The following is a 57671-nucleotide window of genomic DNA, read 5'->3' as shown; positions in this document are numbered from 1 at the left end:
TTATGAACTGCCATTTTACCGGGGGATTAAAACTATTGTTTCTTCAATCTAAATGTTTAGAACTGCTGGCCCTGCAGGCACAGGCTTTTGAAGAGGCTGCTAAAAAAACAGAAAGTCCGGCGCTTAAATCGGCCTACGATAAAGAAAGGATTTATTATGCCAGGGAATACCTGTTGGCCAATGCCAACCAACCGCCATGTTTAACCGAATTGGCCAAAATAGCGGGCATAAACGAATTTAAACTGAAACATGGCTTTAAAGAAGTATTTAAAAACACCGTTTTTGGTTATTTAAGCGATTATAAACTGATGAGGGCCAAAGAACTGCTGGCCGATAACAGCAAAGACATCAAAAATATTTCCGACGAGCTGGGTTATTCTTCGGTACAGCATTTCAGCAATGCCTTTAGCAAGAAATTTGGCATAAGCCCGGGGAAAGCGCGTTGAGATTAGTCATGAGTCCTCAGTCTTTAGTCCTAAAAAAAGTCGTCATCTCGACTGGAACGTAGTGAAATGGAGAGATCTAACTCGAGATAGATTTCTCGGCTGCGTTACACTCCGCTCGAAATGACGCCTATTTTGATTAAACTTTCTTCCTCTTTTTCTTCAAATCAAGATAATCTATATAATATAAAACCTTAACCGAAAGGCTATTGTTTTGTGGAGAATTTAAAATATTACCCAGATTTTTATTGTAGTGCTGCGTATAATAGGTATCGTAGGTTTCAGCAGCATCTTTGTACGATACAGACAAAGTACTACCGGGTGCAAACTGCCAGGTGTATATCAGATCGATGTTGAACACGTTGTAATTTCTGTCCAACCCGCTTAGTGGCGCTCCGGTATAATCGGTTAAATTGCCATCAGGTTTAAGCAAATAAAAATCTTTATTCCTTCTATCGCTCCAATAATGTCTTAACACAACCGTAATACCCATTAAGTTGGTAAAAGTGTATTTTGCATCGAAAGAGTTTTCTACCGTCCGGCGGTCGTATTTAGAAAAAATGGCTTTATCACCCTGTGCCGTTACCCAGTTTACATAATTGTAGTTGGGATTAAAATTAAGGTCTAAACCAAAAGCTATTTTATCATTTAACCTCAGGTTCTGGAAAAAGTAAAAGTTGTATTCTTTACCTTTAAAAAGTTCCTGTTCTTTGTAGCGGATATTTCCGCCAAAATTATATGCTTTGGCACGGTTAGGATTAATGTATAAAGCGAAACCATAACTTTCAGGCGCCTTATATACCTGCCCATTTCTCGATTCATAAAAATCATTTTTTGCAGCGGTATAAATACCATTTACTTCTGCCGACCAAAGGTTTTTGAATTGAACATACGGTCCACCTTCTAAAGAGAAAGTTTGAAAGCTGCCTGGCATAGCTCTCCGTGAGTATAAAACATTAAAATAGCTTAAGAATTGATTGTACCAGCTGCTTGGCTTATAAATGTTGTAATGGAAATCCAGTACCTGATCCAAAAAATTGTTATTGGTAAAAAAACCTAAATCGGAGGGGTCGAATTTATCATCGGCGTATTGCTGCAAATAGCTCCATAAAAAATTACCGCTCTGTTTGCCAAACTTAATTCCGTAACTATATCCCGTACTGGTTTCTTTACCCCGCAAATAACTCATTTTACCGCTGCCATTTACAAAGTATTTATTGCCTTTATTGTTCAGGTTAAACAGCAATGCGGTTACGTTGGCATCGTAGGCCGAACCCTGCCTTAGCACATTGGTATTGATAAATGTTGCCGAGCTGTTATTTTTTAACGACTGATCGAAAACCAGGATATTGTAATTGGTAAGCGGCTGGGTTTCTACCATACGCGTATTGCCCTGCGCATCTTCAACCTCGGTTTCCATACTATTGGTAACCGCATTAAAAATCCCGATACCGAGGCCTTTTGCCGTGCGCCCAGAAATTTTGGTGGCGTTTAATACTTTGGCTTCTTTCTGATCTTTAATAATTTTGTCATTGCCCACCCCGCTATAGTCGTAATATGATGGGATAGAACCGATACGTTTCGAATAAAACAGATCGCCTTTGTTAAAAAGCTCTGTTCCTTCGGTAAAAAACTGGCGGTTTTCGTTAAATTTTACTTCAAATGGTGTCAGGTTCAGAATCCGGTTATCCGATTGTACCTGACCAAAATCGGGCACCAAGGTCATATCCAGCGTAAAACTATTATTGATCCCATATTTTACATCCATTCCTCCGTTAAACCTCGAAGTTGTGTTTTTTACCCCGGGCAAATTAACCGGATAATGATTGACATAAGCAGAAATATAGGGCGAAAAAGATAATCTTAAAGGTGGTTTTATATCTTTTATCCCCGTCCAAAGCCCTTCCTGATTGATAAAGCCATTTACTTTGGGGTCAACAAAATTCCAGAAAGTTTGTGTGTTGCTCCGCTGTATCCTACGGCTAAAGTTTAAGCCCCAGTTTTGTACATCTTTGCCCGAAAACCGTAAGGCAGAATAGGGGATTTTCATTTCGCAGGTCCAGCCTTTATCGTCTATTTTAACCGCGCTTTCCCACACCGCATTCCAGTTGGCATCTTCATCACCTACCTGTGAGTATTTGGCATCAAACTGTACGCCGGCAGCCGTAACAAAAAAACCGTTCCCGTTCATTTTATCGTAAAAAGGATCTACAATAATCGAGATGAAATCTGCATTGCCGATGTTATCCCTCGAAACCAGCTCGTGCGAAACACTATCGGGATGATCGTACATCCGGGCGTAAACATAAATGGCAACATCATCATAAAGCACCTTCATTTCGGTGCGCCGGCTATTGGTTTCCACTTTGCCGGGGTTGGGCCTGATCTGAAAAAAATCAGTGGCAATGGGTACGTTGTTCCAGCATTCATCATCCAGAACACCATCTATCTTGGGTGTTTGCGATGTCCTTTTTGCATCCAGCTGCTTTTGTTTTGAAATGTCCTGGGCAGAACAAAAAGCACAGATGAAAAGGAAAAAAAGGGGAATACAGCGTTTCATCAGTTTAGGTTAATCAGCTATAAGACCACCTAGCATATAAAATGTTGCACGAGCAGATAAATATTATCCGGTGAGATAAAGATTTGACTTTGAGTTGCTAAGATTTACAAGCAAAATTTGATACATTTGCCTTTTATTAAAAACAAGTAGCTTTTTGCCCTGCGGCATGGAGCTTTAGCTTAAAAAAAGATGTTTGATAATTTACAGGACAAGCTAGACAGAGCGTTTAAAGTATTAAAAGGACAAGGCAGCATTACGGAAATCAACGTGGCAGAAACCATGAAAGAGATCCGCAAAGCGTTATTGGATGCCGACGTTAACTATAAAACAACAAAAGCATTTACCGATGATGTGAGACAAAAAGCGTTAGGACAAAATGTACTAACAGCGGTTTCTCCCGGTCAGTTGCTTACCAAAATAATGAACGACGAACTTGCGGCCCTAATGGGTGGCGAAGTTACGGAGTTGGATACCAAAGCAAACCCTACCATTATATTAATTGCAGGTTTAAACGGTGCGGGTAAAACTACCTTCGCTGGTAAACTGGCCTTACACTTAAAGGGCAAGGGTAAAAAACCTTTATTGGTTGCCGGCGATATGTACCGCCCGGCGGCTGTAGATCAGCTGGAGGTTTTAGGAACCTCTGTTGGTGTATCGGTTTATGCCAACCGCGATTCGAAAGATCCTGTTGGTATTGCCCTAGAAGGTATTGCGCATGGTAAACAAAACGGAAATAACGTAATTATTATCGATACCGCCGGTCGTTTGGCCATTGATGAGTCGTTAATGAATGAGATTTCGGAGGTGAAGGCCAAAACCAATCCACACGAAATTTTATTCGTAGTAGATTCGATGACCGGGCAGGATGCGGTAAATACAGCAAAAGTATTTAACGACCGTTTAGATTTTACCGGAGTTGTTTTAACCAAATTAGATGGTGATACCCGTGGTGGTGCGGCCCTTTCGATTAAATCGGTAGTTAACAAACCGATTAAATTTATCGGTACAGGCGAGAAAATGGAAGCACTTGATGTTTTCTATCCTGATCGTATGGCATCGCGTATTTTGGGTATGGGTGATGTGGTTTCGCTTGTTGAACGTGCACAGATGCAGTTTGACGAGAAAGAAGCAGCAGAACTTCAGAAAAAAATCCGCAAGAATAAATTCGATTTCAACGATTTCTACAACCAGATCCAACAGATCAAGAAAATGGGTAACATGAAAGATCTGATGGGCATGATACCGGGTGTAGGTAAAATGATGAAGAATGTGGATATCCAGGACGATGCTTTTAAATCGATCGAAGCCATCATCAATTCGATGACCCCTTTCGAGAAAGAAAATCCGGATGCCATCCAGCAAAGCCGCCGTTTACGTATTGCAAAAGGCTCGGGCAGTAAAGTTGAAGAAGTAACCAAGCTGATTAAACAGTTCGAAGATATGCGTAAAATGATGAAGCAGTTTTCTAACCCTGCAGCCGCAGCAGCCATGATGAAAGGTATGCCTAAAATGCCTTTTGGAAGATAGGTTTTAAGCTGAAAGGTTAAAGACCAAAGCTTAAAGCTATAATCGCCGCGTCATGCTGAACTTGTTTCAGCATCTGTTATATGAAAAGAATCCCGATCAGAAATGATTGGGATTCTTTTTACAGTGTACCATTTTCTCAACCTTTATGGTTGTCATCCTGAGCGCAGCGAAGAATCTTTTTAAATTACATTTTCAGGAAATGTTGGGTTCTCTTCCTTTGGCAGTCACCCGTCCCGCTTTCCGCTCTAAGTCCTCGCTGCGCTGCGGGCTTTTGCTCCAATCGGGTTTAGCTACAACAGTTTGATGCCTGTAGTGCCCATAGCAACAGACCATCCATGATAAACCTGACAGTAGCGGGCATCCCGATTTAAGCACTGTCTGTTTTGTCTTTTATTGTGTGCTTGCTTGTTTCACAGGTTTCATCGGGATAAAGCGGATGGCAGGACTAAAGTTGCCAAGAATTGCTGTACATTCATTTCCAAATACCCCCTTCATATAAAATGGACGTCATTTCCCGATCGTAGAGCAGAGGTCTATCTAGAAAACTTTGGATTTCAATACAAACACTTCTTACATCAAATTAAAATAAATAAAAAATCTCTATATTAGTCATCAATATTCATCCCGAATAATTTACATCCCACTTTATTTATTAATTAAATACGAATGCTTGTAAAAACATACGGGAGTGCTGTTTATGGCGTAAATGCACTAACCATAACCATCGAAGTGAATATCAGTGCCGGCACCAAGTACTACATGGTGGGCTTGCCCGATAATGCTGTAAAAGAAAGTTTGCGGCGTGTGGCCAGCGCCATCAATATCTCAGGTTTCCGCATGCCGAAGCAGAAAATTGTTGTAAACTTAGCGCCTGCCGACCTTAAAAAAGAAGGCTCCTCTTACGATCTGCCCATTGCCATCGGCATTTTAGCTGCATCAGGGCAAATCCCCCACGATGAACTGGAAAACTATTTTATTATGGGCGAGCTTTCATTAGATGGAAGCATCCAGCCAATAAAAGGTGCCCTGCCCATTGCCATACAGGCACAACAGGATGGTTTTAAAGGTTTCATCTTACCCAATCAAAATGTGCGCGAAGCAGCCATTGTTGATGGTCTTGTGGCTTACGGCGTAGATAATCTGGCGCAGGTAGCTGCCTTTTTTAATAAAAGTGAAACACTCGAACAGGTTAGAGTTGATACCAAAGAAGAGTTTTTAAAAAACATCAATAACTACGAGTACGATTTTGCTGACGTTAAAGGGCAGGAAAACATCAAAAGAGCACTCGAAATCGCTGCCGCTGGTGGGCATAATGTGATCCTGATCGGTCCGCCTGGGGCAGGCAAAACCATGCTTGCCAAACGCTTACCCACCATTTTGCCTCCATTAAATTTAAGTGAAGCGCTCGAAACCACCAAAATCCATTCTGTTGCCGGAAAACTTTCTGCTGCTGATGCCTTAATGACTTCGAGGCCATACCGTTCGCCGCACCATACCATTAGTGATGTGGCTTTGGTAGGCGGGGGAATAAACCCTCAACCAGGCGAAATATCGCTTGCCCACAACGGGGTATTGTTTTTGGATGAATTGCCCGAATTTAAACGTACCGTTTTAGAAGTGATGCGCCAACCGCTCGAAGACCGTAAAGTTGCCATCGCCAGGGCAAGATTTTCGGTAGAATATCCAGCAAGTTTTATGTTGGTGGCTTCGATGAACCCTTGCCCCTGCGGTTTTTATAACCATCCCGAAAAAGACTGTGTTTGCGCCCCTGGTGTGGTTCAAAAATACCTCAGTAAAATATCCGGCCCGCTTTTAGACCGCATCGACCTTCATGTAGAAGTTACGCCTGTTAATTTTGCCGCTCTTGCATCTTCTAATGATGCCGAAAAAAGCGATATCATCAGGAGCCGAGTAATTAAGGCCCGCGAAATTCAGGATAAACGTTTTGAGGATAAACCCGAACTGCATTATAATGCGCAGATGAGTCCAAAAATGGTACGCAAAGTATGCGAGATCAGTGAAGATGGGATTATTCTTTTAAAAACCGCAATGGAACGCCTGGGCCTATCCGCACGTGCTTACGACAGGATTTTAAAGGTAGCACGTACGATTGCCGATCTGGCCGGTAGCGAAAATGTAGAGCTCGAACACCTGGCCGAATCCATCAATTACCGCAGCTTGGATCGGGATGGTTGGGCAGGGTAAATTCCATGCTTTTAAACAAAAAACTGATGCTTAAATTTATTTGTTATGGTGATAAACACTATGTTTATTGATCTACAGATAGAACCTCATGAAAAAATCTTTTTTTGCGCTTTCCGGCCTGTTGTTATTTGCTTTGCAAAGCATAGGCCAGACAATGCCGGATTTCATTCCACCTAAAAATTACAAACCAGTTCTCGAAACCAGGGGCGATTTAGATAAAGATGGTATAGAAGAAGTAGTATATGCCTTTGATACTGATAAACCGGATGGAAAAGATGGGCTAAAAAGGATTCTTTATATCTGCAAACAGGTTGATGGTAAAGTAAAATTGTGGAAAAGCAACAATACTATTTTGCGGAGTAACAAAGATTGTGGCTTCTGCGTTGATGCAGGTGTAAACCTTTCGATAAAAATTAAGAACAGTACATTGGTTACCGAGCAAACCTTTAACCATAACAGCAGGCATTTCAGCACCTGGAAAAACATTTACCGATATCAAAATAACGATTGGTTTGTAATCGGATCAACCATGAACGATTATGATACCTGCGATTTTAATTACCAGTATGATATCAATTTTTCAACCAGGCAGGTAAATGTTTCCTATACCTACGGCGATTGCGATGAGGGGAAAAAGATACCTAAAGACAGCTATTATAGTTTTAAATATCCTTTTAAAACCATCCACAAAATGGACGGTTTTGCCCCAGGCAGGTATGAACTAAAAATTCCAAAATCTGACCGCTATTTTTATTATTAAACTAAATTTATAAATCTAACGTCATCTCAGCTCGCGCAACGCGTAATGGAGAGATCTATATCAATAGGTTCAGCTTCGCTGCCATTGACAGAGTTTAAAAATTTGAATACATGAACAGGATATTTTATATAATTCTCTTACTCATCGCAAACCACTCGTTTGCACAAAAAATATTTCATCAGCCCAATGCAAAAGGTACCTGGCAATACATCTGCCCATTTCGGGATAGAAGCTATATATTGGCTATCCAGCAGGGAATTGATGAAAAAGAATCATTTGGCGGAGCAACTGCAGCCAATATTTATTTTGGTAAAAGCAGTTTAACAACTGATAAAGTATTTTGGAAAGACAAAATTTATTTAAAATTCGCCAATGATAATACTTCTCGTGAAGACTATAATGGAGATGGCATTAAAGATATCCTTATTTTTTCAGAAACCGGAGGTCGGGGTGGCAATGCCTATTATTATTTGTTCCTGATAAACCCTAAAACCAAAAAGATTGTCCGGGTCAAAAATTTCGAAAAGATTGTGAACCCAGAATACAACCAGAAGTATAAAGTAATTGCTTCTTACGGTCTGTCGGGTTCAAACTACTACAGCATTTACAAAATTTCGAAGGACAATAAAGCGTACCAGATCGGGAAAAGTTTTGAAGATACATTTGAGAACGATCCCAAAGAACTGGACAAGAGGATTAGGGAAATTTTAAAAAAACCTGTCCATTAATCACGATTGTTTCAAAAATAATCCGGCTTTTTATCTATTTCTATCCTGTTATTTAAAGTATTTGTATACTGCACCTTGAAAACAGATTAAAACACTATTTATCAACGAATTAAAATTCAAATTTTCGTTTCAAATCTACCTTATTTAGTACGGCGACAACCCTCTTTGGCATAGTCATTGTCATAGCGCTGTTACATTTATTACCTATTTAAAACTAAAAAAAGTGAAAGAGATGAAAAAGACAGTCCAAATTTTAAGCATGCTTTTAATAGCATTAACCGTAATGGTATCGTGTAAAAAAGATACAGATCCTGCCGACCGCGATTTCTTTGTGGGCACCTATAAAGGAACGGTTTCTTACCGTAATGGCGAAACTACCATTAACAGTAGCGACGGCAAAGTAACAGTGAGCAAAGTTGGCGAAACGTATAATTTTTATTTCGGTAACAACATTCCTGATATTACAGGCGTAAAGTTTGAAAAAACCGGAGACAATAGTTATGTGAGTGTGGGTTCTGGCCTAACAGGCATCAGTATTGATGCCAGCAACCTTAAAATCCTGGTTGTAAAAGATGGACAAACCTGGACGGCAAATTGTACAAGGTAGGCCATTATAACGTAAGAGGCCCGATTTTTACTGATCGGGCCTTTTTACTATAATTCCTCTTCTTCCTCATCATCCTCTTCGGGCACATATTTTTCAATGGCCTGCCCAATGGCATTTACTTCTTCATCCTCCTCAAAAATAGGAAGTTCTGTTTTATAATCCATTTTTAACCAAATAGATGAAGTATCTTTCTGGATCTGGATGTATTCCCTTCCATCTTTAAAAATGGTATATGAATCATTTCCCTCCGGAAAAACTGAATAATTTATCGGGCCGATTTCGATGTCGAAAGGTTCTTGCATAACTGATATTTTCTTACAAAGATAAAAATCTTTTTGTTGGGCATGATTAGTCTATAAATAAGACTTTTCTATCTTTATCCTACAATTTTAACATCATGAGTTTTTCTAATGAAGATAACAAAGTTGCCAGAAAGTTATTCGAGGTAGCTTTACAACGGGAACTAAAAAAGGAAATGCAGTTATTTTCCGAAATTTTGGATCAGTGGAAAGCCCAAAAGCCTGAAGATAACCGAGACGATTATTATAGGATCTATACTGCGGTGAAAGATTTTGATAAGCACATTAGCAGAAGGTATGATGGACTTAAAAATTCGTGGTTTTTTGATACTGTAATTGCTATGCTTATGGATAAAACCATCACAACTCTTGATTTGGAAGATTTTTCGGAAGAGGCAAAAAGTGAAATATCGAGAAGCTTAAAAATCAGGGAATCCGATCAACTATAAATAGCTTAATGCAAAAGAAATAATGCAGAGGTTTTACTTTGACAAAGAATTGCTTCAGCTCTGTCTCTCTCCGTGAACCTTCTCTGTGAACTCCGTGGTTATAAATCATAATTAAAAAATTACGCCTGATTGTTTAAAAATCCCTTCAATTATATTACTTTACGGCTAAAGAATTTACGCGATAGATAAGAAGATGAAGTTAACGTTTTGGGGCGCAGCGCAACAGGTAACCGGGAGTATGCATTTACTCGAGATTGGACATTATAAAATACTGATAGATTGCGGATTAGATTATGAAAAGGAAACCTACCAGGAAGAAAACCAACAGTTCCCATTCGATCCGGCAAGTATTAGCCTTGTAATTTTAACGCACGCACACATCGATCATTCTGGTAATCTGCCAACACTGGTACGCCTGGGTTTTGATGGCCAGGTGCTGTGCACACCACCAACTGCCGATTTAACATCGATATTATTGTTCGATTCCGTTGAATTATTTTTGAGGAAAGCCGGACGGAAACCCCGCACCAAACGCGGCAATTTCAGCGGACCAAAACCTTTATACCTGCACAAACATGTGATGGATACGATCGATCGTTTTGTAACCATCGCTTTTAATAAGCCTTTCAAAATTAATGGCGATATCAGCTTAACATTTGTGCCTGTTGGCCATTTATTAGGTGCTGCAGCAGCTATTTTAACCATAAATGATAACGGCGTAGAGAAAAAAATAGCTTTTACAGGTGATATCGGCAGGGAAAATTATCCTGTTCTGGTAAATCCAGAACCATTACCCGAAGTAGATTATGTGGTAAGCGAAGCAACTTATGGCGGCAGGATGCATACCAAGGATCAAACACTGGAAGAACGCCTGATACAGGAAATTACCGAAGCCTGTATCAAAAGCCCTGGGCGATTAATTATTCCGGCATTTAGTATCGGCCGTACACAATCGCTCGTATTTGCCTTAAATCAGATCTTTACCAAGAAATTATTGCCGCCCGTCCAGATTTTTGTCGATAGTCCGATGGCTATTCAGGCAACCGAGGTTTACCGCAAGCACCATAACCTGGTGAACCAGGAAGCGAAAGATTTTTACCAGACCATGGGCGATGAATTCGAATTTGAGCACTTGGCCTATGTTCAAACCATGAAAGAAAGTAAAGATGTTTCCAATTATTTCGATCCCTGTATTATTATCTCATCTGCAGGCATGTTAGAGGGGGGAAGGATCCAGGATCACTTATATTATAACATTCAGAATTATTACTGCACCATTCTTTTTATCGGCTATTGTGCAAAAGGAACATTGGGTTATAAACTGTTAAGCGGTGCACCAATTGTGCGGATTAAAGACCGCGAAATGATGGTTTATGCCACCATCCGCCAAACTGATTTATTAAGTGGCCACGGCGACCATAACGATCTGATAAAAACCATTAAACAAACCGGACAGCCGAAAAAGGTTTTCCTGGTACACGGTGAAGATAAAAGCCTGCAAAGTTTATCACTGGCACTACAGGAAGACGGTTTTAATGTTGAAATACCCGAAAGGGGACAGGCTTTTGAGATTTAGTTGATGGCCTTCCATAAATAAAATCGTCATCTCGACCGAGATGCAGTGGAGCGCCTGCCCGCACAGGCGGGGAGAGATCTAAATCAAAATACGCTCGAGATAGATTTCTCGGCTGCGTTACACTCCGCTCGAAATGACGGGAATTATGGGGGGTGCGATTTTACATTCTACAGCCCTTGACCATTAAGAAGTTAAGAACATTAAGGTTTTATTAGTCATTGAAAATTGATTATTCATTCCATCATCCATTTTACATCAACCATCATTACCCCCTAATCTGTCCATCACCCCTTACTACCCACTTGTAGCTCGTTAATTCTTCTAAACCCATAGGGCCACGGGCATGAAGTTTCTGCGTACTAATGCCAATTTCTGCTCCAAGGCCAAACTGTGCACCATCGGTAAAACCGGTAGAGGCATTGGCATACACCGCAGCAGCATCTACTTCGTTTAAAAATTGGGTAATATTTTCGGCATCTTCCGAAATAATGGCTTCGCTATGTTTTGAGCTATAATCGGCAATATGGTTAAGGGCAGCAGCTAAATCTTCAACCACTTTAACCGCTAATTTTAGCGATAAAAACTCAGTGCCAAAATGTTCGGGAGCAGCCTGGTTCAACAGGTTTTCCGGATAGGAAGATTTTAATGCGGTGTAGCTTTTTTCATCTGCATATAGCTCCACATTTCCATCAGCCAAAGGAGATAAAAGTGCCGCTAGATCATTTAGCCTCTTTTCGTTAACCAGCACACAATCTAAAGAGTTACAAACACTCACCCTTCTGGTTTTGGCGTTAAAAATAATGGCTTTACCTTTCTCTAAATCTCCCGATTCGTCGAAATAAGTGTGTACAATACCCGCTCCGGTTTCGATTACCGGTATTTTACTGTTTTCGCGTACGTAGTTGATCAACGATTGGCTTCCCCTCGGGATCAGTACATCAACAAAACCTTTTGCATTTAATAAAGCTTCGGTTGCAGGCCTTTCTGCAGGTAATAAGGTTAAAACATCGCGGTTGATTTGATGATTATCCAACACTTCGTGTATCACTTTAGCAATAGCGAGATTAGAAAATTCGGCATCACTACCACCTTTTAATACGGCAACATTTCCGGTTTTAAAACAAAGTGAAAATACATCGGCAGTAACATTGGGGCGGGCCTCATAAATCACTCCCACAACACCCAAAGGCACACTAACTTTTTGGATATGCAATTGATTATCCAATATTTTATCAGAAAGAATTTTACCCAATGGGCTGTTTAAATCCGCAACATTTTTTAGATCGCTGGCAATATCCGCAATACGTGCTGCGCTTAGCTTTAGTCTGTCGTATTTGGGGTCTTCGATTGGCATTTTAGCTAAATCTTTAGCGTTTTCTGTAAGAATTTGATCTGTATTAGCCACTAAAGCCACAGCCAGCTCCCTTAAAACAGCGTCTGTTGTTTCTTTGCCAAGGCTAATCAAAGTGCGACTGGCTTGCTTTGCTTTTTCGAAATATTGTTTGTAATCCATTGTTTTTCTTTATTACCACAGAGGTCACGGAGTTTTTCACAGAGAAAAAAGAACGTATGATTGATCAGAAATCTTAATAAAAAATTCTGTCTTTATTTTTCTGTTATTCATTATCTCCAGCTCGCTTTTCTTTAGTTTCCTCAATTTTGTTCATCCAAAAAGCAAACACTTTTTTATCCTTTAGAAAGTTGCTTGTGTAGAGTTGTTTTATTCTATTTTCAATTGAATCAAGCAAATCCATTGAATCAATTTCATTCTCATCAAAAAAAGAATACAGCATTTGATCCAAGATTTGACTTGCTAATGTATCCCCTGATAAATTAAAAATATATCCAATAAAAAAATTGTCTTCGACTACGTTATAATCTCCATCACCTTTATCTAAGGCTTGAACCAAAACATCTAATTGCTTGTCATTCCAGTTGGAAAGGTCAAGTTTTAAGTCTCCCCAATCTTTTGTAGTAAAAGTTTTTAATATTTTATGAGCTTCAAAAAAATAATAAAAATCTACTTCTCGACTTGCTTGTGAAAAAGCTGTCAACTCAGAAACAGTCTTGAATAAGATACTAATATTTATCTTCTCTAAGCCCATGTTTTACATTTTGATTTAGCTTCCCCTTTAGTCTTTCTGCTTTAATCTTTCAGCTTATATAGCCGAGTAAAAATAATCATAGTGTACCAAAGCTTTCTGTTTTTTCTGGCCAATACGTTCCCTGGCTTTATCCGATCCGTATTCTGCTATTCCCAGCCCGATAAGGTTATTTTTTTCGTCAATAATTTTAATAATATCGCCTTTTAAAAAGTCAGTCTGGATTTCGATAATCCCTACAGGCAACAAACTGGTTGCTTTACCCGAGGTTAATACCGTTTTAGCGCCATCATTCAGCTTCACCACTCCGGTTGCAGCTGTTTCTGAATGGGCGATCCATTTTTTCTTGCCTGATTTACTTTTTTCAGGGACAAAACGGGTATGTACCAATTCATTATTTAACAAAGAAATCAGCACATCATCTTTTGTTCCGTTGGCGATATGCACAGAAATACCCAGTTTAGCCACCTTTTGTGCCATGGTTGATTTGGTAATCATGCCACCGCGGCCAAATTGCGATTTACCCGTTTGGATAAACGATGCAAGGCTAGCAACCGAACCATTAATTTCTTCGATCACTTCCGAGCCTTCAATTTTAGGGTCACCATTGTAAATACCATTCACATTCGATAAAATAACCAGTGCATCAGCATTCAACATCGAAGCAATTAATCCGGCCAGTTCATCGTTATCCGTAAACATCAGCTCGGTTACCGAAACCACATCATTTTCGTTCACCACCGGGATAACCTCATTCTGAAGTAAAATCTGCAGGCAGTTTTTCATGTTTAAATAATGAGCCCTATCGCGGAAATCTTCTTTGGTAACCAAAACCTGGGCGCACTGTATTTTATGTTCTGCAAAAAAATTGGAATAGGTATTAATCAGTTTTACCTGACCAATTGCCGCCAAAAGCTGTCGGGTAGTTACCGCATCCTGTTTTTCGGATACTTTGATCAAACTTCTTCCCGATGCCACCGCACCCGAAGAAACCAAAATTACCTCAAGCCCTTGTTTCTTAATGTCGGCGAGTTGATTTACAAGGTGTTTAATCCTTGCTTCATCAGGCAAACCATTCGCTTGCGTAATTACATTCGAACCAACTTTAACAACTATTTTTTTATACCCTAATTTCATTATAATCTTTCAACCTGTTTGGATGTGGCAATTTAACATCAATTTTTCTAAATCGGAGGAATATCTATGGGCATAATGGATTTTTATGAAAATGGCAACGGTTGGCGTATGGCGCTAAGCGTTGGGCGTTGATTAACTCACTTTAATAGGTCCGAAGACAGATGACCGAGGTCGGAGGTTTTGAGCGAGCAAGACAATTAACCAGTTTTCAGTGGGCGATCTACAGTTAACAATTTAGCTATTTAACAATTAAACAATCAAGCTTACAATTAACCAAATATTGACCATTAAGAAGTTAAGAAAATTAAGGCTTTTATATCAGACAACACTGTCATCAACCATGAGCCATCAAACCATTCAAACAATCTTACCCTAAAGTTACCCCCCTGAGCGTAGTCGAAGGGTAAACAATTAACCAGTTAACAATTTAGCCATTCAGCAATCAAACCATCCAACAATGAAACAATCTGACTAAGCACCAATGAACAAATGACCAATGAACTATTGAACTAAATTAATTAAATTGCAATTGAACCTAAATTCAAACCGCTATGAAACGTATCTTACCCGGCCTTATTTTGCTTAGTGCAATTACGGCCTGTAACCACCCTCAAAAAAAAGAAATGAAAGCAATAAAGTGGCCTGATGCAAAGGCACCCGTAGCAGAAATCATTCCGCATCAACGGGTTATACATGGCGATACCGTGGTAGATAATTACTATTGGATGATCGATTATTTTAAAAGAGGTCCTGATAGTACCAAGGTTGTGAATTACCTGAAAGCCGAAAATGCTTATCTGGATACGATGATGAAAAGTACCGATAAGTTTCAGGCCGACCTATTTAAGGAAATGAAAGGCCGGATCAAAGAAAAAGACGAGTCTGTTCCGGTTTTTAAAAACGGTTATTATTACTACTCGCGTACCGAAGACGGACAGCAATATTTTAAATACTGCCGCAAAAAAGGAAGTTTATCGGCTCCCGAAGAAATTTTATTGGATGTAGATCAACTTGCAAAAGGCCATGCCTACTATAGCGCAACTGGTTTCAGTATCAGTCCTGATAATAAATTGCTCGCCTATGGTGTAGATATCGTTTCGCGCCGTCAGTATACCATTCAGATTAAAAACTTAGAAACAGGCGAGATTTTAAAAGATGCCATAACCAATACCCAGGGTGCAGTGGCCTGGGCCAACGATAATAAAACTTTCTTTTATACCTCAAAAAATCCGGTTACGTTATTAAGCGAAAAAATAAAGAAACATATACTTGGTGCCGATGCCAAAAGTGATGCTGTGGTTTACGATGAAAAAGACAATACCAATTATATCGGCGTGGGTAAATCTAAAAACGGCCGGTATATTTTTATCGCTTCGCAGGGGACACTTACTTCAGAATATAAAATAATCGATGCCGATCATCCCGAAAGTCCGTTTAAAGTTTTTGCGGCCCGCACCAAAGATGTATTATACGATGTAATGCCTGTTGATGGCCGATTCCTGATCCTCACCAACTGGAACGCAAAAAATTTCCGCCTGATGCAGTGCCCATTGGATAAAACCGAAAAAGAAAACTGGAAAGAGGTGGTTCCGCACCGTACCGATGTTTTATTGGAAAGTGTAGAAGAATTTAAAGATTATACCGTTTTATCAGAACGTAAAAATGGCTTAACAGAACTTCGCGTATTGAAAAAAGACGGCAGCGATTATTACATTAAATTTGATGAACCCGTTTATGATGCCGGAGTTGGTTCCAATCCCGAATACAATAGTACAACGTTGCGTTATGCCTACACCTCATTAACTACGCCTAACTCTACATACGATTACGATCTGGTAAAAAAAGACCAGAAACTGATGAAGCAACAGGAGGTTGTAGGCGGTTACAATCCAAAAGATTATGTAACCGAACGTGTTTTTGCAACCGCCAAAGATGGGACTAAAGTGCCAATCGCCCTGGTGTACAAAAAAGGTTTTGAAAAGAACGGCGAATCACCACTGTTACTTTATGGTTACGGTTCTTATGGTTCAAATTCTGATGTTTACTTCTCTTCTCCACGTTTAAGTTTACTGGATAGGGGCTTTGTATTTGCCATTGCCAATATCCGTGGCGGACAGGAAATGGGGCGCCAGTGGTATGAGGACGGAAAACTGATGAAAAAGAAAAATACCTTCACCGATTTTATTGCGGCAGGGGAATATTTAATTGATCAGAAATATACTTCAAAAGGTCATTTATATGCGCATGGTGGCAGCGCCGGAGGTTTATTAATGGGCGCAATAGTTAACATTGCCCCCGATTTATGGAACGGTGTTATTGCTGATGTTCCTTTCGTGGATGTTATCAATACCATGCTGGACGAAAGCATCCCGTTAACTACCAACGAATTTGATGAGTGGGGAAATCCGAAACAAAAAGCCGCCTACGATTATATGAAAAGTTACTCGCCTTACGAAAACGTAGAGAAAAAAGCTTATCCGAATATGTTGGTTACAACAGGACTTCACGATAGCCAGGTGCAATATTTTGAGCCGGCCAAATGGGTAGCCAAATTAAGGGCAACTAAAACCGACAAAAATGTACTTTTGCTTAAAACCAATATGGAATTTGGCCATGGTGGTGCGTCTGGTCGTTTCGACTACTTAAAGGACGTATCGTTACGCTGGGCCTTTTTATTCTCGTTGGAGGGGATAGAGAATTAAACACATTAAACCCGTCATCTCGACTGAAGCGCAGCGTAATGGAGAGATCTGTCTCGAGATAGATCTCTCCGCCATGCTACGGTCGAGATGACGGGTTTTTATTAAAAAACCTTAAACTATATCATGAACACTAAATTAAAAACACTCCAAATGATCCACCTTGCTTTATGCGCGGGTGTATTCCTTTTTGCACTGATCACCATTTTCCTTAACCGCGAAACCATGGTGTTTGATGCCAACCCGCAAACTACTTCTCCTTACAATCCTTTATTTCCGATTTTTGGCCTCATCACTCTTACCGGAAGTATTTTCTTTTTCAGAAATTTAATAGCAAAAATCGATAAAACTACCACTGCCGATACAAAAATCAATATGTATCAAAGTGCATTTATCATCAGTTCAGCTTTTTTAGAGGCCGGTGCACTTTTTAATATTATTGGCTCTTTCCTTTCACACAATTCATTCTTTTTGATTTTTGCGCTGGCCAACTTTGTTTTCCTGGCCTTAAAACGTCCGACAAAAGATAAATTGATTTCCACTTTACAATTGCAATACCCCGATACAGAGGCTTTGTAAGCAATTAGCCTTATCTTTGCCCCTCAATGGAATACAATGTTCACACCCTGCCAAATGGCATACGCTTATTGCATGTGCCTTCGGCCTCTGCCATATCCCACGCCTGCATTATCATCAATACCGGATCTCGCGATGAACCTGAAAATAAAGCGGGTTTAGCGCATTTTATTGAGCATTTAATTTTTAAGCGGACCGAAAAACGCAGTACCAACCAGATTTTAAACCGTTTGGAAAGTGTTGGGGCCGATTTAAATGCCTATACCACTAAAGAATATACCTGTGTACATGCTTCTTTTTTAAATCCTTATCTGGATCGTACACTTGATCTTTTCAACGATATTATTTTCCATTCTACCTTCCCGGAGGAGGAAATGGATAAGGAAAAAAGCGTGATTTTGGATGAGATTTCTTCTTACCTCGATCAGCCCGAAGAAGCCATCAACGATGATTTTGAAGATATGCTTTTCGCTGGTCATGCCCTGGGAAACAATATTCTGGGTACAACAGATTCTGTTCAGAATTTTACCCGCGAGGATGTGATCAATTTTATAAAGGCCAATTACCGTACCAACGAAATTGTAGTAGCTGTTTTGGGAAATTATACCTTAAATAGCGTTGTAAACAAAGGAAGCAAACACTTCGCCGGCGTTGAAGCGAATAATCCGATCAAAGAAAGAATTAAACCAGGTATTCTTCCACAAAGTAATACCACCATATATAAACCGATTATGCAGGCACACTGCATTTTGGGAACACAGGCTTATTCTACCCATCAACAGCAAAAAGTGCCGTTAATGTTGTTGAACAATTATTTTGGCGGCAATGGCATGAGTTCGGTTTTAAACCTGCAGATCAGGGAGAAATATGGCATTGCCTATACCATCGAATCCAACTTTTCGCCCTTAAGCGATACGGGTATTTTTTCCATTTATTTTGGAACAGATAAGGAAAAACAGACCAAGGCACTTTCTCTGATCTTTAAGGAAATCAAAAAACTTAAAGAAAAACCGTTAAACGAACTGCAGCTGCAAAAGGCAAAAAACAAATTTATCGGGCAGATTGCACTAGGGGAGGAAAATAGGATCGGTTTAATCATTTCGATGGCAAAAAGCCTGATAGACCATGATAAAATAGATTCGTTGGAAACAGTTTTTGAGAAAATTAACGCTGTTACAACAGCACAAATGGCCGATGTAGTGCGGGAAGTTTTAGACATTGATCAACTGAATATCTTTACTTTCTGCCCAATAGAGGAATAATTGTTATTTTTGTAAGTCAATCTTTCAATTTGTCTTCCTGAGCCTGTCGATGGACATAACAATGGGTCTTCGACAGGCTCAGACTGACAGCATTTTATAATAATTAATGAGTTCAGATCCAGATCTGGAAAAAATACAATACAATGAAATTACCAATAGTAGCTTACGGAGATCCTGTTTTAAAAAAGGTGGGAGCCGATATCGATAAAGATTATCCGGAATTAAAACAATTGATCAGCGATATGTTCGACACCATGTATTACGCCAATGGTGTGGGTCTTGCTGCGCCACAGATCGGTTTGCCGATCCGTTTATTTATTGTTGATACAGGTGAAGACGAAGACGGCAAACCGGGTTATAAAAAAGTATTTATCAACGCCGAAATTTTGGAAGAAACCGGCGAAGCATGGAGCTTTAACGAAGGCTGTTTAAGTATTCCTGATATCCGCGAAAATATTATGCGTAAGCCAAACATCAAGATTACCTATTTCGACGAAAACTGGATAGAACATACCGATGATGTTGACGGAATGCCTGCACGGGTAATCCAGCACGAATACGACCATATCGAAGGTAAATTATTTACCGATAAAGTAAGCGTGCTCCGCAAAACGATGCTAAAAAGCAAGCTAGATGCGATTTCGAAAGGAAATATCAAAACAGATTATAAAATGAAGTTTCCGAACAAGAGCAAGAAAAGGTAATCCATGAAAGGTTGTTGGCAGTTATTAAGCAAAGGTTGTTTCGTTATCTTTACGATAACAAACTTAATTAGCTGCCAACAGACAAATCCTTCAAAACCCCACTACAGCTATGATAATGGCCCTGAAATCGATACTTCGTACATTGCCATAATCACCTTCGAAAAAAAATCTGCTTTTAGAAGACCAGCGCAGTTAACTTCAACTGATCTAAAAGAAATAGATAAAATCTTATTAAAATTTGCAGAGGATTATAATAAGCATATTCTAAGCTTTATTCCTCCTAAGGGCGACAAAAGAAACTTTCTTATAAATATTAAAGATTACAAACGGCAGTATACCCCTACAACCAATAGCAAGGGAGAAAAAGAGGTATTAATTTATTGTATGTGTCGAACTTTTGGTCCAAACTGGAAAAAAGAGCCGGTGGTTGTTTTAGACGGCGGCAAATGTTACTTTAAATTAAATGTTAATCTTACAACAAAGGATTTCGAAAGTACTGTTAACGGATAGACTTAACCAAATAAATAAAGTTCTTCAACCCTTTTTATAGACATACAACCCCTAATCAACTTTCTCATACAATCCCATCACCCTAAGCGGTCGTCATTTGTATCAGCATCATATTAATCATAGATTTATCCATTAAATCGCAAAGGCTCTCAACAGACTCTATTTCCATCTTATGCTTAAATATGCTACTTATATACTAACTTTTTTAATCCTGACAGGATGTTATAGAAAATCGGAAAATAAAAATCCTGACAAGAAATCATTACCGCAAGACACTTCCAGCATAGCTGTTTTAACCTATCAAAACACGAATAAAAAGACCAAATTCCCGAAAAACATCAAGTTAAGCAAGAGCGATTTTTTAATAATCGAACAACAATTATCAAAATGTATCGCGCAACATAACCGCGAAATGAAAAATCGTTTTAAAACGGATTCAAAATTTTTCTTTATTAATATATCAGATTATAAACGTCAATATATCGCTTCAATTGATGCCCAGGGAAATAGAAAAGTATGGGTAAATTGTTTTTGTAGAACCGGAAGGCTTGACTGGAAAACACAGGAAATATCAGTATCAGATGGTGGTAAGTGCTTTTTTAACCTCATGATTGATTTAGATAAAAAAACTTATTACCAATTAATCGTTAATGGAAACGCTTAATGCCCAACGAAAATAAATCTATCCTGATAGATCAATGTAATGCCTGCACTTTGGTTCGTGTCTCCACGAACCACAATCATAACGACAATACTATTTATCTCCCCCTCCAGTCTTTCCCTTTAAAGACAGGTTGAGCTTCAACCTTAAAAACAGCATTTAGCGCTTTCCTGCACTCTTCGCAATCAGATTTGAAGCCCAAAGAAGTTATTAAGTAGCAAAACCCAAGCATGCCCAATGGAACTAATGCAGCCAATGCAAAATTCGGATTCAGTGCTGTTATTGCCCCAAAAAGAATCCCTAAAAAAGCAAATGCGGCAATGGAGCACCAAACGGTTAAAAAAACTTTCACAAAAGGCATTAAACTTAATTCAATATCTATTTTACAACCATTACCTTCTGCAAATATTTCGCCCGAAATCTCTGCCTGAAAAGAGTTCCTGTAAGATAAATTCCTCTGGATAGTGAATTTAGATCGATAGATATAACCTTTAAACTGTTCAGCTTCGGAACTTTTAGGGGAAAATACCGAGAAAAATTTTTGATTTATAGCTATAGCTTTTGATAGATTATCATAAGCTTCTTTAGCCGAAATATCAGAATGTAATACGAATGACTGAGAAGGAAAAAAGTTCATTTATCATATGATAAGGATCCTGAAATAAATCCGATAGCTATCGGATCAGGATGACGACTGAAAGCGGTTAGCACCCAAGACTAAGGACTCTGGACTTATGACTACAGACTAATTACTCCGGCTCTTATCCCCGTCAAATATCTGCTGCATCAGCTTACCCCAGGCAAAAGGATTAAGCAAAGGATTGGTTTGAACCATGTTCTTATTGATCATCCTGTCGAAATTATAGCGGTAATTCTGACTGCCGATCTCCTGTCCATCACGTGGCAACGTTTGGATCAACCCATCGATTGAAGAACGCGAAAGGTTCTTTTTGGCGATGGCCATATCATCATCCGCCAGTTTCATCGATAAAAACTCGCGGGTAAATTCTTCTGTTGTAGCCCAAGGGAAAACACGCACCGAAGGTAAATCGATCACATTTGCTTTCAATTTAACCATAATGGTGTATTTGCTATCCGGCGTACTCTGCGGTATTACGGTAGAAAACTTTTTGTAACCAATGGCGGTAAATAAAATCGTATCGCCAGGGTTAACAATAAAGGTAAAGTATCCCCTGTAATCGGCACCAACCCTTTTACTCTTCGCCGAAAGATTGGTGATGGTTACGTAAGGTATTACATTTGAACTATCGATATCGGTAATAATCCCTGAAAACTGGATCAGTTTATCCTGCGCCGGCTTTTGTTGCGCAAAAGCGGTTACGGAAAAAATTAGACAAATCAGGGCAATACAATATCTCATTAAGACAAAAGTAATTTTTAAAATAAAACTTTCTAGTTAAATAGTGTTAAAGCTTACTCTTGCTCTGCCATATTTACGGCAACTACCGAAGTGATCTGTGGAACAGCTTTCATAATTGCCTGTTCAATACCTGATTTCATCGTCATGAAACTCATCGGACAAGAACCGCAATTACCCAGAAGTTTAAGTTTTACCGTTCCTTCAGCTGTAATTTCTTCAACAGAAACATCACCTCCGTCGGCCTTTAAATATGGCCTGATGGTTTCCAATGCCTGTTCTACTTGTTCTGTTAAATTCATTATATATTTTTTAAGGTTATAAAAATAGTAATTTTTTAGCAATTCACCATTTGTGCATTGTTGATGGATATCTGCTGTGCAATCTTACTTGCAATATCGCCAAATATGCCATCCAGCAAAGGATTTTGGTTCAAAGCCACTGGTTTTCCATTATCCCCAGCCTCCGAAATGCTCTGTATAATCGGAATTTCGCCCAAAAACGGCACATCAAATCGCTGTGCAAGCTCGGTACCACCGCCTTTTCCAAAAATGTAATATTTATTTTCCGGCAATTCTGCTGGTGTAAAATACGACATGTTTTCAATAACACCTAAAATCGGGATATTAATTCCCGGCATCCTGAACATTGCCAGCCCCTTATGTGTATCGGCCAAAGCAACCTGTTGTGGCGTGGTAACCACAACTGCCCCCGAAATCGGGAAACTTTGCGTAATGGTAATGTGGATATCGCCCGTTCCCGGAGGAAGATCAACGATCAGATAATCCAGTTCCCCCCAGTTGGTATCGTTAAAAAGCTGTTTTACCGCATTTGATGCCATTGGCCCACGCCAGGGAACCGGCTGACCCGGATCGGCAAAAAAGCCCAGCGATAACAGTTTGATCCCGTATTTTTCGATCGGTAAAATTTTGGTTTTACCATCGGCTGTTTCTTCAGCACCAGGTTTTGCATCAACCAGATCGAACATGGTAGGCACCGATGGGCCATAAATATCAGCATCAATAAGCCCAACTTTAGCACCATCTTTAGCCAATACAACAGCTAAATTGCTCGATACGGTTGATTTGCCCACACCACCTTTTCCCGATGAAACCAAAATGATGTTTTTGATGTTATCTAGTGAAGATGAATTGGTTGGCTGGGTAACCCTTGATGTTACATTGATTACTACTTCTGCCGTTGGCGATACAAAATGTTTGATCGCATTTGTACAGGCGTTTTTCAGCATCTCCTTCATTGGGCATGCCGGTGTAGTAAGTTCTAATGTAAAATTGACCTGGTTATCTGCTATCTGTAAATCCTTAATCATGTTTAAGGTTACCAGATCTTTTTTAAGATCAGGATCTTCTACATTTTTAAGTGCATCTAAAACTTGTTGCGGGCTAATCTGCATTGTATTAATTTAAATTCAAAATTAACAAAACATAGCCATAAATACTTTTATTTAGGCTTTTAAACTGTAATTTTAACACGAAATAAACATTTAATTGTTACGTTTAAGCAATTAACCATTTTAACGACTATATGCGAATACCAAAAATTAAGATCCCCAAAAAATATTTAAAAATCGGAGCCTGGGTTTTAGGTGTTTTTTTAGTCGTTTGTATTGCATTAGGTGCCGTGGCCTATAGTAAAAGGGAAGCGCTCCTAAAAAAAATGGTAGCCAAGGCAATTGCCAAGGCCGATAAAGATTATGGCCTCGAAGTTAAAATCGGATCAGCCGGATTTACAGGATTAAGTACTGTAAAAATGACCAAAATCTCGGTCGTTCCAAAAGAGCGCGATACCCTCTCCAACATCAGTGAACTAAGCGTGAGCGTAAAGCTTTTTCCTCTAATTTTTGGTAATGTAAAACTCTCCGAAGTAAAACTGAAAGAAGGTTTTGTAAGCGTAGTGCTTAAAGATTCGACCACCAACATCGATTTCATTTTAAAAAGAAAGAAAAAAGACAGTACCGAAACCAAAGGGAAAGTTAATTTATCAGAAATAGCCAGCAATATTTTAAACCAGGTTTTATACAAAATACCTGACGATATGGATATGCAGAACATGATTTTTAAACTAAATGATCATGATACGGCAAAACTGAGCTTTTCTACCATGGCCACAATTGATGGTGGCGACTTAAAATCGGCCATAAATGTAAATAATGGCGAATCTACCTGGCATGTTGACGGTTATGTAAATCCTGGAAGCAAAGAGTTGCGTTTTACCGCTTATGCAGATGGCAAAAAACTCGAATTACCCTATCTGAATAATAAACTCCACGCGAAAATCAGTTTCGACACACTGCAAACGGAGCTTAAAAATGCAAAATACAGTGGTGATGATTATAAAATTTCGGGCTCGTGGTCGGTAAAAAATATGCTCATCAACCAACCGCGAATTGCTTCGAACGATATTATTGTACAAAGTGCAAAACTGGATGCAGATATACTGGTGGGCCAGAATTATATTGCACTTGATAGCTCATCTACAGCTTATTTAAAAAATGCACAGATCCACCCTTTTGTTAAATATACCTTAGGAAAAAACAAGATATACGAATTAAAATTAAATGCCGAAGAGCAGGATGCCCAAAGCATTCTGGATGCTTTTCCGCAAGGGTTGTTCGAATCGCTCGAAGGATTAAAAGTACAGGGCAAGGTTAAATACAACCTTAACTTTTACCTGGATACCAAAGTGCCGGATAGTGTACGTTTCAATTCTACGCTAACGCCGGTTGATTTTAAAATTGTGCAATGGGGTAAAACCAACCTGCAAAAAATCAACAGCACTTTTGTTTACACGCCTTACGAGTATGGCAAACCGATGCGCGATATTACCATTGGCCCATCCAACCCGAATTTTACGCCTTTATCTGCCATTTCGAAAAATTTCATCAATGCAGTTTTAACCGCCGAAGATCCTTCGTTTTTTACGCACAATGGTTTTGTTGAAGAATCGATCCGTAAATCTATTGCCGTAAACTTTAAAGAAAAGAAATTTAAGCGCGGAGGCAGTACCATCAGCATGCAGCTGGTTAAAAACGTGTATTTAAGCCGTCAGAAAACTTTGGCCCGTAAGGCAGAGGAGATTTTGATTGTCTGGCTTATCGAACACAACCACCTGATCAGCAAGCAGCGGATGCTGGAGGTATATTTTAACATTATGGAGCTTGGACAAAACATTTATGGGATAGGAGAAGCATCAAGGTATTATTTTGGGAAACAACCTGCCGATTTAACTATTGGCGATGGTTTGTTTTTGGCCAGTATAGTACCTAAACCAAAGGCATCGATGTATAAATTTATGGCCGATGGTAGCCTGAAACCTTATATGTTCAACTACTTCAGGTTTATGGGAAATATTATGGCCAGAAAAGGTTTAATTGCCAGCGATACCTCCGGCTATGGTTTCTATAATGTGCGCCTAAGGGAAGGATTACGTCAATATTTGGCACCTGATACTGCTGTGGTTGATACTACTGCCTTTGATGACGATGGTGATGGTTTGCCGGTTGTAATTGTGCACGATAAAAATAAAAGCTTTTTTGAGCGTCTTTTCGGCGGCGGATCTAAAAAAGATACCACTACAAATAAACAACCCACCGGTCAGCCCGATACCACCAAAACAAAAAAACAATTAAGGCAGGAGCGGAGGGAAGAACGGCGAAGGCAAAGGGAACTGGAGAAAAGCCAGGAGCAATAGTTTTGAGTTGGGAGGCTTGAGTTTTCAGTTGGCAGTTAGCAATTCGCAATTTGAATTGGCGATTGAAATAACAATTAACCCGCTGAGCGTAGTCGAAGGGTATACGATTAACCAAATTCGGTTGACAGTTTACAATTGGCAGTTTGCCCGAAACAATTAACCAGTTAACCAATTTATACAATTAACCATTTGATGCATGCACAAAATAAAAGTAGAGGATAAAGAGTTCGAGATATTTTTAGAAAACGACACTTTAAATAAGCGGATCCGTTTGCTGGGTATCCAGATGAACGTTGATTATGAAGGCAGATGTCCTTTATTTATCGGTGTATTAAACGGCAGTTTTTTATTTATGGCCGATCTGATCAAGGAAATCAGTGTACCCTGCGAAGTTGCTTTTATGCGTGTTGCCTCTTATCAGGGTACTTCGAGTTCGGGAAATGTAAAAGAACTGATCGGTTTGCCCGAAAATATCGAAGGAAGGGACATTATTATTGTGGAAGATATTGTTGATACCGGTTTAACGCTAACCCATATTTTAAAAACAATAAAAGAAAAAAATCCGGCATCGGTAAAAGTGAGCTCACTTTTACTTAAACCAAGTGCATTAAAATATGAGATTGAAGAGCTGGAGTATGTTGGTTTTGAAATACCTAACGAATTTGTAGTGGGTTATGGCCTGGATTATAATGGCCTTGGCCGGAACCTGACCGATATTTATAGAGCAACAGAGGCATAATTTTTAGATTGGATTAATTTATTTTTCGCACCTTTGCCCAATAATTTTTAACACAATGACCATACATAAAGAAGGTTACACCACCATTGCCCTGAGCGTATTGTTTATTTTCGTAATCAATGCAATTGTTGATTATAAATATCACGATATTACCTGGCTACGCTGGTTTATTTATATTTTCTCGGCTGCATTATTTATCATCGTACTGCAGTTTTTCCGCAATCCAAGCCGCAGTTTTTCTTCAGGGGAAAACCTGGTAATCTGCCCTGCAGACGGCAAAGTTGTGGTAATCGAAGAAACTGAAGAAGGCGAATACTTTAAAGATAAACGTTTACAGGTATCAATTTTTATGTCGCCTGTTAATGTGCACATCAACCGTAACCCTATTTCGGGTGTAGTAAAATTCTTTAAATACCATCCGGGTAAATACCTTGCCGCATGGAACCCAAAATCTTCAACCGAAAATGAGCGTACCACAACTGTTGTAGAGCATAAAAACGGTACGCCGGTATTGTTCCGCCAGATTGCAGGCGCTTTGGCCCGCAGGATTGTATGGTACGTAAAAGAAGGAGATCAGGTGGTACAAACAGAGCAGTTCGGTTTTATCAAATTCGGATCGAGGGTTGATGTTTTTCTTCCGGTTGGTACCAAGGTTAATGTAGAACTTAACCAGGTTGTAAAAGGTGGAATTACTACACTGGCAACTTTAAGCTAAAAGATATTAAATGCATAAAAAAAGCCGTCCCGATGTAAAATCGGGACGGCTTTTTGTTTTTATAATCATATTTCATCCGTTGTCCTGTAGAAACGCAGATATAGGCGTCAAAGATTTGAAACCCAAAAGTTGCCCCCTAAACCTGATAGTAACGGAAAGCCCGCATCCAGATCCTTCATCGGGAGAGGACTTGGAGTGGATAGCAGGGGCACACATTAATCACTGTCACAAGCCTTGCTTTCCAAAAAATGAGATAAGTTAATATCCACTTATATTGTCCATTTACAAGCCTTTCATTAAACGATGCTGTGCTCTGTGAGAACGCAGACCACGGATTAAAGCATCTTTTTAGCATGAAAGACCCTGAAATAAATTCAGGGTGACGGATCCATCTAATGAGCCTCCTAACTTCTTCTGATTAATCAGTAGCATCATTACCCACTTCTTCTTTATCACCATGATCTACCGGTCTATCGCTGATCAAACGCTGCGTTGGATAGGCAAAATCTGATTTATTCCGGATTACGATGTCCATAATCTCCAGGTTGATTTCCTGTCTGATTTTTAGAAACTCGGCATAACTTAACTCCGTTACAAAATAGTTAACCTCTACATTCAGTCCCGAATCGCCAAAGCTTTTGAAAGATGCGTTCCCATCATTACTTGTACCCTGATGATTATTGATATGATCCTGTATTTCGGTTATAATTTTTCTTAATGAATTGGAACTCGTTTCGTAGGTAAGCCCAATAATAAAAGAAACTTTACGCGAGTTCCTTAAAGAGAGGTTCTCCAGTACCCCATCAATCATGCCCCTATTGGGTAGGGTAGCCATTGTTTTTTCGGATGTCCTGATCCTCGTGCTCCTAAAACCTACTTTTTCTACGGTTCCTTCAACTCCATCAACCTTTACCAGATCGCCAACCGTAAACGGTTTGTCTAAAAAGATCGTAAATGATCCGATCAGGTTTTCTAAACTTTCTTTTGCAGCCAAAGCAATCGCAATACCACCAATACCCAGTCCGGTGATCAGTGTGAGCACGTTAACCTCAAAAACAAAGCCCAAAAGCGTAAAAAAGCCAATGAAGATTATGATGGTTTTAAAAAGTTCCTTTAAAAAAGGCACCAATTGATCATCAGCCTTATTTTCGGTGAGTGAAGCCTTATACAATAACACATGGCTGATAAAATCGATTATCCTTAAAATAATCCAAAAGAAGGATAGGATAATCATAAAAAGGAAAATCCGGTCTACACAATCGCCAATACTTACCGGGATCAGTTCTTTCGTTTTACCGATCAGTTTACTGTAGTGGTACACCGTAACTTCCAAAGGATGTTTTAGCTGGTTAATCGAAAGATAAATGGTGGATAGCAGGATAAAAATCTCTATCGGTTTTACCAACAGGGCCACAAAAGCATCGTTATGCGATTGGCTCGAAAAATTGCTGAAAAGCTTAAACAGTAAACGGCTTAACAGCTTGGAAAAAATATTTTTAAATATAAGGCCTAAAAAAAGTATCCCTCCGAAAAGGAAATAGGCTTTTACGGTATTGCCCCAAAAAACCTGGTCGAAAAAAGCAGAATCTAACATTTAGCAAAGGTATAAACAAAAAAACCTCCACGAAATTAATCGTGAAGGCTATATCTTATAATAAAGAATATTATTTTCTCAAAGATTTGATACGAGCAGCTTTACCAGTTAAAGCACGTAAATAGAACAATTTCGCTCTACGAACTTTACCATAGCTATTCACTTCTACTTTCTCAATGTTTGGAGAACTAAAAGGGAAAATACGCTCAACACCAACGCCGTTGCTCATTTTACGTACGGTGAAGGTTTCATTAGCACCTGCACTGTTACGTTGTATTACAACACCTTGGTAAATTTGAACACGTTCTTTATTACCTTCGCGAATTTTATAGTGTACGCTCACTGTATCGCCAGACTTGAACGCAGGATAATCTTTTTTCGCGATGGCCTGCTCTTCAACAAATTTTACTAAATCCATGATTTTAAGCTATTAAACCAACTTTCTTTACCTTGAAAATCGGATTGCAATATTAGGGATTTTTTTTCATATAAAAAAACCTATTTTAATTTTTTCCACAATCTTTATGAATTCCACATTCGGCAGGCTTAAATGCTTCTATTCCAAAAGGTCAAGAGAACACCAATCTGCAAGCCTTTTATAAATTTTAATAGTAAAACATTATTGGCATAGTGTTAAACCCAACAATTTATGAGGAGGCATAAATTATACAATTTGGCAGTGTTTCTTCTGCTTTTATTATTTTTTCCAGAATAACATCACGATCCATTTCTACACCTTCATCATGTGCCGAAATATGCAGTTCTTTAAGATTTTTAAGGTCTGTAAGCACGGTTAAATCTTCCAGGTGGATTTGGGTCTTCCAAACATCAAGGTATTCCAGCTCGGTTAATCTGTTAATGTAAGGAAGGCTCGCTTTAGTAATATGCTCATGTTTCATCAGGGTAAGGTGTTTAAGCTGCTTAACATTACTGATCAGTTTTACCCCTTCATCCGTCACATTCGTTTCTTTGAGATAGATGCTCTGCATAACAGAAACCTTTGCAAGAAGCATGGCGATATACTCATCATCATCAGTAGAATCGATGCTGGTAAAACCCGGCAATTCCGTTGGTATCTGTTTTGAATCAGTAATATGGGCAAAATGCCACCAGAATTGCTTTTCAGCGCCTTTAAGTTTCATTTTTAGGGTAACCAGAATAGAATTTTAACACTGGTGTTAATACACGCCATAACCTAAAACACCAATTTTCTCTTTTTCATCAGCATAGGTAACAAAATTGAACTTCGTTCCGGATTTGCTCCAGATGTTCTTATTAACCGGCTCGCCATCTATGGATTGTTTGACCATTTTAGCAGTATAACCTTTATTTTTTAGCTCCATCTCAATAAACGGAACATTAATGGCTCCCGAGAAAATGCAGACAATAGTCGAAATCTTATCGTTTTTTGCATACGATACCTCCATTATATCAAGTTTAGACTTAAAGGCCAATATTACTTTAACATCGCCTTCCCCTTCTTCAATATCACCTTGTTCGAAGCCTTTATCTTTCATAAACGCGCTAATGTTCTGCTTTGAGGTATTATAAAAAATATCGTTTAAAAGGGCTAATTTCTTGTTCTCGAAAGTGGTTTGTCCAAAGGCAAAAGAACTGCAGAACAAAAGCAGGATTGTTACATTTTTCATATATTTTTTGTTTATCGTTTTTGTGGATTATTTTAATTCAAAATTGTCAAGACTTCCAAATTCCTTATTGAAAATAATGATGTTGGCCACGTTATCGTAAACATCGTATATAAAGAATTCCAAAGGGTAATCTTTATGCTGATAGCTAACTGCCATGGGCTTATCAGTAACTGCCCATCGTTTGGTAACCGTTTTTTCAAAACCTTTTTGAGTCAGTTCTTCAAACATCGGGGCAAAATTTGCAAAGTAAATTTTGGGAACGTCCATGCGCGAATAGATCAGTTTTTTATTTTTGGCCGAAAACAAATAGTGCATCCGTACGCCGACCTTAACACTAAACATGACCAGTTTATTACCATTACGGTCGATAGTATCAGATACTGAAGTTATACCTTCTCCTTTTGTCGTTTCCTTTACTAAAACATAGGTACACTGTGTAGCCATCTGGCTAAGCGACTTGAGTGATCCGTTGTCGAAATTAATCTGAGCACAACAAAAAACAGGAATAACGAAAAAGATGATAAGAAGAAAGGATTTAGGGTGGTGTATCATAACAGAAGATTTAATGCCTTTATTTCCACTATTGGCCAAGGCTTTTGCTGTATTGTACCGTAAAAATAACGCAAGCCCTGTTGGTGTAGAATACCCAATTAAGGGTATATTTTAGAAGAGGAGTGTGATCAGCCGTGGATCGGGATGTTGATCTGGATGATGGTGCCTTCGTTTTTAACGCTGTTGATTTCGAAACTGCCTTTATAGTAATTTATCCGCTTTTCGATATTATTCAGCCCAAAACCTTTGTTGGTCGCATGTACATCAAATCCAATTCCATCATCCACAAACTGAAAATGATAGTGGCTGCTGTACTGATAAAATTCGAGTGTAATCAGATTAGAATGTCCATGCTTTATAGCATTATTGATAATTTCGAGCGTAATCAGATACAGGTCGTAAACCCATGGCTCCTTTATTTTCTCGGGAAAATCGTAGCAGAAAAGTTCAACCCTTGTTCCGTTTAAACCGGCATTTAAACTTACCAGCTGGCTCTGCACACTCGCAACCAAAGCACCGTCATCCAGGGCTTTCGGAAGTATTTTATGCGAAATATCCCTGATATCCTCTGCCAGTTCGCCGATAGTCTGTTTGGCCAAACCCGTGTTTTTCATATCGAAAAGGTGGAGGATGTGGGCAATCTTACTTCCAAGCCTATCGTGGATAATGTTGGCAATGTTCCTCCGTTCGCGGAGCTGCACTTCATTAATCGTTTTTAAAGAACTTTCCTTTTCAAAAATTACCTCCTGCATCAACTGGTTGTTTTTTAAGAAAATTTCGATGTAATTCCTCGATAAAACATAACCGAACAAAAACACCTCGTACAAACTGATGAACAACATCCAATTATCGCCAAGCGAATAGGGGATGATTTTGAAGGTTTTTAAGATCAGGCAGGTACCCCAAACCAACTGTGGTAAAAAAGCAACCAGCGAATAAATACCCTGGGTACGTTCTATTTTTAAATGCGCCAGCGAGGCCCAGAACAACAGCACGAACGAACTGAGGAAAACCGCATAACCAAGTACGAAAAAATAGCGGAATTCGAAATCGCGGTAAAAAAACAGTAACAGAATCGAAATTACAACAAAGATTAAGTTGATGGCATTTAATACAATTACAGCCTTATGCTTAACCGGCTGGTTTTGTTTTAAGTTTAAAAAGTGATCCAAAAAAATGCTTAAGGCGATGTACCAAAGTGCCCCAGTATACACCCGTCCTTCGCTAAAAAACCTAAACTCGGGAAAAAGCACATATTTGGCAAAATTGGTGGTTATTGCCGCATAACAGGCAGTAAGCAGCGAGTAACCGATGTAATAAATGTATAACTTTTTTTTGGTCATTAAGAACAGTATCCCATTGATCATCAGCAGCAGGAAAACAATGCCGATAAAAAAAGAGGTCAGGGCAATTTTCTGCGAAGATCTGGCTTCGAGATCGGTCTGATTCTCCAGGCTGTAAGAAAAATCAAGGTACGACGTTTCTTTTTTAACCCTCACCCAAAGCAACTTTTTTTCGTTCGGACGCAGATTAAGTTCAAAAGCAAGGGTTTCGATAAAGGGACTTTTGCCAACCGTTCTATCGCCAATGGTTGTAGCAAGCCCTGCATCGTAGCATGTAAGGCTATCGATATGGTTGTTATTAAAGCATAACCAGGTTTTTACGCTTTGTAGTGAACTGGGATTTTTAAGGATAAACCTGCACCATACCGCGGCATTTTTATTATAGCCGATATTAAGCTTTTGGTGCTGTTTAAATGGGTAAAGTTTTTGCTGTTGCAGATCGGCCCGGGTAAAGGACGAATTGTGGTCTACCACATAGCTGGATGATAATACCAGTTGTTTATTTAAGGATTGTGCGTACGAGAAACAGGAGCATAGCAGAAGGCTAATGAAGTAGGTTATTCTCATGGGCAAATTTGATGAGCGAGCTGCTATTGCTGATTTCCAGTTTTTTATAAATGTTCTTTCTATGCGTATCTACTGTGGTTTTGGCAATAAATAAGATATTAGAGATTTCCTTACTGGTTAATCCCTTTATAATCAATTTGATAATTTCCTTTTCCTGTTTCGATATCCTGAACTTGTTAATAATCGGTTTATCCATTACACTATATGCACTGGTATCCTGTTTATTGTTCTTATTGGTATAAAACTCACTTCCGGTTTCAGCATCTATTACACGGATAAGCTCCTCGGCAGGGGTTTCCTTCTTAAGGAAAGCATTTATACCTGCCTTTTTTGCCTTTTGGATCAAAAAATCTTCATAATAAGCGGTAAGAATGATTGTTTTGGTAGATCGTAATTGCAGTTTTAATTCTTCGAGCAACAGAAAACCATCATAATGATTGATATTTAAATCGCAGATAAACACATCAGCTGTATTTTGCAATAAATACTGACGGCAGGAGTGTACATCGCTAAATTTAAATATAGCATATTCTTTTCCGGTATTTTTAAGCAGTTCGGATACACCGTTTAAAAAAAGTAAATGGTCATCACAAATAACGATCCGTTTGGACATAATTAGGAGGTTGCAGGCGTTTCTCCTAAAATAACACATCAATGGGTTATTTACAATAATTTCTAATTTTACATGGTAAACTATATTACACTAAAAAAATTATTGTTTTACCTCATTTCCCTTGCTATCGATATATACATGTTTTTCGTTAAAACCAAAAGTTAGGGCCTTACCACCTGTAAAAGGGTAGGCACTCTTGTACTTAAATGGAATAATTATCTTGCCTTCTTTATTGATATAACCAGATTTTCCGTCAAGCTGAACACTTGCCAAACCTTCCGAAAAACCCTCGGTGCCTTCATATTTGATTGGTACGATTACTTTACCCGTTTGATCGATAAATCCATACTTATCACCGATCATAACCGGAGCAAGGCCTTCAGAAAACTCGCGGGCATCATCATATTTTAAATCTATTACAACTTTACCTGTATAGTCGATATACCCATACTTGTTTTCAAGCATCACCAAACTAAGCCCGTACCGGAAGCCAAGAATACCCTCGTATTTAACCGCAACCACTTCTTTACCCTGCCTGTTGATATATCCGTATTTATCTCCAATTTTCACCAGCGCCAGATCACCCTCTTCAAAAGCATATATCTCATCATATTTAAAATCGGTCAATGCCTTCCCCATTTTATCAATAAGCGCCCATTTAGCCTCTTCAATCTCGCCATTAACTATTTTACCGGTTTTGGTAGCTTGCGTAACACCGTTAATAAAATTGTATATCACAACGTAATCCATTGGAACAACTAATTTTCCGGTTTTGTTAATAACGCCAAATTTGCCACCCACAACTACAATAGCTACGCCATCACTGAAAGCATTGGCACGGTCGTATCCGAATTTGATAACAGTTTTACCCGTTTTGTCAATATATCCTGATTTTTTATTTAGAGAAACTGAAGATAAACCTTCGCTGAAGGCTTTTGCTGAATCATAAGTATATGGAATTACAACATTGCCTGTTTTATCTATAAAGCCTACTTTATCGTTAACAGCCATAGCCAGTCCTTCCTTAAAACTACCTGCATCCCTAAAGCTATAGGGTATTACTAACTGGTTCTTTTTATCGATAAAGCCGGCCTTGCCATTAAGCATTACTTTTGCCAAACCCTCAGAAAAATCGAATGCCCTATCATATTCGAATGGAATAACCGTTTTTCCCGTTTTATCGATAAAGCCTGTTTTTTCGCCCTTTACCACTTTTGCAAGTCCTTCAGAAAATTCTGATGCTTCTTTAAACTGATAGGGTATAACCGTTATGCCTTTTTGATCTACGTAGCCGTAAAATATACTTACCTTTTTGGGTTTTAGATCCTGGCTGGATGCGTTTTTTGCTGCTATTGAGCAAATTAAAAATAAATAGAAAATTCTTTTCATGTGACTGTGCTTTCTAACCTCCAAAATAGGGTTAAGCACAAACCATAGGCAATACCCACTAAAGGGTATTTTTCTTTAAATCAAATAAATGTCTTAAAATACGTTATACTATTCCAATAAATCGGGGCGGCGTTGTTTGGTACGCTCTAAAGCCTGTTCGTGCCTCCATTCGTTTACTTTCGCTTCGTGGCCGCTCAATAAAACATCAGGCACTTTATGCCCGCGCCAATCGGCCGGACGGGTGTAAACAGGCGCATCAAGCAGCTCGCCCTGGAAACTATCAGATAGGGCAGAGGTTTCGTCGTTTAAAACCCCAGGGATTAAACGTACCACGGCATCTACTACAATGGCCGCAGGAAGCTCACCACCGCTTAAAACATAATCGCCTACCGAAATCTCCCTGGTCACATAGATATCGCGTATACGTTGATCTATGCCCTTATAATGGCCGCACAGCACAATGATATTCTTTTTGATCGATAGTTCGTTAGCGATGCTCTGGTTAAGCGTTACGCCATCAGGACTCATGAATATGATTTCATCGTATTCGCGCTCCGATTGAAGTTTTTCAATACAGTTGGCAAATGGTTCGATCATCATTACCATACCACTTCCGCCGCCGTACTGGTAATCATCAACACTTTTTTGTTTGTGTGTAGAGTAATCCCTTAAATTATGCACAACAATTTCGGCAATGCCTTTTTTTTGTGCCCTCTGTAGGATCGAATGGGCAAAAGGGCTTTCCAACAACCCTGGAATAACGGTTATAATATCAAAACGCATAATGCAAAGGTAAGGCTTTAAGCCGAAGTCTTTAGCGGGATGGAAAATTTTGCGCTGTTAATCCAGTGTATTCATTTTTACCAGATCGCTTGCCCACTTTAAACCATTGCCTCCGTTACGGCCATCAACATAACCGCTAACTTTCATCGTTTTCTGATCAGCGCCCAGGGTATAATAATTGGCATATTGTCTTCCTTTCAGGTCATAAGTAGCATTGGCCCTCGCATCAGAAATGGTGAGCACATACATGTTACTCGATAAAATTTTAAAGATTCCGCTGTGCGTTACAATCTGTATACCGTTCTCTTTGGCCAGATTGTAGAAACTACCGTCGGCTTTAAAAACGATTTTACAGCCTGGGTTGGTTGTATCGTTCCAGATACCCACAAAGGGTTTAATTTCTTTCAGGTTAGCCTGTTGTACGGTTTTGCACGAAAAAGTAATGATTAACGCAAGAATAACCATTGCGGTTTTTGAAGTTTTTTTGAGCATGTTAATTTTGGTTAGGATGAATCCTAAATTAACAATTTTTCTTTAAAACAATTACCGAACAGCCTATAAAAAATAAGGTTTTATTTTTCCAGATAAACATCCAGCAAACCATCAGGCAGGTTAAGCGTTAAAACCTTTTCTTCATCATCAATCTCGACAATAAAGTCTTCATTTAACGGGAAAAGGATTTCGGTTTCCTGATAATGCACGGTAGCAACAAACTGCTGTGGATATTCGTTTACCTCTAAAATTTCGCCCAGCTCGCCAAGTGTTTCGTCAACGGCCATAAAACCTTTTAAATCGGTATAGAAAAACTCGCTCTCATCACGCTCCGGCATCTGGGTTATAGGGAGGTAAAGTTTCTTTTTTAACAGGGGCTGCACTTTATCGATATGATCAACATCATCGAAGTTAAAATAACCTGTTTTATTGGCCTGCAATTTTGCCGATGCCACAAAGTAGGGCACCAGTTTACCGTTCATATCGGCAAAAACCACATCAAATTCGAGCTGTTCGTACTCATCGAATTCGAAGAATACCTGAACTTCTCCTTTTAACCCCCTTGTTTTGGTAACGTACCCTATGTAAAATGCTTCTTCGTGTTTCATGAATTTTAAAATTCGGCCGTCACCCTGATCCGATCGCTATCGGATTTATTTCAGGGTCTTTCAAGAGAGATGCTGAAACAAGTTCAGCATGACGGATACTTGGAGAATGTAGTTTAAATAAAAATAGCGTTCCGAATATCCGGAACGCTATTTTGTGAAACGGAATAATTAAAATTATTCTGCTCCTTCTTCTTTAGTAGCTTCTGCTGCAGGAGCTTCTTCAGTTGCCTCAGCCTCAACAGCTGGTGCTTCTTCAGTAACTTCTTCTTCAACAACCTCTTCTGCAACTGGTGCATTTTTAGCTGCGATAGCTGCTGCTCTTTCTTCTTTTTTCTTAGCTTCTGCGGCTAAAGCTGCTTTACGTGCGTCAGCTTTAGTAGCAGCTAAACCTTCTGATTTACCAGAGATTTTACCTGATTTAGCATCTAACCAAGCTGCAAATTTCTCATCTGCCTGTTCTTGGGTTAAAGCTCCTTTTTTAACACCACCTTCTAAGTGTTTTTTGTATAAAACACCTTTGTAAGAAAGGATAGCACGAGCAGTATCAGTTGGTTGTGCACCACTGTTAACCCAAGCTAAAGTTTTTTCGAAGTTAATTTCGATGGTTGCAGGATTGGTGTTCGGGTTGTAAGAACCTAAACGCTCAATAAATTTACCATCACGTGGAGAGCGAGAATCTGCTACCACAACGTGGAAAAAAGGTTTTCCTTTTTTACCGAATCTTTGCAATCTGATTTTAGTTGCCATTTTCTTTTGTATTTATGTATTCAACATAGTTCCCGGAGCTTCATGCTGCGGGGCTGCAAAGATAACTAAAATACTGGAAATTAAAAACATAGTTTAATTTCTTTGTTTTCAGGATATTTGCGCCAAAATATTTGCAGATACAAAATGGAAAGAATTGCGATTGATATGGACGAGGTAATTGCCGATGCCGTTAAAAAATTTATCCAGTTATATAACCGTGATTTTAATGTTCCACTTGATTTAAAGATCGATGCCGGAAACGAAATTTATCACCATGTGCCCGAAGAAGTTAACCAGAAGTGGTTTGAATACATTAACGAACCTGGCTTTTTCCGCGATCTTGAGGTAATTCCCGATAGCCAGCGGGTAATTAAGGCCCTACAGGAAAAATATGATGTTTATATTGTTTCGGCAGCAATGGAATTCCGCAACTCACTGGTTGATAAATACGACTGGATGGCCGAACATTTTCCTTTTATTGATTGGAAGCATATCATGTTCTGCGGAAATAAAATTGTAAACGTCGACATCATCATCGACGACCGCACCAAAAACTTTATGAACTTTAGTGGCAGGCCGTTATTGTATACCTCGCCGCATAATTTACTCGTTACCGAATACGAGCGCGTAAATAACTGGGAAGAAATAGCGGGGTTGTTGCTGTAATTAAAACGCGACATCACACAGAAACCGTCATTTCGACCGTAGCGGAGAAATCTATAAATGTTCGTTACTAGATTTCTCCGTTTCGTTGCACTCCAGTCGAAATGACGGTTACTTTTATAGAAAAATACTCTATCTGTGTAATCCTCCAATCTGTGTCGTCATCTTTTAAAAGGAGAACTCCCCAACAAAATTACCACCGCCACTTCCGGCAGCCAGGGGCATTACAATAATCTTTCTTTGCTGTTTACCGGTAGCATAGCGGGTGTAAATTTCGGCAGTTACTGTTGTTGGCCCGCTGATGTTGATCTGCCGGTCGCCATAATAATTCACTTCTATTTTATATTTCCCTTTTATCGCTTTTTTGATCATAAACTGCTCCGGACCATAACCAGAGGTAAAATCGTTGCTGATCCTTCCACCTATTTTTGTTCTCGAGTTGCCATAAAAACCTTTTTCGCCTGTAGGGTCGGTTAACCATAAATCGATATCGGCATCATTTTTATTCCAGTTAAGCACTACACGCACATCTACAGGCAGCGGCTGGATCAAGCGCTTATCAATTCCCTTTGTACTAATACTGTTTCCATGCTTGGTAAGGAGGTTGTTCATTTCAGAAATTACAATCTCTTCAATGCCCTGGTCCCTGTCGGCAATCTGCGCATTATAACTTTGGGTAAGCACCTTGTATAAATTATCGATTGCTGCCTGGTACTGCCCGTTATCGGCCAGGGCCAAAGCATAATCGCGGTAGCTCTGTGCATCCATAGGCCGCCACTGCAAAACTTTTTGGGTAATAAAAAGTTCGTCTTTATAATTACCTGTTTGCTTTAGTTTATAGGCCAGGGTTTTATATAAATCGGCATTTTCGAGATCCAGATCAGCAATATTACTTAAAATGGTTAAAGCCCTCACACTATCTTTCTGCTGGTAAAACCAATTGGCCACATCAAAATAAAACATCGGCGTAGAAATGTATTTCGAACGCATTTTTAAATAAGACCGATAGGCGCTATCCGGTTTTCCTTTAAGATTTTGCATATAGTCTTTATCACTTTTAAACTCGGGGATAATGATGGCGGGCTGTGCCTGTGGTGACGACGTCCTTACAGCAGATCCTTTCGCTACAGTAACGCCGGCAACCCTCCCTTCCAGATAACCACTTACCGCACCTGGAGCACCGCTGTTATAATGATCTGAAACCGTTGATATGGCGCCTGTAACTGCTCTTTTATTCTGCGTACCGTATCCAACAACCACTACTTCCTGTAAAGATTTTTCTTCATCCTTTTTTACCACTGGCGGGGGCATTCTCATCTCGCTTACCGATTTAGCCTGGCTCCGGGCACGGGCCTGGCTGGCCGCAATTTCCATCCTGCTGGTCTGGCCAACCGGGCCAGGTATCGCAACATCTGCGGTTGGGTCTCCCTTAACATCTCTTTGTCCGGGATCAGGATAACTTTCTTTTTTCTTTGCAGGTTCTTTATAATAAAAGTCAGTATTCCACCATGTTTTTAAATCTTTGGTCATGGCCACCGCAGCATTGATCAGATCCTTTTTTTGTTCTAAAAGATCAACCCTACGCTGTTTTAAAACAGCATTGTAAGCCTGTTGCAGTTCTACAGGCGGCACAATATCATAGCGCAGGTAATCATCAAGGTTTTCCAGTACGATTAAACTGGTATTACGCGTAACAATGCCAAACTGTTTACTTAAAACACTGATGTCATCTTTGTTTTCTTCATATTGGATATCCATTTCAGCAATTTTTTTCTGCGCCCAAACGCGGCTTACATCTATACTGCTAAAAGTATGTTCGGTGCCGTTAAGCCTCACGGCCTGCTCGGCAACAACCGTGGTCCCAAAACCGAACTGTAATACAAATTCGGTATTAAACCCATTCATGATCCCGGCCAAGGAAAAATCCCCGTTAACATTAACCTTCATCGAAGGATAGGTTTGCCTGATATCGTTTCCATTTTTTATTCCTAAAAACTGAAGATTCTGCTGGTTTAACTGTTTAAAGGCATCATTAACCGAAATGGCATTGAGGTTTACAAACTGGCCGCCGGTTTTTAAAGTAATGTATTTTAAGGTGCTATAATCTGCTTTCAAAGCAGTATTGATACAATGAACTGGTTTATTTAAGCTAACCGTGTTTTTCCCGAAGGTAGACAGGCCGTCAGTAAACAAAATGTATTCATCGGCCTGGATCGCTTTCGGATTTATGGCACTGAAATTTGTACCGCCATCGTAAACCAGGTTTTTCAGTTTGTCTTTCAGCACGGTCCAGTTACCATTCGAGATGACGAAAGTTCCTGCATTTTTAAAGCCATTGTTTACCAGCCCCAGCTGTATGGTTAAGTTCTGTTTCTGTTTGATAATTAAATCAAGCAGCTCTATTTCCTTGTCGGTATTACGCTGAAGACCGCTTAACGAAACATCCCAGATTAAACCAATATGGTTGGCCCATTGCCGCTCACGGCTCTGGATTTTTGGAAAAACATTTACCAGGAAATAATATCCCGATGATGCTTTCTGCAATTTCACTTCGGGCAGGTTGTTCCTTTTCGGAAGGTTAATGGTGAGACCGTTTTTAGGTTGATAATTGCTTTTATTGATTTCGCCAATGTAAGTATTTCCATTGGCCTTTAAATCAAAACTGCCATCTGGCCGCTCACCAAGCTCCGGTTTTATAATACTTTCGAAAACAGTGGTTTTTAAAGAGAAATTTTCGACCGGCTGGTTATAATCCAAAGGTAAATGATACTTTAAAGCATTATTGTTATTAAAGCTTAACTCTTCCTCATAACCTACAATAATGGTACGGTTGCCGTTTGCCGGCAAAGGATAAATACGCGTACGGAAATTATTTCCTTCCACTTTTTCCAATAAACCCGGATCTACCCTACGGCGCTCAATGCTTTCGAAAACCTCTGTTGCTTTTGCTTTTTCTACCGGAACAGCCTCACGCATTTTTCCGTTGATATCCAATGCATAACGGCTAATGCTCACACCCTCAGGCATTGGAAAAGTAAGTTCCCCTTCTAAAATGCGGTTGCTGCTGTTATGAAAAGTCATAGTCATTACCGTTGTGGCAATATTTCCGGTTATCTGTACATCGATATTCAGTTTTTTAAGTTTAACAGCTTCTTTCCGCTCTGCAGTTTCAGCCTGTTGCACCTTTAATACAGGCATTTGCGCCTTAACAAAAAACGTAACCAACAATAAAGGAAGGATGAGTAAGGTTTTAGATGTGCTCATAACATTGATTTTTAATAGTGATGCAGAAGTGCTGGCGATTTCATAAATTTATTTTCTAAACCATTTTTCCTGCTGCAAACTAAAAACACAAAACCACCGCAGAAAAGCCTGGACCGGCTTTTCTAAAAAAATGTAACATTTTTAAAAAAAATTATTCTAATTATAAAAAACTGAACTATGTTAGTAACCACAACGCCTACAGTTGAGGGCAGAAAAATTATAAAATATATCGGTCTGGTTACCGGAGAAACCATTATTGGCGCAAATATTTTTAAGGATTTATTTGCGGGTATAACAGATATAGTAGGGGGTAGATCGAGCTCTTACGAGCGTGTTCTGCGTGAGGGAAAAGATACCGCCGTTAACGAAATGCAACAATATGCGGCCGCTTTAGGGGCCAATGCAATTGTTGGTGTAGATTTAGATTACGAAACAGTTGGTAGCGGAGGCAGCATGCTGATGGTAAGCGCCAATGGTACGGCAGTAATTTTAGAAGATTAAGAAATTGCTTATTGCGAAAAACTAAGCAAAAACAAGAAAGTCTTTCCGGTGCGGGAAAGACTTTTCTTTTTATATCCTTTTTTCGGTTTAAAACGAAAGTATATCAATCAGTTTAAGCCATTTGGCACTCACCTTTTCGGCATTGATGTGTTTAATTGCATGATCGAAAGGGGTAAAAATAATTTCGCGGTTTACCTGTCCGGCCATTACACCACTTTCTCCGTTAATCAACCCTTCAACTGCCGCAACACCTAAACGGCTCGCCAACACACGGTCCATACAGGTGGGTTTTCCCCCACGCTGAATATGGCCCAATACAGAAACCTTGGTATCGTAGTGCGGGTATTTTTCCTGCAAAATTTCGCCAACTTTAAATGCACCTCCGGTATCATCGCCTTCGGCCACAATAATAATTTTCGAAGCTTTATCTTTTCGGCTATGCTCCAGTTTGTGCAGAATATCATCAGCATTCATATTTGCTTCAGGGATCATGATGGCTTCTGCACCAACACCGATTCCGCTTCTTAAGGCAATCAGACCCGAGTCGCGGCCCATTACCTCAACGATGAAAAGCCTGTCGTGCGATTCTGCAGTATCTCTTATCCTGTCTACCGCATCAATAACCGTATTAATGGCCGAATCGTAACCAATGGTAAAATCGGTACCGGCTAAATCGTTATCAATAGTGCCCGGTAAACCCACAATCGGGAAATTGAATTCTTTTGAAAAAACATTGGCACCTGTAAATGTTCCGTCGCCACCAATTACAATCAGCGCATCAATGCCTTTTGCCTTTAAGTTTTCGTAAGCTTTTTGCCTGCCTTCAACCGTGCGGAAAGCATCACTACGGGCTGTTTTTAAAATGGTACCGCCACGTTGGATAATATTGGCAACAGATTTACGGTCCATTGGGATAAAATCATTATTGATCAATCCTTCGTAACCGCGGATATACCCCGTTACTTCAATGTCATAATAAATGGAACCTCTTACTACGGCCCTAATTGCGGCATTCATGCCTGGCGAATCACCGCCAGAGGTTAAAATACCAATGTTTTTAATCTTATTCATTTGTCTTTTTTTGGAAAGCTGCCTTTCCACTGTCTAAAAATTTAATGTAGTTTTCAGGCTCATAATCAGCCCCTTGAGGCGGGACTAAAACATTACCTTCTGCATCTACAATTACATATTGAGGTTGAGAATTGCTGTTAAAAGTAGCCGCCTGAAAATCGCTCCATTTCTTACCTATTGTATTTATTTTTTTCTTGCTAAAAGTCGAAATATAATGTTCTTCAACAGGTAACTCGGTTTTATCATCTACTACAAGTTCGGCCATTACAAAATCATTCTTTAATCTTTTCGCTACTTCAGGATTAGACCAAACATTGTTTTCCATTTTACGGCAATTTACACAATTCCATCCAGTAAAATCAATTAAAACTGGTTTACCTAATTCCTTTGATGCCTGTTTAGCCTGTTCATAATCATAGTAAGGGTCAAATCCCTTTGGTGTTAGCCTATGAAAAAGTTCTGCATATTTTTTTTCTTTGATTGATGTTTTATCTGCAGAGCCGGCAGGTGCAGCGGTTAGATTATTTAAATCAAAATCCTGTGTAGCGGTAGGTGGTAAAAATGCACTTATCGATTTTAAAGGTGCTCCCCACATTCCAGGGATCAGGTAAACCACCCATGCAAATACAATAATGGCTAAAAACGTTCTTGGAACAGATAAATATGGTAAATCGCTATCATGTGAGAATTTTATCTTTCCTAAAAGATAAATGCCCATTAATGCAAAAATTGCAATCCATATTGCCAAGAAAACTTCTCTATCCAATAAATTTAAATGGTATGCCAAATCAACATTTGATAAAAATTTAAATGCAAAAGCAAGCTCTATAAATCCTAGAACAACTTTTACACTATTTAACCATCCTCCCGATTTTGGCAGGGATTTCAATAATGATGGAAATAACGCAAATAATGCAAATGGGATGGCCAGGGCAAATGAAAACCCGAACATGCCAACAGCAGGTCCTAATCTATCGCCCTTCGATGCTGCATCAACCAATAATGTTCCAATAAGCGGTCCGGTACAAGAAAAAGACACTAAAGCCAAACTGAACGCCATGAAGAAAATCCCCATTAAGCCCCCTTTATCAGATTTTGCATCAATTTTATTTACAAAAGCACTTGGCAGTGTAATTTCGAAAGCACCTAAAAATGATGCACCAAAAACGACAAGCATTAAAAAGAAAAATGCATTAAATATCCCATTGGTTGATAATGCATTTAATGCATCCGATCCAAACGCAATAGTAACCAGCATACCTAATGCAACGTAGATAATGATAATGGATATGCCGTAAATTATAGCTTGGCCTACTGCTTTGCTTTTACTCCCCGCTTTCTTTGTAAAGAAACTAACCGTTAGGGGCAACATTGGAAATATGCAGGGCATCAGGATTGCTGCAAAACCAAAAAGTAATCCTTTAAGAAATGTTTGCCAAAGCGTTAATTTTTCGGAACCTGTAGCCTTAGCAGCTGTCTCCACTTTAGCCGTATCTTTTTTAACGGTATCTTTTTCCGTTTTTACCTTACTATTTGCTATACTATCCTGTGCAGAACCAACTTCGGTAAAAACAATATCATCGGGTGGGGCAGTTGTTGTGGTATCCTGCCTTACATTGGCGTAACTTTTAACGGCCGGCAATGCGATAAACATGGTGGCCGTTAACAACAATAATAAAACCTTTTTCATTTGTGTGTTTTCTGTGTGTGTTTTGAACCTGTGAAATTAAGAATAATTTTATAAAGAGCTTTTTATAAGACTATTTAACACATAGATTTTACTTTAAACAGAAACAGTCCCAAGATTTTTAACTTTGGGACTGTTTCTATAAATATTTTGATGATGATTATTTAACCGGGACGCTAAACTCAACTTCTTCAGGAGGAAGACATTGTTTATCGTTACAAACCATAAACTCTACTTTTCCCTTAACCGCTGTTGCCCCTTTATTCAATTTTATTTTCTGTTGGAAAATTACTGCTTTCTCAAAATAACTTACGTTCATTTTAAAAGTGCTTTCGTATTTAACAATGGCTTTAGGCTCGATTGTTTTTCCTACCAGGCTAAAATCTTTTGATGGATCGAAAGTAAAAGTTGTTTTTACCGGTCCACCATCTTTTACATTTTGCGAATAAATGTGCCACCTATCTTCGATGGTTGCTTTTAAATATACAACCGCTTCATCTTTACTGATCTTTTTTGCAGAATAAGCCCAGGTAACCGGTTTCTCGATCTGAGCAAATGCACCGGCGATGGTAAAAAGCACCATTGACAGCACGAGTGTGATTTTTTTCATTATGTGTTTATTTTGTGTGTGTAAATTCAATTTCTTTAAAGTTGAAGTTTTTTAAACCTTCATTTGTTTCAACAGTTAACCTACCACCGTCTTCAACTCCTTTTATTATCCCTTCAAAAATTTCTCCATCTTTTTTATATAACGCAGGAACATCGAAGTTATAAAGTCTTGCAAGGTAATCATTTTGTAAAATACTATATTTCCCCGCTCTCAAAATTAAGTAGTATTTTTCCATAAATATGGATATTTTCTCCATAATATCCATTAAAGGAACATCTTTTTGTAAAATTTGGATAACAGAAGTAGCCCGTTGACTGATACTTTCTGAAAATTCTGATTGATTTACATTTAAACCAATGCCAATAACCGATGCTTTGATCGATGTACCTGTCAGTGTATTTTCGATCAGTATCCCTCCGAGTTTCTTGTTGTGGTAATACATATCATTGGGCCATTTTACCTTGATACCTTCTGGCACAAAACACATTAAAGCATCACTAACGGCTAAACTAACGGCTATATTGAGGTAAAACTGTTTGCTTAAGGGCAAGAAAGATGGTTTTAGATAAATGCTGGTGCTGATATTTTTTCCCGCCTGCGTTTGCCAAACGCTTTCCTGCTGGCCCCTGCCTGCAAACTGATTATCTGCCATAATTACAGTACCTTCGGCTAATGGCTCGGAATTTGACACCAAATCTTTCAAAAAGTTATTGGTAGAATCAACCTCTTTTAATTTGATTAAATTTTGACCAACAAATAGTGTCGAAAAAGTGTTATTTTGCAAGTGTTGAATTTATATTATTGTAATTCCAAAATTAAAGCATTTTAATGGTAAAAAAGAAAATAGTAGCCCTTTCTACATACCTTTCTGAGTTAGCTGTACATGGCATCCAAGAAAAAAAAGGAGAAGATATTGTGCGGTTAGATCTAAGAAACATCCATACATCAGTAGCTGATTACTTTATTATTGCGAGTGCCACCTCTGCTACGCAGGTGAAAGCTATTGCTGATAGTGTAGAAAAAGAAATATATAAGGCCACCCAGGCCGATCCAAGGCATAAAGAAGGTTTCGAAACAGCCGATTGGATCATACTCGATTATTTCGATGTGGTTGTGCACATTTTTAAAACTGAAAAGCGCCACTTTTATGGCATAGAAGAACTTTGGGGGGATGCAGAAAGCACAAATTATCAGAGCGCATAACCTTTAGAACCATTTTGACAAAGACAAATGAACGACAATCAAAATACCGAAAAACAGGGGAAAAGATTACCAAACATCCCTAAAAAACCACAAAAAGGATCAAAATTCAATATTTTCTGGGTTTATGCTGCCATCATCATTGCTATTATAGCAGCGCAGTTTTTATTTACCGGCGATAGCGGTAAAGAAGTTAAATACGATGTTTTCGAAAGCAAAATGCTGTTAACAGGCGATGTTGACAGGATTGTTGCCTACCAAACTGAAGATCTGGTAAAAGCTGAAGTTTATATTAAAAAAGACAGCTTAAATAAACCTCAGTATAAACAATATAAAAGCACCAGTTCGTTGAATATGTCTAGCGGACCTACTGTGTTTTTCACCTACGGCGGAAAATTTGCTGATTTGAGAACTGCCTTAGCTGATTCGCAAAAAGCATTACCAGCTGGCAGAAAACCAATCTCGTTCCAATCAGAAAACCGGAGCAACCCTTTGGCAAGCTGGTTTTTGAGCATTATCCTTCCCGTATTGCTTTTAATCGGTTTCTGGATCTTTATGATGCGCAGAATGGGCGGTGGAGCAGGTGGTGGTGGTCAGATTTTCAGCATTGGAAAATCAAAAGCTACTTTATTTGATAAAGAAAGCCAGGTGAACATTACTTTTAACGATGTTGCCGGTTTAGAAGAAGCCAAAACAGAGGTAATGGAAATTGTAGATTTCCTTAAAAACCCTAAAAAATATACCGATCTGGGTGGGAAAATCCCGAAAGGAGCTTTATTGGTAGGTTCGCCCGGTACAGGTAAAACCTTATTGGCAAAAGCTGTTGCCGGCGAGGCGCAGGTTCCTTTCTTTTCTTTATCAGGATCTGATTTTGTGGAGATGTTTGTTGGGGTAGGTGCTTCACGTGTACGCGACTTGTTTAAACAAGCAAAAGATAAATCACCATGTATCATCTTTATTGATGAGATTGATGCCATTGGCCGTGCCCGTGGTAAAAACGGTGTAATGGGCGGAAACGACGAGCGCGAAAACACTTTAAACCAACTCCTGGTTGAAATGGATGGTTTCGGAACCAACACACACGTAATTATTTTAGCTGCAACCAACCGTGCCGATGTTTTAGATAAAGCATTATTAAGAGCTGGTAGGTTCGACAGACAGATTTATGTTGATTTACCGGATGTTATCGAACGTAAGCAGATTTTCGAAGTACACATTACGCCGTTAAAAAAATCAGAAGAGTTAGATACCGAATTTTTAGCAAAACAAACACCAGGTTTCTCTGGAGCAGATATTGCCAACGTTTGTAACGAAGCGGCCTTAATTGCAGCACGTAAAAATAAATCGGCAGTTGATAAACAGGATTTCTTAGATGCGGTTGACCGTATTGTTGGTGGTTTAGAAAAGAAAAACAAAATCATCACTCCAAGCGAAAAACGCGCTATTGCCATTCACGAAGCTGGCCACGCTACTGTGAGCTGGTTACTGGAACATGCCGCACCTTTGGTTAAAGTTACCATTGTACCACGCGGACAAAGTTTAGGTGCAGCCTGGTATTTACCAGAAGAACGTTTAATCGTTCGTCCACACCAGATGCTGGATGAAATGTGTGCCACAATGGGTGGTAGAGCTGCTGAAAAAGTAATGTTCGATACCATTTCTACCGGTGCATTGAGCGATCTGGAAAAAGTAAACAAACAGGCCAGGGCAATGGTTACCATTTATGGTTTGAACGATAAATTAGGAAACATTACCTATTACGATTCATCGGGCCAGAACGAGTATAACTTCTCAAAACCATATTCAGAAGATACCGCTTTAACCATTGATAAAGAGATCTCGGCATTAATTGAAGGTCAATATCAAAGAGCTATCCAGTTGCTGGAAGAAAACAAAGATAAATTGATCAAACTGGCCGATATCCTGATCGAAAAAGAGGTTTTATTTAAAGACGATTTAGAAGAGATTTTCGGAAAACGTTTATTCGAAAATCAGGGCGAAAGCGGAACACCCGGACATATTACCCCGGTTGAAGCTTAAATAAACAATTTCTATTATTACATTTGCTACCCTAGTTAATCATTAGGGTAGCTTTTTTTTATATGAAGGATAATACGACAGCGAAAGAACAGATACTAAAAAAGATAAGGAAGGCATTGCTGGAGAAGCGCGAAAACCCTTATCCCAACTTAGAAGAGAGTGTATTGTATAAAAAAAATACAGATGAGTTAGAGGTATTATTTGCCGAACAGCTTACTGCCATATCGGGTAATTTCATTTTTTGTGAGGATGGCATCGATTTTTTTGAAAACATGCTCCAGCTTGCCGATAAATTTAAATGGCGTAAAATATACTGTTGGGAACCCGAACTACAGCAGTTTTTAAGCAAGTACGAATTCCCTTTTTATCAAACCGATAAAGATTTTGAGCAGGCCGAAGTAGGAATTACCCTTTGCGAGGCCTTAATTGCCCGTAACGGAAGCGTAATGGTAAGCAATAGCGGTGCTGCAGGCCGAAGGTTAAGTATTTTCCCGCATCACCACATCGTGATTGCAAAAACAAGCCAGTTGGTTTTGGATCTTAAGGATGGCTTTCAATTGTTAAAAAACAAATACGGTAGCCAGATTCCATCCATGATCAGCAACATTACCGGGCCCAGCAGAACCGCCGATATCGAAAAAACACTGGTTCTGGGCGCTCACGGACCTAAAGAACTTTTCGTGTTTTTGATCGACGATTTTAACTAAACCACAGTTTATTTGCGGCTTATGCTTGCATTAAAACAGCCCAATTAATAAAGCAATATGATACCTTATAGTTGTCTTTTTAATGCGCATTACCCGGTTTACAAACAACAATCAAAAAAAAGCATCGTTTAAATACAATTGATATGCTTCAAAAACGTATTTTGCTGAACAAAAACCTATCTGTAAAACATAAATATTTAAAAGCCAACATTGAAAATAAGCATTACTAAAGTCAAATATATTTCCGATTACCGAATATAATTGATAGTTTTATACTACATACCGATTTAGTATGCGGTATTATAATTTATGAGCAAAGCAATAAACACGGTAATTACCGGTACCGGAAGTTATATCCCACAGAATATTATTTCTGGTAACGAATTCTTGAATTCGACGTTTTTCGAGAATGGAAACCGACTTGAAAAAGAGAACTCGGAGATTATCCATAAATTCTCTGAAATTACCGAAATTGTAGAAAGGCGCTATGCCTGTCCGGAGCAGTTGAGTAATCACCTTGGCGCAAAGGCGGCAGAAAAAGCCATCGAAAACGCCGGTATCGATAAGGAAACATTAGATTATATTATCTTTTGCCATAATTTCGGCGATATTCCTTTAAATAGCAACCGTAGTGATATTTTACCCGCTTTAGCATCAAAAGTAAAGCAACAATTGGGCATCCATAATCCTGATTGCGTGGCTTATGATCTTATTTTCGGTTGTCCGGGTTGGGTACAGGGCGCCATACAGGCCGATTATTACATCAAAAGCGGCGATGCCAAACGGGTAATGGTAATTGGTGCTGAAACACTAAGCCGCATTATCGATCCGCACGACCGTGATAGCATGATTTTTTCTGATGGTGCAGGTGCAGTTATTTTCGAAGCTGCAGAAGAAGGAACAGAAAAAAAGGGGATACTGGCCCATAAAACAGAAACGCATTCAGTTAACCATGGTAATCTGCTTACTATGGGCAAAGGCTCACACCCAGATGAAACCAGTGGAAATTTCTACATGAAAATGAACGGTCGTAAACTATATGAGTTTGCGGTTGTACAGGTGCCACAGGTTATAAAAAAAGCAATAGATAAAGCAGGTTTAAGCGTAGAGGATATTAATATTGTATTTGTGCACCAGGCCAATGGCAAAATGGATACAGCCATTATGAAACGCCTGTTTAAGCTTTACGGTAAAGATGTCGTACCCGAAAACCTGGTACCGATGACGATTTCGTGGCTGGGCAATAGCTCTGTAGCTACTGTACCAACCCTATTGGATCTCGTTTTAAAAGAGCAGGTAAAAGGTTATAAAGTTAAAGCAGGGGATGTAGCCGTTTTTGCCTCGGTAGGCGCGGGTATGCACATCAATGCTTTTGTACACCGCTTTTAGTTATTGGCCAAACGCCTTAATCCGGCTTTGGCCTGGCTTTCGATACTGCTTTCAAACTCATGGTTTTTCATGGCAATGGCGGTATTGAAAGCTTCTTTGGCCTTTGCTTCATTTTTCTTCCTCTCGTATAGTTTACCCATTTGCAGGGCTGCATTAGCAGCAAAGTAGTATTTCAGATTTCGTCCCCCATTAATGGTTTCCTGGTAGGCGGCTAAAGCCTGGTCATCCTTTCCTAAATCATCGTAAACCCTGCCTAAACGGTAAGTAAATTCGGTTTTATCTTTATCATTGCTATAATCGCCAGCTTTTTTATCACCCAATAACTGCAAAGCCCTGGTTAAATACCCTCCATCAAATAAAAGTCTGGCTTTTAGCAGGTCGAGCGTTGGTGTTCCGGCAGCAGCTTCACTCTTTGCCTGCTTATCTTTTTCCATATAGGTGTAGCCATTTTTTATTGCCTTAGCTGCAAATGCCGCATACCCATCTTTATCTCCTTTCAGCAGCGATATCCAGCCCAAATGGAGATAAGCATCCTTCACAAAATTTACGCCCTTGGTGGCCTGTAAAAAGCGGTTAAAATAAGTGCCGGCATTAAGATCGAGTTTATTTAAATGTGCAATGCCTTCCAGATAATCCAGATAGGGAAAAGGCTGGTAAACGCCTCCTTCGGGCCGCTTTGCCAAAATCGCAATGGCCTCGTCGCTGTGCGAGTTTTTAATGCACACATAACTTTGCAGGTAACTTTTCAGTAAACTGGTATCAGCAATCCTTTCGGTATATTTCATCGTTTTGGCGTAAGCCGTTGGGCTATGGGCAACATCGGTTAATACGTAGGCATAATAAAATACCACTTCTTCATAAAAAGGCTCATAAGTCGATTTTGGTAGATTATCGGCCAGTTTTTCGAACATATTTAACCCATTCTGAAGATTCCCTTTAATTCCGAAAGTAGAAAGGGCTGTTTTTAGTGCTCCGTCGGGTAAATTGCCCAAAACTGCATTAATAAGTCCTAAACCTTTTAGATTAAGGTGGAAATTCGGGAATTTTTTATTGTTCTCCTGTAAAAGGCTATTCGCTCTTTTAACTTCCATAGCCGCATTAAAATATTCGCCAAAACGTCCTCGGATAAGCGCCCATTGCAGGTTGATTTCAGCCTGCGCATACAAATAATAAGGTGAGCCTTTATCGTCATCGCTGATCTGATCCAAACGGGATGATTTATTTACTTTTAACCTATCGAAATCGGCTTTGCTTTCTGAAGTGAGCACCGTAAAATAATCTACATAATTTTCGAGCAGCGGAATAATGGAATTGTTGGGATGCTGCTTTTTTTCGGTAGAAATATATGCCCTTGCATTGCCAAGTTTGAGTTCGAAAATACTTTTGTAGGCATTTAGGCAATTGCTATTGAAATCGAAATTTGCAAATGAAAAAAGTGGAAATGTGAGCAGGAGCGGGGTTACAAAAAAACGGAAGCTTTTATTCATTCGGGATGCTAATTTCGGTTTGGTTCTACAACTTTTGTATGGCGTCAAATATCTACATTAAACGCTAAAAATGCGTTCATGTTTTTGTACAAGCAAAAAATAGGCCTAAACAAAAAAACGTCCCGATCATCTGATCGGGACGTTCAATACATTTAATATTGTAGATTAAGCTTCTGCCACTTCGTGTGTTAAAGCCTCATCAACCAAAATACGTCCGCAGTGCTCGCAAACGATGATTTTTTTACGCTGACGGATATCTAACTGACGTTGAGGTGGGATCTGGTTGAAACAACCTGAACAAGAGTCACGATCGATAGTTACTACAGCTAAACCATTTACAGCATTTTTGCGTAAACGTTTGTAAGCCACCAATAAACGCTCTTCGATCTGAGGCTCAGCCTTATCCGCTTTTTTCTGTAAATCTTCCTCTTCTTTTTCAGTTTCGGCAGTAATTACATCCAATTCGGCTTTTTTAGTATCCAAATCTTTCTTTCTTCCGTCTAACTCAGCTTTAGCAGCTTCGTAGATTTCTGTTTTAGAGTTGATCTCGAAACCGTGTTCCTTGATTTTCTTTTCAGAAACCTGGATATCTAAACCTTGAATCTCGATTTCTTTAGTCAAAGCATCGTATTCGCGGTTATTTTTAACTTCTTTTAATTGAGAATCGTATCTTTTGATGGCAGCTTGCGCATCTTTAATTGTATTTTTACGGGTTACGATCGAATCCTCAAGATCATCAAGTTCGCCTTTGATTTTTGAAATTCTGGTTTCTAATCCTAAAACATCATCCTCAAGATCGGCAACTTCCATTGGTAATTCACCACGCACCTGGCGGATCTTATCAATTTTGGTGTGGATATTTTGTAATTCGTATAAAGCCTTTAGCTTCTGTTCTACGGTTTGTTCCATTAAAACAAGTAATTTATGGGGTTTGTATTTTGCTCCGTTAAACGGATTGCAAAGTTAGTAAATTTTTTCTGAATAATTTCAAGCAATAAATTTGAGGTAAATTGTTCAGTTTCAAAGTGTCCGATGTCGGCAATGATCAGTTTTTCCTCTGCATCAAAAAACTCGTGATATTTAAAATCTGCGGTGATAAAAGCGTCTGCTCCGGCAGCAATGGCTTCTTTTAAAAGGAAGCTCCCCGAGCCGCCACAAACTGCCACTTTTTTGATTCTTTTGCCGGTTACATCGGTATACCTAACTACTTTGGCCTGCATCCTGTCTTTCACCAGATGTAAAAAATCGTATGCATCCATATCATATTCGAGCCAGCCCACCATACCCGAACCTACGAGTTGGTGTTTGTTTTCAAGTTTATAAATATCGTAAGCTACTTCTTCATAAGGATGGTTTTCGAACAGCGCAACCAAAATTTTCCGCTCAGCCTGTGTAGGGTAAACCATTTCGATACGCACCTCCGATTCGCGGTGGCGTATGCCTTTCTCGCCCACAAAAGGATCCGAATTTTCATTTCCTTTAAACGTACCAAAGCCTTCGGCATTAAAACTGCACTCGCTATAATTACCGATGTTACCCGCGCCTGCATAAAACAGTGCCGATCGCAATTGCTCGGCCTGTGCCTGCGGACAATAGGTAACCAGTTTTTTTAACAGTCCGGCTTTTGGCGAAAGTACCTTGGTGCCGGTTAAGCCCAACCGTTCGCAGATCCTGGCATTTACACCGGTATGGATGCTATCTAAATTGGTATGGATGGCGTAAAGCGCAATATTATTTTTAATTGCTTTAAGCACCACGCGCTCCACATAGTTTTTACCGTTGAGCTTCTTTAAACCTTTAAAAACAATAGGATGATGGGTAATGATCAGGTTGCAGCCTGTAGAAATGGCCTCATCTACAATCTTCTCTACACAATCCAAAGCCACCAAAGCACTGTGGATTTCCATATTCGGATCGCCTACAATTAAACCCGAGTTATCATAATCTTCCTGATAATTAAGCGGCGCAATGCTTTCTAAGTAATTGGTAATTTCAGCTAATTTCATTTGATAAATATAGATAAACGCTGCAGGTTAAAAAAACTTGCTCAGCTAAATCGTAAAACTTCAACTTAGATGTGCTCAGGTGACTTAGCTGGTCAATATTTTTTTGGAAAGCAGGGTTCGGTTTTTATGGCGGCTTCATCCTCGGTTTTTTCTAACACGTCGTCATGCTGAACTCGTTTCAGCATCTTTCCCGCTAGATAGACCCTGAAATAAATTCAGGGTGACGACCTTGAGTTAAAATTTATTTAACCTGGGTTTTTCGTTTATAAAAAACAAAACCTCGCAGGCTTTAAAACCTGCAAGGTTTGAATATCAAATTTATATTATTCTAGAATTTTCCAGGCTGTTGTTGAAATCCACCACCCATTCTTACCATCTGTAAACTTTCGAAAACCATTTTCTGGTTATGCTCAAAAGCAAGGGTTTTATGGTTTACCACATCAATGATCGATCCGATGAAACACAAACCTGCGGTTACAAGGTATAAAATACCCATGCCGATCTGGCCGATGATGAACCTTTGTAAACCGGGTACAGCGAATAATCCGATCAAACAGAAAATCAACATATCTGATGGGTTTTTCCTTTTGCTGCTATAAACCATCAGGAAATTGCGCAACTGCTCTTCGGTTAAACCTGTTGTTGCCTGTTGTAAGTATGAGTATTCCTCTGGTGTTATACCTGGTAACGACATAAGAGGTGATTGAAAGATATCCATGGTTGTTATGTATTTGTTGGTGAAATTTTAAATGTTATTTTATTTTTTATCAATGTGTAAATTCTATAAACTATAATCAAAAGTGCCGGAAACCCAAACCAATGTTCGGAAAAGCTTTCGGTAAACTCGCCATGTAAAATATGGCTGATCGACCTGCCTATACCACATCCCGGACACCAATCCTTAAAGCCCAAATTGGCCAGTGGACAAAGTGTAAAGTGATGCTCGTGACCATTTGTTATTGCCAGTAATACCAAAGCCGTTACCCAGAAAAAAAGTTCTAGTGGAAAGCTTTTAATGTATTTCATCGTTTCACTTTTTATACAATTTAGAGGCTATAGAACTACCTTTGTTACACCGATTTGCCCTTAATCGACGAAAGGGGGATATATTTCGACAAAACGGAAGATAGTATCTAAGAATAAGTTTTTAATTTTTCCCCGATCCCTTCTACCATACCGCAATCTGCCAAAAATAGTTAAAAAAACCTTTACATAAATTGGGGGTTAATATTAAAAGATAAGCTTATTTTTGTGCCTTGAACATTAGAGATTTAATAAACAGATACAAAACCGACGATAGGGTAAGCCAATTTACCAAAGCGTTGAACGCTACCAGAAACCCAAAGATACAATTAAAGGGACTGGTGGGCTCGGCCGATGCTATTGTTGCACTTTCATCATACTTCTTATTACATAAACCCATCCTGTTTGTTTTACCCGATAGGGAAGAGGCAGCCTATTTCCAGTCCGATCTGGAAAGTGTGCTCGATAAGCAGATTTTGTTATTTCCTTCCTCATACCGCAAATCGTTTGATTTTACACAGGTAGATACGGCCAATGTGCTCGCCCGTGCCGAGGTATTGAACGAGCTAAACCACGATTCGGAGTATGGTAAAATTGTGGTTTCTTATCCTGAAGCCATCGCTGAAAAGGTAATCGACCGCTCTGCACTGGAAAAAAACACGCTCGAAATCAGCCTGGGTGCAAAACTGGGTATCGATTTTATCAATGAGTTTTTGATTGATTATGATTTCGATCGCAGGGATTTTGTTTACGAACCTGGTCAGTTTTCTATCCGTGGAGGTATTGTAGATATATTTTCCTTTTCATCCGACCTGCCTTACCGCATCGAATTTTTTGGCGATGAAGTAGAGAGCATCAGAAGTTTTGAGATCGAAAGCCAGCTTTCGGTTGCCGATGTTAAATCGTTAACCATTGTACCGAACGTACAGGCCAAGTTTTTAACTGAAAGTAACATCAGCATCCTCGATTATATCGATCAGGATACCCAGCTCTGGTTTAAAGATGTAGAATTTACTTTAGACATTGTTAAAGCAGGTTATAAAAAAGCCGTTGAGCTCTGGAAAGCCCTGCCTGCTGCAGATAAAACACAGAACCCGGAGTGGATAGACCCTAAATTTGCTTTCAGCGACGAAAAATTATTGGGTGATCACCTTCAGGATTTTCCTTTAGTAGAATTCGGCAAGCAGTTTTTTTATAAAACAGATAACCGTTTCGAATTCGAAACCAAGCCACAGCCATCGTTCAACAAAGACTTCAACCTTTTAATCCATAACTTAAAAGAGAACGAAAAAGAGGGCATTGTTAATTTTATTTTTACCGATTCGCCAAAACAGATTGAGCGTTTATATGCCATTTTGGAGGATATCGATAAAACTGCCAAGTTTACCCCCATAAACAGCATGTTGCGCGAGGGCTTTGTTGATCCGCAGATCCAAACGGCTTTTTATACCGACCACCAGATTTTTGACCGCTATTATAAATACAAGCTTAAAAAAGGTTATCAGAAAAGTCAGGCCATTACCTTAAAAGATTTAAGGGAACTGAAATCTGGCGATTATGTTACGCACATCGATCACGGTATCGGTAAATATGCCGGTCTCGAAAAGGTTGAGGTAAACGGCAAAACCCAGGAGATGATCCGTTTAATTTATGCAGATAACGATCTGCTTTATGTAAACATCAACTCGCTAAACCGCATTGCAAAATACAGCGGTAAGGAAAGTGGTGTACCCAAGATGAATAAACTGGGTACCGATGCCTGGGACAAGCTAAAAAAAACTACTAAAAAAAAAGTTAAAGATATCGCCCGGGATCTGATCAAACTTTATGCTTTGCGTAAAACCCAGGCCGGAACTGCATTTTCTCCTGATAGTTATTTACAGACCGAATTGGAAGCTTCTTTCATCTACGAAGATACCCCCGATCAGTTAAAAGCTACGCAGGATGTTAAAAAGGATATGGAATCGCCACATCCAATGGACCGTTTGGTATGCGGTGATGTAGGTTTTGGGAAAACAGAAATCGCCGTGCGTGCGGCATTTAAAGCCGTTGCAGAAGGCAAACAGGCGGCTGTTTTGGTTCCGACTACGATTTTAGCCTTACAGCATTTTAAAACCTTCTCGTCGCGTTTAAAAGATTTTCCGGTTACGGTAGATTATATCAACCGTTTTAAAACTAATAAACAGATAAAAGATACACTTGCAGAGGCTGCAGCGGGTAAAGTAGACATCCTGATCGGTACACACCGTTTATTGAGCAAGGACGTGAAGTTTAAGGATCTCGGCATCATGATTATTGATGAAGAGCAGAAGTTTGGCGTTACCGCTAAAGAGCGGTT

Annotated in this window: 56 protein-coding genes (1 of these 56 running past the window's edge); 25 read left to right on the top strand and 31 right to left on the bottom strand. The window is 39.3% G+C overall.

The features are described 5' to 3' along the window. A protein-coding gene (locus B2V92_RS26065) for a helix-turn-helix domain-containing protein (protein ID WP_293313725.1) crosses the window boundary here: on the top strand, positions 1-446 show its final stretch. It extends 544 nt beyond the left edge of the window; 446 of the gene's 990 nt are visible here — the last part of the coding sequence; its start codon lies off the left edge, out of view; its stop codon occupies positions 444-446. A 136-nt stretch (positions 447-582) separates the two neighbouring features. On the opposite strand, the gene B2V92_RS26060 is transcribed toward B2V92_RS26065, so the two are convergent. Further along, the gene (locus B2V92_RS26060) at positions 583-3003 is read right to left on the bottom strand and encodes a DUF5916 domain-containing protein (RefSeq protein WP_293313722.1); all 2421 of its coding nucleotides are present in this window, start codon (positions 3001-3003) and stop codon (positions 583-585) included. 189 nt (positions 3004-3192) lie between these two features. Here B2V92_RS26060 and ffh point away from each other — a divergent pair, with 189 nt between their 5' ends. From ffh to B2V92_RS26035, 5 genes are all read left to right on the top strand, one after another. After that, the gene (gene ffh, locus B2V92_RS26055; protein WP_293313720.1) at positions 3193-4530 is read left to right on the top strand and encodes a signal recognition particle protein; all 1338 of its coding nucleotides are present in this window, start codon (positions 3193-3195) and stop codon (positions 4528-4530) included. Between the two features lie 666 nt (positions 4531-5196). Next, positions 5197-6735, top strand: coding sequence for a YifB family Mg chelatase-like AAA ATPase (locus B2V92_RS26050; RefSeq protein ID WP_293313717.1), 1539 nt, complete (start codon positions 5197-5199; stop codon positions 6733-6735). An 88-nt stretch (positions 6736-6823) separates the two neighbouring features. Next, complete coding sequence (locus B2V92_RS26045; RefSeq protein WP_293313714.1) at positions 6824-7495, top strand: hypothetical protein; 672 nt, start codon at positions 6824-6826, stop codon at positions 7493-7495. A gap of 110 nt (positions 7496-7605) precedes the next feature. After that, on the top strand, positions 7606-8223 hold the full coding sequence (locus tag B2V92_RS26040; RefSeq protein ID WP_293313711.1) for an XAC2610-related protein: 618 nt from the start codon (positions 7606-7608) through the stop codon (positions 8221-8223). 232 nt (positions 8224-8455) lie between these two features. Further along, positions 8456-8830 carry a hypothetical protein gene (locus tag B2V92_RS26035; protein WP_293313708.1) on the top strand — a complete coding sequence of 125 codons (375 nt, stop codon included), beginning with the start codon at positions 8456-8458 and terminating at the stop codon, positions 8828-8830. Positions 8831-8877: 47 nt separating this feature from the next. Here B2V92_RS26035 and B2V92_RS26030 read toward each other — a convergent pair whose 3' ends face one another. Then, positions 8878-9132, bottom strand: a complete 255-nt coding sequence (locus tag B2V92_RS26030) for a hypothetical protein (protein WP_293313705.1) — start codon at positions 9130-9132, stop codon at positions 8878-8880. 95 nt (positions 9133-9227) lie between these two features. Here B2V92_RS26030 and B2V92_RS26025 point away from each other — a divergent pair, with 95 nt between their 5' ends. Beyond that, complete coding sequence (locus B2V92_RS26025) at positions 9228-9578, top strand: hypothetical protein (protein WP_293313702.1); 351 nt, start codon at positions 9228-9230, stop codon at positions 9576-9578. Between the two features lie 193 nt (positions 9579-9771). Continuing rightward, positions 9772-11154 carry an MBL fold metallo-hydrolase RNA specificity domain-containing protein gene (locus B2V92_RS26020; RefSeq protein WP_293313699.1) on the top strand — a complete coding sequence of 461 codons (1383 nt, stop codon included), beginning with the start codon at positions 9772-9774 and terminating at the stop codon, positions 11152-11154. Between the two features lie 265 nt (positions 11155-11419). On the opposite strand, the gene B2V92_RS26015 is transcribed toward B2V92_RS26020, so the two are convergent. The 3 genes from B2V92_RS26015 to proB form a co-directional block, all read right to left on the bottom strand. Further along, positions 11420-12667 (bottom strand): glutamate-5-semialdehyde dehydrogenase, encoded by a 1248-nt coding sequence (locus tag B2V92_RS26015; protein ID WP_293313696.1) that lies wholly within the window; start codon positions 12665-12667, stop codon positions 11420-11422. 103 nt (positions 12668-12770) lie between these two features. Next, positions 12771-13259, bottom strand: a complete 489-nt coding sequence (locus tag B2V92_RS26010; protein WP_293313693.1) for a hypothetical protein — start codon at positions 13257-13259, stop codon at positions 12771-12773. A 54-nt stretch (positions 13260-13313) separates the two neighbouring features. Beyond that, on the bottom strand, positions 13314-14393 hold the full coding sequence (proB, locus tag B2V92_RS26005; RefSeq protein ID WP_293313690.1) for a glutamate 5-kinase: 1080 nt from the start codon (positions 14391-14393) through the stop codon (positions 13314-13316). A gap of 551 nt (positions 14394-14944) precedes the next feature. On the opposite strand from proB, the gene B2V92_RS26000 reads away from it, so the two are divergent. From B2V92_RS26000 to B2V92_RS25975, 6 genes are all read left to right on the top strand, one after another. Continuing rightward, complete coding sequence (locus B2V92_RS26000) at positions 14945-17095, top strand: S9 family peptidase (protein WP_293313687.1); 2151 nt, start codon at positions 14945-14947, stop codon at positions 17093-17095. 123 nt (positions 17096-17218) lie between these two features. Next, positions 17219-17671: a hypothetical protein gene (locus tag B2V92_RS25995; protein ID WP_293313684.1), complete on the top strand. Its 453-nt coding sequence runs from the start codon at positions 17219-17221 to the stop codon at positions 17669-17671. 26 nt (positions 17672-17697) lie between these two features. Continuing rightward, on the top strand, positions 17698-18930 hold the full coding sequence (locus B2V92_RS25990) for a M16 family metallopeptidase (RefSeq protein ID WP_293313681.1): 1233 nt from the start codon (positions 17698-17700) through the stop codon (positions 18928-18930). A 143-nt stretch (positions 18931-19073) separates the two neighbouring features. Continuing rightward, positions 19074-19634, top strand: a complete 561-nt coding sequence (gene def / locus B2V92_RS25985) for a peptide deformylase (protein ID WP_293313679.1) — start codon at positions 19074-19076, stop codon at positions 19632-19634. Between the two features lie 3 nt (positions 19635-19637). Continuing rightward, on the top strand, positions 19638-20144 hold the full coding sequence (locus B2V92_RS25980) for a hypothetical protein (protein ID WP_293313676.1): 507 nt from the start codon (positions 19638-19640) through the stop codon (positions 20142-20144). Between the two features lie 172 nt (positions 20145-20316). After that, the gene (locus tag B2V92_RS25975) at positions 20317-20808 is read left to right on the top strand and encodes a hypothetical protein (protein ID WP_293313673.1); all 492 of its coding nucleotides are present in this window, start codon (positions 20317-20319) and stop codon (positions 20806-20808) included. 94 nt (positions 20809-20902) lie between these two features. On the opposite strand, the gene B2V92_RS25970 is transcribed toward B2V92_RS25975, so the two are convergent. From B2V92_RS25970 to B2V92_RS25955, 4 genes are all read right to left on the bottom strand, one after another. Next, positions 20903-21442, bottom strand: coding sequence for a hypothetical protein (locus B2V92_RS25970; protein ID WP_293313670.1), 540 nt, complete (start codon positions 21440-21442; stop codon positions 20903-20905). Between the two features lie 108 nt (positions 21443-21550). Continuing rightward, positions 21551-22186, bottom strand: coding sequence for a hypothetical protein (locus tag B2V92_RS25965; protein WP_293313667.1), 636 nt, complete (start codon positions 22184-22186; stop codon positions 21551-21553). 53 nt (positions 22187-22239) lie between these two features. Continuing rightward, entirely contained in the window at positions 22240-22485 is a 246-nt protein-coding gene (locus tag B2V92_RS25960; RefSeq protein WP_039474126.1) for a NifU family protein, read from the bottom strand. 35 nt (positions 22486-22520) lie between these two features. Then, positions 22521-23597, bottom strand: coding sequence for an Mrp/NBP35 family ATP-binding protein (locus tag B2V92_RS25955; protein ID WP_293313657.1), 1077 nt, complete (start codon positions 23595-23597; stop codon positions 22521-22523). 131 nt (positions 23598-23728) lie between these two features. On the opposite strand from B2V92_RS25955, the gene B2V92_RS25950 reads away from it, so the two are divergent. The 3 genes from B2V92_RS25950 to B2V92_RS25940 all read left to right on the top strand — a co-directional run bounded on the left by B2V92_RS25950 (position 23729) and on the right by B2V92_RS25940 (position 27348). Beyond that, positions 23729-25894: a transglycosylase domain-containing protein gene (locus B2V92_RS25950; RefSeq protein ID WP_293313654.1), complete on the top strand. Its 2166-nt coding sequence runs from the start codon at positions 23729-23731 to the stop codon at positions 25892-25894. A gap of 196 nt (positions 25895-26090) precedes the next feature. Beyond that, entirely contained in the window at positions 26091-26633 is a 543-nt protein-coding gene (hpt, locus tag B2V92_RS25945) for a hypoxanthine phosphoribosyltransferase (protein WP_293313651.1), read from the top strand. Between the two features lie 55 nt (positions 26634-26688). Continuing rightward, complete coding sequence (locus B2V92_RS25940; protein ID WP_293313648.1) at positions 26689-27348, top strand: phosphatidylserine decarboxylase family protein; 660 nt, start codon at positions 26689-26691, stop codon at positions 27346-27348. 418 nt (positions 27349-27766) lie between these two features. On the opposite strand, the gene B2V92_RS25935 is transcribed toward B2V92_RS25940, so the two are convergent. The 5 genes from B2V92_RS25935 to B2V92_RS25915 form a co-directional block, all read right to left on the bottom strand. Further along, on the bottom strand, positions 27767-28942 hold the full coding sequence (locus tag B2V92_RS25935; RefSeq protein ID WP_293313646.1) for a mechanosensitive ion channel family protein: 1176 nt from the start codon (positions 28940-28942) through the stop codon (positions 27767-27769). Between the two features lie 70 nt (positions 28943-29012). Next, positions 29013-29360 carry a 50S ribosomal protein L19 gene (gene rplS / locus B2V92_RS25930; RefSeq protein WP_113950184.1) on the bottom strand — a complete coding sequence of 116 codons (348 nt, stop codon included), beginning with the start codon at positions 29358-29360 and terminating at the stop codon, positions 29013-29015. A gap of 229 nt (positions 29361-29589) precedes the next feature. Then, the gene (locus B2V92_RS25925) at positions 29590-30084 is read right to left on the bottom strand and encodes a hypothetical protein (RefSeq protein WP_293313643.1); all 495 of its coding nucleotides are present in this window, start codon (positions 30082-30084) and stop codon (positions 29590-29592) included. A 36-nt stretch (positions 30085-30120) separates the two neighbouring features. Next, positions 30121-30591 (bottom strand): hypothetical protein, encoded by a 471-nt coding sequence (locus tag B2V92_RS25920; protein WP_293313640.1) that lies wholly within the window; start codon positions 30589-30591, stop codon positions 30121-30123. A gap of 27 nt (positions 30592-30618) precedes the next feature. After that, on the bottom strand, positions 30619-31035 hold the full coding sequence (locus tag B2V92_RS25915) for a hypothetical protein (protein WP_293313637.1): 417 nt from the start codon (positions 31033-31035) through the stop codon (positions 30619-30621). 73 nt (positions 31036-31108) lie between these two features. Between B2V92_RS25915 and B2V92_RS25910 the strand changes: the two genes are divergently transcribed. Next, positions 31109-31258: a hypothetical protein gene (locus B2V92_RS25910; RefSeq protein ID WP_293313635.1), complete on the top strand. Its 150-nt coding sequence runs from the start codon at positions 31109-31111 to the stop codon at positions 31256-31258. 13 nt (positions 31259-31271) lie between these two features. On the opposite strand, the gene B2V92_RS25905 is transcribed toward B2V92_RS25910, so the two are convergent. The 7 genes from B2V92_RS25905 to B2V92_RS25875 all read right to left on the bottom strand — a co-directional run bounded on the left by B2V92_RS25905 (position 31272) and on the right by B2V92_RS25875 (position 37685). Then, entirely contained in the window at positions 31272-33053 is a 1782-nt protein-coding gene (locus B2V92_RS25905) for a sensor histidine kinase (RefSeq protein ID WP_293313632.1), read from the bottom strand. Then, positions 33031-33666 (bottom strand): response regulator transcription factor, encoded by a 636-nt coding sequence (locus B2V92_RS25900; protein ID WP_293313629.1) that lies wholly within the window; start codon positions 33664-33666, stop codon positions 33031-33033. Before B2V92_RS25900 ends, B2V92_RS25905 begins: the two co-directional genes overlap by 23 nt. A 99-nt stretch (positions 33667-33765) precedes the next feature. Continuing rightward, positions 33766-35055 carry a WG repeat-containing protein gene (locus tag B2V92_RS25895; RefSeq protein ID WP_293313626.1) on the bottom strand — a complete coding sequence of 430 codons (1290 nt, stop codon included), beginning with the start codon at positions 35053-35055 and terminating at the stop codon, positions 33766-33768. A 108-nt stretch (positions 35056-35163) separates the two neighbouring features. Continuing rightward, positions 35164-35838, bottom strand: a complete 675-nt coding sequence (gene trmD, locus B2V92_RS25890; protein WP_293313624.1) for a tRNA (guanosine(37)-N1)-methyltransferase TrmD — start codon at positions 35836-35838, stop codon at positions 35164-35166. Between the two features lie 57 nt (positions 35839-35895). Continuing rightward, a complete protein-coding gene (locus B2V92_RS25885) occupies positions 35896-36330 on the bottom strand; it encodes a hypothetical protein (RefSeq protein WP_293313621.1) in 435 nt (144 codons plus the stop codon). A gap of 80 nt (positions 36331-36410) precedes the next feature. Then, positions 36411-36938, bottom strand: coding sequence for a ribosome maturation factor RimM (gene rimM, locus B2V92_RS25880; RefSeq protein WP_293313618.1), 528 nt, complete (start codon positions 36936-36938; stop codon positions 36411-36413). 174 nt (positions 36939-37112) lie between these two features. After that, entirely contained in the window at positions 37113-37685 is a 573-nt protein-coding gene (locus B2V92_RS25875) for a 30S ribosomal protein S16 (RefSeq protein WP_293313615.1), read from the bottom strand. A gap of 144 nt (positions 37686-37829) precedes the next feature. Between B2V92_RS25875 and B2V92_RS25870 the strand changes: the two genes are divergently transcribed. Further along, positions 37830-38351: a 5' nucleotidase, NT5C type gene (locus B2V92_RS25870; RefSeq protein WP_293313613.1), complete on the top strand. Its 522-nt coding sequence runs from the start codon at positions 37830-37832 to the stop codon at positions 38349-38351. Between the two features lie 165 nt (positions 38352-38516). On the opposite strand, the gene B2V92_RS25865 is transcribed toward B2V92_RS25870, so the two are convergent. Then, on the bottom strand, positions 38517-41612 hold the full coding sequence (locus B2V92_RS25865; RefSeq protein WP_293313610.1) for a VIT domain-containing protein: 3096 nt from the start codon (positions 41610-41612) through the stop codon (positions 38517-38519). A 177-nt stretch (positions 41613-41789) separates the two neighbouring features. Between B2V92_RS25865 and B2V92_RS25860 the strand changes: the two genes are divergently transcribed. Then, positions 41790-42113 carry a heavy metal-binding domain-containing protein gene (locus B2V92_RS25860; RefSeq protein ID WP_029281519.1) on the top strand — a complete coding sequence of 108 codons (324 nt, stop codon included), beginning with the start codon at positions 41790-41792 and terminating at the stop codon, positions 42111-42113. A gap of 87 nt (positions 42114-42200) precedes the next feature. On the opposite strand, the gene pfkA is transcribed toward B2V92_RS25860, so the two are convergent. The 4 genes from pfkA to B2V92_RS25840 form a co-directional block, all read right to left on the bottom strand. Then, on the bottom strand, positions 42201-43184 hold the full coding sequence (gene pfkA, locus B2V92_RS25855; RefSeq protein WP_293313602.1) for a 6-phosphofructokinase: 984 nt from the start codon (positions 43182-43184) through the stop codon (positions 42201-42203). Further along, positions 43177-44874, bottom strand: coding sequence for a protein-disulfide reductase DsbD family protein (locus tag B2V92_RS25850; RefSeq protein WP_293313599.1), 1698 nt, complete (start codon positions 44872-44874; stop codon positions 43177-43179). Before B2V92_RS25850 ends, pfkA begins: the two co-directional genes overlap by 8 nt. 157 nt (positions 44875-45031) lie before the next feature. Next, on the bottom strand, positions 45032-45481 hold the full coding sequence (locus B2V92_RS25845; protein WP_293313596.1) for a protein-disulfide reductase DsbD domain-containing protein: 450 nt from the start codon (positions 45479-45481) through the stop codon (positions 45032-45034). A 7-nt stretch (positions 45482-45488) separates the two neighbouring features. Beyond that, positions 45489-46265 (bottom strand): biotin--[acetyl-CoA-carboxylase] ligase, encoded by a 777-nt coding sequence (locus B2V92_RS25840; RefSeq protein WP_293313593.1) that lies wholly within the window; start codon positions 46263-46265, stop codon positions 45489-45491. A gap of 44 nt (positions 46266-46309) precedes the next feature. Here B2V92_RS25840 and rsfS point away from each other — a divergent pair, with 44 nt between their 5' ends. The 4 genes from rsfS (at position 46310) to B2V92_RS25820 (ending at position 50817) form a co-directional block, all read left to right on the top strand. Next, a complete protein-coding gene (gene rsfS / locus B2V92_RS25835; RefSeq protein ID WP_293313590.1) occupies positions 46310-46684 on the top strand; it encodes a ribosome silencing factor in 375 nt (124 codons plus the stop codon). Positions 46685-46711: 27 nt separating this feature from the next. Then, positions 46712-48721, top strand: a complete 2010-nt coding sequence (ftsH, locus tag B2V92_RS25830) for an ATP-dependent zinc metalloprotease FtsH (protein WP_293313587.1) — start codon at positions 46712-46714, stop codon at positions 48719-48721. Positions 48722-48783: 62 nt separating this feature from the next. Beyond that, positions 48784-49428 carry a LutC/YkgG family protein gene (locus tag B2V92_RS25825; protein ID WP_293313584.1) on the top strand — a complete coding sequence of 215 codons (645 nt, stop codon included), beginning with the start codon at positions 48784-48786 and terminating at the stop codon, positions 49426-49428. A 309-nt stretch (positions 49429-49737) separates the two neighbouring features. After that, entirely contained in the window at positions 49738-50817 is a 1080-nt protein-coding gene (locus B2V92_RS25820) for a 3-oxoacyl-ACP synthase III family protein (RefSeq protein WP_293313581.1), read from the top strand. Here the strand turns inward: B2V92_RS25820 and B2V92_RS25815 are convergent. From B2V92_RS25815 to B2V92_RS25795, 5 genes are all read right to left on the bottom strand, one after another. Then, entirely contained in the window at positions 50814-52304 is a 1491-nt protein-coding gene (locus tag B2V92_RS25815) for a tetratricopeptide repeat protein (RefSeq protein ID WP_293313579.1), read from the bottom strand. The genes B2V92_RS25820 and B2V92_RS25815 overlap by 4 nt on opposite strands. Positions 52305-52469: 165 nt before the next feature. Further along, positions 52470-53213: a zinc ribbon domain-containing protein gene (locus B2V92_RS25810; RefSeq protein WP_293313576.1), complete on the bottom strand. Its 744-nt coding sequence runs from the start codon at positions 53211-53213 to the stop codon at positions 52470-52472. Further along, the gene (locus B2V92_RS25805; RefSeq protein ID WP_293313573.1) at positions 53213-54310 is read right to left on the bottom strand and encodes a Nif3-like dinuclear metal center hexameric protein; all 1098 of its coding nucleotides are present in this window, start codon (positions 54308-54310) and stop codon (positions 53213-53215) included. Before B2V92_RS25805 ends, B2V92_RS25810 begins: the two co-directional genes overlap by 1 nt. A gap of 328 nt (positions 54311-54638) precedes the next feature. Continuing rightward, positions 54639-55004 (bottom strand): TM2 domain-containing protein, encoded by a 366-nt coding sequence (locus tag B2V92_RS25800; RefSeq protein ID WP_293313570.1) that lies wholly within the window; start codon positions 55002-55004, stop codon positions 54639-54641. A 29-nt stretch (positions 55005-55033) separates the two neighbouring features. Then, entirely contained in the window at positions 55034-55336 is a 303-nt protein-coding gene (locus B2V92_RS25795) for a DUF2752 domain-containing protein (protein WP_293313567.1), read from the bottom strand. Positions 55337-55566: 230 nt separating this feature from the next. Here B2V92_RS25795 and B2V92_RS25790 point away from each other — a divergent pair. Next, a partial coding sequence (locus B2V92_RS25790) for a DEAD/DEAH box helicase (RefSeq protein ID WP_293313564.1) occupies positions 55567-57671 on the top strand: 2105 nt, incomplete at its 3' end.

Source organism: Pedobacter sp. UBA5917 (genome assembly GCF_002432345.1).
GTDB lineage: Bacteria > Bacteroidota > Bacteroidia > Sphingobacteriales > Sphingobacteriaceae > Pedobacter.
The sequence above is the reverse complement of the archived record's forward strand: the minus strand, read 5'-3'. Positions and strand labels throughout refer to the sequence as shown.

Coding starts and splice junctions, on each gene's coding strand:
- B2V92_RS25950 (WP_293313654.1), top strand. CDS start 23,729: ATGCGAATACCAAAAATTAAGATCCCCAAAAAATATTTAAAAATCGGA.
- B2V92_RS25870 (WP_293313613.1), top strand. CDS start 37,830: ATGGAAAGAATTGCGATTGATATGGACGAGGTAATTGCCGATGCCGTT.
- B2V92_RS25820 (WP_293313581.1), top strand. CDS start 49,738: ATGAGCAAAGCAATAAACACGGTAATTACCGGTACCGGAAGTTATATC.
- B2V92_RS25885 (WP_293313621.1), bottom strand. CDS start 36,330: ATGCTCAAAAAAACTTCAAAAACCGCAATGGTTATTCTTGCGTTAATC.
- B2V92_RS25905 (WP_293313632.1), bottom strand. CDS start 33,053: ATGAGAATAACCTACTTCATTAGCCTTCTGCTATGCTCCTGTTTCTCG.
- B2V92_RS25920 (WP_293313640.1), bottom strand. CDS start 30,591: ATGAAAAATGTAACAATCCTGCTTTTGTTCTGCAGTTCTTTTGCCTTT.
- B2V92_RS25815 (WP_293313579.1), bottom strand. CDS start 52,304: ATGAATAAAAGCTTCCGTTTTTTTGTAACCCCGCTCCTGCTCACATTT.
- B2V92_RS26000 (WP_293313687.1), top strand. CDS start 14,945: ATGAAACGTATCTTACCCGGCCTTATTTTGCTTAGTGCAATTACGGCC.
- ffh (WP_293313720.1), top strand. CDS start 3,193: ATGTTTGATAATTTACAGGACAAGCTAGACAGAGCGTTTAAAGTATTA.
- B2V92_RS25975 (WP_293313673.1), top strand. CDS start 20,317: ATGCTTAAATATGCTACTTATATACTAACTTTTTTAATCCTGACAGGA.
- B2V92_RS26025 (WP_293313702.1), top strand. CDS start 9,228: ATGAGTTTTTCTAATGAAGATAACAAAGTTGCCAGAAAGTTATTCGAG.
- B2V92_RS25995 (WP_293313684.1), top strand. CDS start 17,219: ATGAACACTAAATTAAAAACACTCCAAATGATCCACCTTGCTTTATGC.
- B2V92_RS25910 (WP_293313635.1), top strand. CDS start 31,109: ATGATAAGAAGAAAGGATTTAGGGTGGTGTATCATAACAGAAGATTTA.
- B2V92_RS26045 (WP_293313714.1), top strand. CDS start 6,824: ATGAAAAAATCTTTTTTTGCGCTTTCCGGCCTGTTGTTATTTGCTTTG.
- B2V92_RS25825 (WP_293313584.1), top strand. CDS start 48,784: ATGAAGGATAATACGACAGCGAAAGAACAGATACTAAAAAAGATAAGG.
- B2V92_RS25895 (WP_293313626.1), bottom strand. CDS start 35,055: ATGAAAAGAATTTTCTATTTATTTTTAATTTGCTCAATAGCAGCAAAA.
- B2V92_RS26040 (WP_293313711.1), top strand. CDS start 7,606: ATGAACAGGATATTTTATATAATTCTCTTACTCATCGCAAACCACTCG.
- B2V92_RS26050 (WP_293313717.1), top strand. CDS start 5,197: ATGCTTGTAAAAACATACGGGAGTGCTGTTTATGGCGTAAATGCACTA.
- B2V92_RS25925 (WP_293313643.1), bottom strand. CDS start 30,084: ATGAAACTTAAAGGCGCTGAAAAGCAATTCTGGTGGCATTTTGCCCAT.
- B2V92_RS25865 (WP_293313610.1), bottom strand. CDS start 41,612: ATGAGCACATCTAAAACCTTACTCATCCTTCCTTTATTGTTGGTTACG.
- B2V92_RS25845 (WP_293313596.1), bottom strand. CDS start 45,481: ATGAAAAAAATCACACTCGTGCTGTCAATGGTGCTTTTTACCATCGCC.
- B2V92_RS25900 (WP_293313629.1), bottom strand. CDS start 33,666: ATGTCCAAACGGATCGTTATTTGTGATGACCATTTACTTTTTTTAAAC.
- B2V92_RS25860 (WP_029281519.1), top strand. CDS start 41,790: ATGTTAGTAACCACAACGCCTACAGTTGAGGGCAGAAAAATTATAAAA.
- B2V92_RS25940 (WP_293313648.1), top strand. CDS start 26,689: ATGACCATACATAAAGAAGGTTACACCACCATTGCCCTGAGCGTATTG.
- B2V92_RS25990 (WP_293313681.1), top strand. CDS start 17,698: ATGGAATACAATGTTCACACCCTGCCAAATGGCATACGCTTATTGCAT.
- B2V92_RS25810 (WP_293313576.1), bottom strand. CDS start 53,213: ATGGAACAAACCGTAGAACAGAAGCTAAAGGCTTTATACGAATTACAA.
- B2V92_RS25980 (WP_293313676.1), top strand. CDS start 19,638: ATGAAAGGTTGTTGGCAGTTATTAAGCAAAGGTTGTTTCGTTATCTTT.
- B2V92_RS26030 (WP_293313705.1), bottom strand. CDS start 9,132: ATGCAAGAACCTTTCGACATCGAAATCGGCCCGATAAATTATTCAGTT.
- B2V92_RS26020 (WP_293313699.1), top strand. CDS start 9,772: ATGAAGTTAACGTTTTGGGGCGCAGCGCAACAGGTAACCGGGAGTATG.
- B2V92_RS25970 (WP_293313670.1), bottom strand. CDS start 21,442: ATGAACTTTTTTCCTTCTCAGTCATTCGTATTACATTCTGATATTTCG.
- B2V92_RS25965 (WP_293313667.1), bottom strand. CDS start 22,186: ATGAGATATTGTATTGCCCTGATTTGTCTAATTTTTTCCGTAACCGCT.
- B2V92_RS25805 (WP_293313573.1), bottom strand. CDS start 54,310: ATGAAATTAGCTGAAATTACCAATTACTTAGAAAGCATTGCGCCGCTT.
- B2V92_RS26060 (WP_293313722.1), bottom strand. CDS start 3,003: ATGAAACGCTGTATTCCCCTTTTTTTCCTTTTCATCTGTGCTTTTTGT.
- rimM (WP_293313618.1), bottom strand. CDS start 36,938: ATGAAACACGAAGAAGCATTTTACATAGGGTACGTTACCAAAACAAGG.
- B2V92_RS25955 (WP_293313657.1), bottom strand. CDS start 23,597: ATGCAGATTAGCCCGCAACAAGTTTTAGATGCACTTAAAAATGTAGAA.
- ftsH (WP_293313587.1), top strand. CDS start 46,712: ATGAACGACAATCAAAATACCGAAAAACAGGGGAAAAGATTACCAAAC.
- B2V92_RS25935 (WP_293313646.1), bottom strand. CDS start 28,942: ATGTTAGATTCTGCTTTTTTCGACCAGGTTTTTTGGGGCAATACCGTA.
- proB (WP_293313690.1), bottom strand. CDS start 14,393: ATGAAATTAGGGTATAAAAAAATAGTTGTTAAAGTTGGTTCGAATGTA.
- pfkA (WP_293313602.1), bottom strand. CDS start 43,184: ATGAATAAGATTAAAAACATTGGTATTTTAACCTCTGGCGGTGATTCG.
- B2V92_RS25915 (WP_293313637.1), bottom strand. CDS start 31,035: ATGGCTACACAGTGTACCTATGTTTTAGTAAAGGAAACGACAAAAGGA.
- B2V92_RS25850 (WP_293313599.1), bottom strand. CDS start 44,874: ATGAAAAAGGTTTTATTATTGTTGTTAACGGCCACCATGTTTATCGCA.
- B2V92_RS26035 (WP_293313708.1), top strand. CDS start 8,456: ATGAAAAAGACAGTCCAAATTTTAAGCATGCTTTTAATAGCATTAACC.
- trmD (WP_293313624.1), bottom strand. CDS start 35,838: ATGCGTTTTGATATTATAACCGTTATTCCAGGGTTGTTGGAAAGCCCT.
- rsfS (WP_293313590.1), top strand. CDS start 46,310: ATGGTAAAAAAGAAAATAGTAGCCCTTTCTACATACCTTTCTGAGTTA.
- B2V92_RS25800 (WP_293313570.1), bottom strand. CDS start 55,004: ATGTCGTTACCAGGTATAACACCAGAGGAATACTCATACTTACAACAG.
- B2V92_RS26010 (WP_293313693.1), bottom strand. CDS start 13,259: ATGGGCTTAGAGAAGATAAATATTAGTATCTTATTCAAGACTGTTTCT.
- B2V92_RS25795 (WP_293313567.1), bottom strand. CDS start 55,336: ATGAAATACATTAAAAGCTTTCCACTAGAACTTTTTTTCTGGGTAACG.
- def (WP_293313679.1), top strand. CDS start 19,074: ATGAAATTACCAATAGTAGCTTACGGAGATCCTGTTTTAAAAAAGGTG.
- rplS (WP_113950184.1), bottom strand. CDS start 29,360: ATGGATTTAGTAAAATTTGTTGAAGAGCAGGCCATCGCGAAAAAAGAT.
- hpt (WP_293313651.1), top strand. CDS start 26,091: ATGCACAAAATAAAAGTAGAGGATAAAGAGTTCGAGATATTTTTAGAA.
- B2V92_RS25960 (WP_039474126.1), bottom strand. CDS start 22,485: ATGAATTTAACAGAACAAGTAGAACAGGCATTGGAAACCATCAGGCCA.
- B2V92_RS25875 (WP_293313615.1), bottom strand. CDS start 37,685: ATGGCAACTAAAATCAGATTGCAAAGATTCGGTAAAAAAGGAAAACCT.
- B2V92_RS26015 (WP_293313696.1), bottom strand. CDS start 12,667: ATGGATTACAAACAATATTTCGAAAAAGCAAAGCAAGCCAGTCGCACT.